The organism is Novosphingobium sp. PC22D (assembly GCF_002556635.1).
Taxonomy (GTDB): Bacteria; Pseudomonadota; Alphaproteobacteria; order Sphingomonadales; family Sphingomonadaceae; genus Novosphingobium.
In genome coordinates, this window is sequence record NZ_MWMO01000005.1 from 1 (window position 1) to 57671 (window position 57671).

The following is a 57671-nucleotide window of genomic DNA, read 5'->3' on the forward strand; positions in this document are numbered from 1 at the left end:
CCACAACAGCTCGCCACAGCCCGCCGCGAATGGCCCTGCGCCGTCCCAGAGCCAAAATCGCATTGTTCACGGACGACTAGCTATGGATACCGGGCCAAGGAACGGTACCCGGCAGGCGCGCGCGACCGATGTCCAGCCGGCCCCGCCGCCTTGCGCGCCTCCCCCCAGGGGGTCAGGCCATTTCGGGCGCCGAGGCTTTGATGTGCGGCATGACCTTGTCGGCGAAGAGCTTGGCCTGCTCGTAGACCAGTTCGTAGGGCATGCCGCCGAAGCTGAAGTTGCACAGCATCTCGTAGTCGCCGACCATCGACTGGCGGAGCTGGTGATGTTCGATGAGCTGTTCGGGCGTACCGATCATGTTTCCGCCGATGTAGTCCTTGTAGGCCTTGTCGGCGCCGCCCGCGGCCTTGGCGGCATCGCCCATGTAGGCATAGGTCGCGTAGGACGGCAGCTCCTTGAAGTGCGGGCTCATGAACTCGTAATGCTCGGCCACGGTCTGGAACATCGGACCGAAATAGCGGTCGGTGCAGTCGGCCACGCGGCTCCGGTCGTCGAAGCAGATCATGAAGTCCGAGATGATGAACGGCGGCGCCTTCCTGGCGTGCTTTTCGAGGAAGGTGGCGCGATAGTGCTCGATCTCGGGAATCGCCTTGCGCCAGTCGCCCTGGCTGAAGCGCAAGGTCTTGAGACCGTAGTCCGCCGCGACCTCGACCGACGACGGCGACATCGAAACCATGACCGTGCGATCCTTGAACGACTTGAAGGGGCGTGGGCGCAGCTCGGTGCGCGGCACCTTGTACCACTTCGTGTCGGCCTCGAAGATGCCGGTCTCGATCGCTTCCATCACCAGCGCGCAAGCCTCGTCGAACTGCTCGCGCGAGTCGGCGAGGTCGACACCGAATGAGCGGAACTCGCGCCGGGCCGCGCCTCGGCCCATCCCCGCGATCAGGCGGCCTCCGGACAGGATGTCGAGCTCAATGAACTGTTCGGCGACGCGCAGGGGATTGTTCCAGGGAAGGATCACCGCCGCGGTGATCAGTTCGATGCTCTTGGTCTTGGCGGCGACGTAGGCCAGCATCTGGAACGGGTCGGGACAGGCCGCGTAGTCGGTGAAATGGTGCTCGACCGGGCCGACGAAGTCGAATCCCATCGCCTCCGCCTCCACCGCGAAGTTCGTCTCGCGCATGAAGGTCTCGACATCGGGAAGACCGTGCATGTTCTGAAAACCAAGGTGCAATCCTACGCGCATTTTCCTGCTCCTCTCCGGCTTGCCGGCACTCTTTCCGGGCATCTGTACAGCAAAGCACCCGATTCGTTTTATATTGGCCGAAAATTCGACAAAGATCGCCATTCCGGCTCAATCGGACACGCTTTTGTCACCTTGATCGTGCCAAAGTCAAGCAGCGATTATGGAAGGATGGAACGGGACCCGAAAGGCAGCCCGGAGATCCGGCTTCGCCGACGGGCCGTCGCAGGCCGCACGGGGATCGCATCGGCGCGCGCCGATCCGCACGACCGCGACAACACCCATTCCGCAAGTTGAAACCACGTCCATCAACTTGCCTGGGACGACCCGACCATCGTTTAAAATTAAGTATCATCAATAAAATTAAATATATTTACTTAGAATATGCAATTTCATGAAGAATTTATAATAAGTTAAAATTTACTAGAGCGACAAACGATAAGCGCCAAACGCCTCCATCCTCACAGCATTACCGCAGAACATTGCTGATGTTGTTTTTTTGCAACGGTGAATCGATTCTTTAGCCAGTCACCAATTTGTCAGGTGACAGGTCATAGATTCGTTATCTACGGGCCTCCGCGGGCGAGGAAACGTCCGTTCATCACCAAGCATACTGTTGCACCTCGAGCACGTACGTCGCTCCCCGTCCGGCATGCTTGGGATGCAGCGGCCGTCCGCCTCGCCCGCGCAGGATCTTGAGAAAAAACAGAGGGAACACCATCATGACCAGATTCCTCCGGGGCACCTCCGTGAGTATGCTGGCGCTGGCCATCGCCACGCCTGCCCTGGCGCAGGAGGCGCCCGCGGACCGCCAGGGCGGCCTTCAGGAAATCATCGTCACCGCCACCAAGCGCAGCGAGAGCCTGCAGGACGTCGCCGTCTCGCTAAACGCGCTGGGCGAGCAGGAACTCGACAGCCTCGGTGTCGACACCTTCAGTGACTACCTCGACCAGCTTCCCAGCGTGACCGCGGGCGGCTCGGGCCCGGGCCAGTCGACCATCTACATCCGCGGCCTCGCCTCGACGACGCCGAACCTCACCACCGCCGGGGTCGCCGGTCTCGCGCCCAACGTCGCGATGTACCTCGACGAACAGCCGCTGGCGCAGCCGGGCCGCAACCTCGACGTCTACGCTGCCGACCTGGAGCGTATCGAGGTTCTCGGCGGTCCGCAGGGCACGCTGTTCGGCGCGAGCAGCCAGGCGGGCGTCGTGCGCCTGATCACCAACAAGCCGAGCCTTTCCGGCTTCGCCGCGAAGGGCAAGGGCGAGGTCTCGTTCACCAAGGGCGGCGAGACCAGCTACAAGGGCGAACTCACGCTCAACGTGCCGGTCACCGACAGCTTCGCGCTGCGCGGCGTCGTCTTCCTGGACGACCAGGGCGGCTACATCGACAACGTCGCGGGCACCCGCACCGCCGCCGAGAGCGCGCGGTTCCGCCCCGCCGGCACGGTGCGCGCGAACGGCGTTCCGGTCAGCCCCGGCCGCGCCGGGTTCCAGTCGACCTCCGACTTGTCGGGCGTCAACTTCCTCGCCGCCGACAACGCCGGGCTCGTCGAGAAGAACTTCAACGACACGCAGTACACGGGCTTTCGCGTCAGCGCGCTCTACGAAGTGACGCCCGACTGGACGATCACCGTCTCGCACATGCGCCAGAGCGTCGAATCGGACGGCGTGTTCTTCGCCGACCCCGAACTCGATCTCGACAAGCTGGAAATCCAGCGCTTCGAGGACGACCGGCTCGAGGATGATTTCTCGAACACCGCCTGGACCGTCGAAGGCCGCCTCGCGATGCTCGACGTGGTCTACACCGGCGCCTACACCGACCGTGAAACCCAGCAGCGGATCGACTACACCGACTACCTCTTCGCCGGACAGTATCTGCCGTACTACATCTGCGACGGCTCGGTTTCCTATCCGGGCGATGCCGCGCCTTCAGGCACTTGCCAGGCGCCCAACCTCTACGTGACGTCGAGCGGCGGCACCGAGGTCTTCACGCAGGAACTGCGCGTCAACACGCCTGAGCAGGAGCGCATCCGCGCCACCGTCGGCGGGTTCTATTCGGACCTCACGCTCAAGGAACGCAACGACTACGTCTATCCGGGCAGCATCGCCGCGGCGCCGTTCGGCGGCTTCGCGCCGAACTACCCGTTCCCCGGCGTCTATGCGAGCGATCCCGGACCGTTTCCGGCCGGCACCATCTTCCGCAACGACGTGAAGCGCACCGACAGGCAGTTCGGCATCTTCGGCGAGGCGAGCTTCGACGTCGTGCCCGACCTGCTGACGGTGACGTTGGGCGCGCGCTACTACGACGTCGAAGTGGACTTCGAGGGCACGGCCAATTCCTCGTTCTGCAACGCCGGCGCGGCGCAGGACGCCAACGCCTTCGGCACCAACATCTCGGATCTCTATGACGGGGATGGGCAGTTCACCTTCATCGGATCGTGCAATTCCGATCTGCGCCAGACCTTCTCGCAAGGCGACACGATCGCGGACATCATGGCCGCGGGCCTCAGCGAAGCCCAGGCGGCGCAAGTCTTCAACGCGCTCTCCGCGCCGGACAAGGCCAAGACCAGCGGCACGATCTTCAAGGGCACGGTCACGCTGACGCCGACCGAAGACATCATGGTCTACGCGACCTATTCGGAGGGCTTCCGCCCTGGCCTGCTCAACCGTCCCGGCGGCGCGCTCGGCCCCAACGGCTTCACCGTGCCGTTCGAACTCGATACCGACGAGGTGAAGAACTACGAACTGGGCTGGAAGACCGAGCTGTTCGACCGCCAGCTCCGCTTCAACGGCAGCGCGTTCTACGTCGACATCAGCCGGCTTCAGACCACGATCTTCGATCCCAGCATCACCAACCTGTTCTTCTCGGACAATGCGGCCGATGCGCGGATCTACGGGCTCGAGAGCGATTTCACCTATGCGCCCTACTCGCTGCCCGGCCTGACCGTGGCGGGCGCGGTCTCGTTCCTCGACACCAAGATCACCGAGGTCCTGACCCCGACCGATGACGTGGTGAAGGGCGAACCGCTCGCCTACGCACCCGAATTCCAGGGCAACCTGCGCGTGCGCTACGAGTGGGACCTGACCGACGAACTCACCGCGCACATCATGCCGCAAGTGACGCACTCGGCCTCGAAGTACACCGACATCATCGAGATCAACAAGCTGAAGCTCGACAGCTACACGACCTTCTCGATGACGGCGGGGGTGAAGGCCGACATGTGGTCGGCCGAGATCTTCGGCGAGAACCTCACCGATACGCGCGCCGAGATCGCGGGCAGCTTCTACTATGATCGCGCCCGGATCACGACCAATCGTCCGCTGACGGTCGGTCTGCGCTTCGGCTTCAACTACTGACGCCGCAGCACGCGTGAAAATCGGCGACCGGCAGGGCTGCGGCCTTGCCGGTCGCATCGCGTTGCTGGCAGAGACGATGCCACGATGAACCGCGCCGATGACACCACGACGCCGCCTGCCGGCGATCTCCGCGCAGGCGAAGCCGCGCTCAGGGAGGGCCGCTTTGCCGAGGCGGCGGCCATCGCGCGCGACGCGCTCGCCGGCGATCCCGCGCAATCCGACGCGCTCTATCTCGCCGCCGTCGCCAGCCGCTACCTTCGCGACTTCGACGCGGCCGACGGCTATCTCGCGCGGCTGCGATCGGCCGTCCCCGAGTTCGGGCGCGGCTGGCAGGAGATCGGCCACCTCGCGCGCGACCGCGGCCGCCCGGACGAGGCGCTCGCCGCCTATGCCCGCGCCTGCCGCTACAACCCCGCGCTGGAGGCGAGCTGGCGTGCCCAGGCGGACTTGCTCGATACGGCGGGCCGGTCAGCCGAAGCCGCCGCCTCTCGCGGCCAGGCGGACCGGCTGCGAGCCCTGCCGCGCGAACTGGTCGCGGTGACCCATCACCTCCATGAAGGCCGCCCGCTGCGCGCCGAGGAAATCTGCCGCCACTACCTGCGGGCCAACCCCCGCGACGTCGAGGCGATGCGCCTGCTCGCCGAGATCGGCCGCCGCCTGGGCGTGCTCGACGATGCCGAGTTCCTGCTGGAAAGCGCCGTCGCGTTCGAGCCCGACAATATCCAGCTACGGCTCGACTACATCCAGATCCTGCGCGCACGGCAGAAGTTCGCCAAGGCCCGTGACGAGGCCGAAGCGCTCCATGCGCGCGACCCACAGAGCCCGCTCTTCCAGTCGCACCTCGCCATCGAATCGATGCAGACCGGCGATTACGAGCGCGCCTTCGCCCTGTTCGACCAAGTGCTCGAAAGGCTGCCCAACGACTCGGCAACGCTCACCTCGCGCGGCCATGCGCTCAAGACCGCCGGACGCACCGACGACGCCATCGCGTCCTATCGCGCGGCACTGGCCGCCGCCCCCGCGCACGGCGACACCTGGTACGCCCTCGCCAACCTCAAGACCTATCGCTTCGACGACGCGGAAGTCGCGGCGATGCGGGGCGAGCTGGCACGCGGCGATCTCGCCTTCATGGACCGCGTCCACATCCTCTTCGCGCTCGCAAGCGCGTGCGAGGCGCGCGGCGAATACGAGGAGGCCTTCGCCCGCTACGAGGAAGGCAACCGGCTGAAGCGCGAACAGAGCGGCTACGACGCCGACAGGATGAGCGCCGAGCTTGCACGCCAGAAGGCGGTCTGCACGCGTGAGCTGTTCGCCGCGAAGGCCGGCATGGGCTGCTCTGCGCCCGATCCGATCTTCATCGTCGGCCTGCCGCGCGCCGGCTCGACGCTGCTCGAACAGATTCTCGCCTCGCACAGCCGGATCGACGGCACGCTCGAACTGCCCGACATGCTCGCCATCGCGCACCGCCTGCGCGGCCGCAAGGCCGGGGAATCGCGCTATCCCGACGTGTTGCGCGAACTGGAAGCGGAGCAGTGCGAAAAGTTGGGCCGTCACTATATCGACAGCACCCGCATCCATCGCCAGGACGCGCCGTTGTTCATCGACAAGATGCCGAACAACTTCCGTCACGTCGGCCTCATTCACCTGATCCTGCCCAATGCGAAGATCATCGACGCGCGCCGCGACCCGATGGATTGCTGCTTCTCCGGCTTCAAGCAGCTCTTTGCCGAGGGTCAGGAATTCACCTACGGACTCACCGAGATTGGCCGCTACTATCGCGACTATGTCGATCTCATGGCGCATTGGGACGCGGTGCTGCCCGGCAAGGTCCTGCGCGTGCAGCATGAGGACGTGCTGGACGACCTCGAGGGCCAGGTCCGCCGGATGCTCGACTATCTCGACCTCCCCTTCGAGGAACGCTGCCTGAACTTTCACCAAACCGACCGGGCGGTGCGCACGGCCAGCTCAGAACAGGTGCGCCGTCCGATCAGCCGGGCGGGTCAGGGAGCCTGGCGACCGTTCGAGCCCTGGCTGGGCGAGCTCGTCGCGGGCCTCGCCGCCTAGATCCCCTCGGGTCTCGACGCCCATCCGGGCATGATCGTGCCTCCCGGGGCAGCGCCGCCGGGAAGGCCTTCGGGCGCGCCGCCCGCGCGAAACGAGACCCTCGCAAGGCTCAAGATGCCGGCCCTCGTTATCTGGCCTGCGAACATCGGCATACTTCTTCTTTCTTCGGGACACGCGGCGGTCGAAGCTTTGGCCGGCGATGGGAGTCCGCGCGGCTCGCACGGGGATTCCTCCAGAAGTTCGGAGACTGAGTAGATGACGAGTTCCAGATCGGCAGCCTTCTTCGGCTTGCTGATGATTCTTGCCGCGCCTGTGACTGCGCAGGTGGAACCGAACCCGGCAAAGGGCAAGATCCTGTTCATGCAATGCGCCGCATGCCACGCAACGACCGCCGATGCGCCCGAGAAGGTCGGCCCGTCGCTTTTCGGGATCTACGGCGCCAAGGTCGCAACCCGCCCCGACTTCACCTATTCCAAGTCGATGGCGGAAGAGGCGTTCCGCTGGGACGACGCGCACCTCGCCAAGTTCCTTCAGAAGCCGAGCGGCCTGGTACCGGGCACCAAGATGGTGTTCGGGGGCATCGCCGATCCCGCCCGGCGGGCCGATATCATCGCCTATCTGAAATCGCTGAAATGACATCTCCGAAGTCTCCCGACCGGCTGGCCGGCGGCCTCGCCCGCCGCGAGGTGCTGCTGGGAGGGCTCGTGCTCGGGCTCGCGACCGGAGCAGGCGCCCGCGCCCGGGTGGCGAAGGCCGGCGAGGGCGCGACGCTCAATGCCTTCGTCTCGATCGCGCCGGGCGGCGAGGTCGTCATCGTCACGCCCGGCGCCGAAATGGGGCAAGGCGTGGCGAACGGCATGCCCAAGATCGTCGCCGAGGAACTCGACGCGGACTGGGCGAACGTCAAAGTCACTCTTTCGGGTTACGCCCCGGACTATCTCAGTCCCGTCAACAAGCGCCAGCGCAGCGCGAACAGCGACGGCATAACCAGCTACTACGATGCTTTGCGCAAGGTCGGAGCGACCGCGCGGGCCATGCTGGTGGCGGCCGCGGCGCAGCGCTGGTCGATCGAGCCGGCGAAGATCACCACGCGCGAGGGCATGCTGCTCCATCCCGACGGCCGGACCATGCTGCGCTATGGCGACGTCGCGGCCGAGGCGGCCGCCCTGCCCGTGCCCGGGACGGTCGCGCTCAAGGACCCGAGCGCGTTCAGGCTCATCGGCAAGGATTTCCCGCGAAAGGACATCGCGGCGAAAGTGATGGGTTCGGCGGGCTTCGGCATGGACCTGGACCTGCCGGGCCTGCTCTACGCCGCGATCGTTCACGTGCCGGTCGCCGGCGCCAGGCTGCTCGGCTTCAACGCCGATGCGGCGACAGCCATGCCGGGCGTGCACAAGGTCGTGCAGGTGGACAATGCCGTCGGCGTCATCGCCGACAGCTACTGGCAGGCGCAGAAGGCCGCCGACACGATCGAACTCGACGTCGACACCGTGCCGCTCATGGACGGCGACAGGGTTCGCGAAACCATTCTCGCCGCACTCGATGCGCCGGGCGAAGGCCTGCTTCCGTTCCCGGTCGGCTTCACCGACGGCAAGTTCGACATGGGCGCCTCCAGCGAAGAGATCGAAGCCGGCCTGGCGGCTTCGGATGCCACCTTCGAGGCGGTCTACGAGGTGCCCTATCTCGCCCACGCGACGATGGAGCCGCTCTGCGCCACGGCGAAGGTGGAAAACGGCGCCTGCGAGATCTGGGCGCCGACCCAGGCCGCCGACGCCATCCCGCCCGACATCGAGCAGGCCACCGGCATTCCCGCCGCGTCTGTCAAGGTGAACCGCACCTTCCTCGGCGGCGGTTTCGGACGAAAGAACGAGCGCGATTTCCTTGTCGAATCGGTCAAGCTCGCGGCGGCGATGCCGGGACGCCCGGTGATGATGGTGTGGAGCCGTCAGGAGGACACCCGCCACGATTACTATCGGCCGGCCTTTGCCGCGCGCATCCGCGCGGGACTTGCCGAAGACGGCGCGATCGCGGCCATGCACGGGCGCATTGCCGGTCAGCCGCTGATGACCACCGCACCATTTCGTCGCCCCGGCATCGCCGACTTCGGCATGGTCGGCGAACTCGTCTCCAGCACCTATCCGATCGCCTTGCGCAAGGCCGAGGCGGTCGAGATCGAGGCGCCGCTGCGCACCGGGTACTGGCGCTCGGTCTCGGCCTCGCAGAACGGGTTCTTCTTCGAATCCGCCATCGACGAACTCGCGGCCATGCAGAAGCGCGATCCGCTGGAATACCGCCGCGCGCTCTCCATCGCCGACCCGCGCTCGCTCGCCGCGCTCGATCTGCTTGCGGAGAAGTCGGGATGGGGCAAGGAAATGAAGCCGGGCCGCGGCATGGGCTGCGCGTTGACGAGCGGATGGAACGCACGGTGCGCCCAGGCGATCGAGGTGGAAGTCACCGACACCACGCTCGAGGTCAAGCGCATCGTCTGCACTTTCGACTGCGGCCAGATGATCGATCCCGACAACGTCGTCGCGCAGATCGAGGGCGGCATCGTCTTCGGACTTTCGGCCGCGTTGTTCGGCAAGATCACCGTCAAGGAGGGCGTCGTCGAACAGTCCAGTTTCGCGGACTATCCGGTCGTGCTGCTGCGCTCGGCACCGGCGATCGAGGTCCATCTGATCGAGAGCGGCGCGCCGCTCGGCGGGGTCGGCGAAACCGGCGTGCCCGCCGTGGCTCCGGCGCTGACCGGCGCGATCTTCGCCGCCACCGGCAAGCGCGTGCGCAAACTTCCCATTGTCGATGCCGGATTCGAGGTCGCCCTGTGATGCGTTCATTCAAGTTTCTCGTGCCTGCCGCGGTCGGCGCAACGTTGATCGCCTCGGGCACAAGTCATGCCGCCGACGCGGCCCCGACACCTGGCACGACCTTCGTCGACGGCGAGGGACTGCCCGAGATGGTCGTGATCGCGCCCGGCGAATTCGATATGGGCGCCGATGGCGGCGAGCCCGGCCGCTACGAAGGGCCGGTGCATCACGTCACGATCGACTACAGCTTCGCGGTCGGCGTGACACCGGTAACGTACGCGCAGTTCGCCAAGTTCGTCGACGATACCGGATACGAAGCCGCGACGGGCTGCTGGGTGCCCCGTGAGGGCACGTATGTCGAGATCGAGGGCTCGAACTGGCAAAATCCCGCGATCGGCCGCGAACCCGAACCCGGCGAACCCGTCGTGTGCATCGACTGGAACGATGCGAAAGCCTACGTGGATTGGCTCGCCAGCACGACCGGCGAGCCCTACCGCCTGCTGAGCGAGGCCGAATGGGAATACGTGGCGCGCGCCGGGACCATGACCCGCTTCACCTGGGGCGACGATCCCGAAGGCGCCTGCGAGAACGCGAACCTGCTCGATGCCTCTGGACCGAAAGCGATGATCGTCACCGGCGAACCGACCGAGTGCTCGGATGGCTATCCCGGTCTCGCTCCGGCGGGCAGCTTCGCCCCCAACGCCTTCGGCGTGCGCGACATGGTCGGCAACGTCTGGACCTGGGTCGAGGACTGTTACGCCATGCCCTATCCCGAGGATGGCCCGACCAATGGCAAGCCGCAGCTCGAGAAGGGCTGTGACCGACGCGGCGCGCGCGGATCGAGTTGGGGTACCACCTATTCTCGCGCGCACCCGACGTTCCGGGGCCGCGATCCGGTGACGCTGGTCAGCCAATTGTTCGGCGTGCGCGTTGCGAGGGACCTGAAATGACGATTTCCCTGAAGGTCAACGGCCGCGAGCGGACCGTCGACGTCGCGCCCGACACGCCGCTGCTCTGGGTGCTGCGCGATCGGTTGAAGCTCAAGGGCACCAAGTTCGGCTGCGGCGTGGGCGTGTGCGGTTCGTGCACGGTCCATGTCGACGGCATGGCGGTGCGCAGTTGCTCGGTGGCGGTCTCCGATGTCGGCGACATGGCGGTGACCACGATCGAGGGGCTGGCAGAGGGACCGGAGGGGACGCCCGGTGCGATCCAGCAAGCCTGGATCGAGGAGCAGGTGCCGCAATGCGGCTATTGCCAACCCGGCATGATCATGGCCGTCGCGGCGATGCTCGAAACCACGCCGAACCCGACCGACGCCGACATCGACGATCAGATCACCAATGTCTGCCGCTGCGGCACCTATCCCCGGCTGCGGCGGGCGATCCACCGCGCGGCCAAGGCGAAGGGAGCGCAGGCATGATGAAGAGGCGCACGTTTCTCGCCGGTACCGCCGCCGGCGCGCTGCTGCCGCTGGTGCGCACCGCGGCCATGGCCCGGTCGATGCCCGAGGTCGACGTGCTGGTGATCGGCGCGGGGCTGAGCGGGCTCTACGCCGCCTCGCTGCTCGAAAGCGTGGGCAGCCAGGTCATGGTGATCGAGGGCCGCAATCGCGTGGGCGGACGCGTGCTCTCGCTCGACGACGTGAACGGCAGCCCCGAGGCGGGAGCCAACTCGATGCTTTCCGCGTATGGCCGGGCGCTCGATCTCGCCCATCGTTTCGAACTGCCGCTGATCAACGGGGTCGAGCGGCCGAAAGCATCGCCCGCCGTGCTCCACATCGGCGGCCGGACGATGACTCTCGCCGAATGGAAGGACGCTCCGTCCAATCCCTTCGCGGGCGACCGCCGCGCGGTTCCGCCTGCGGCGCTCTGCTGGATGGAGACGGGCAAGTTCAACCCGATCACCACGTCCGACGGCTGGTGCGATCCGGCGAACGCCGAACTCGACATCTCGATGCAGCAGTTCCTGAGCGAGCGCGGCTTTTCCCCGGCCGAGATCCGTCTCGCGCATGACGTGAACCCGGCCTACGGTGAGCATGCGTCGGGCGTCAGCCTGCTCAACTGGCTGTTCGTCGCCAACTTCTTCAAGGCCCAGCAGGCCGCCGGCGGAGCCGAATGGTCGGTGCTTGGCGGCAACTCGCGCCTGCCCGAGGCGCTCGCGAACTCGTTGCAGAACGAGATCGTCTTCAGAAAGAAGGTCGTCGCCATCAAGACGTCGAGCGCGGGCGCCGAAGTGCACTGCGCGGACGGCACGCGCATCACCGCCGGGCACGTGATCTGCTCGATACCGCTCGCGACGATGGCGAACGTCGCGTTCGATCCGCCGCTGCCGCCGCTCCAGGCCAAGGCCGTGGCCGAAGTGCCGCACATGAAGATCACCCAGACCCACTTCGAAGTAACCGAGCCGTTCTGGGAAGCCGACGGCATCGCTCCCGACATGTGGACCGATACCGATCTCGGCGTGCTTTCCTCGATCCGCGGCGGCGAAGACCCCAAGCAGATCACCAGCCTGACCGCCTGGGCTCGCGGCACCACCGCCGAGCGCGTCGATGCGCTCGACGAGGAGGCCGCGCGCGAGCACGTGCTCGCCGAACTCGTGCGGCTGCGCCCGGCCGCCGAGGGCAAGGTCCGCGTCGCCGGCTTCAAGTCGTGGCAGAAGGACGAATTCTCGCTGGGCGACTGGGTCGTTTGGAAGCCCGGCCAGCCCACGACGCTGGCCCGCGAAGTCGGCAAGGCGCATGGCCGCATCCATTTCTGCGGAGAGCACACCGCGCTCGTCAACCGGGGCATGGAAGGCGCGCTCGATTCGGGCGAACGCGCGGCGCTCGAAATCATCGATCCCTGACTGCGTGGGGCCGCGCGGGCCGCTCGTCAGGAGAGAGGCGGGAGGAGGTCGGCGCGAGGTGCGCCGCGATCGACGCGAAACCCGTAGCGCGACGGGACGTCGGCAGGAGGCTCCCAGGCGAAGGCCGATAGCGTGTGATCCTCCCAGTCGGCGCCAGCCAATGGCTCGCCGTCGAGGCCCGTCCATATGCCCTCTTCGGGGAACGTGAGGAAGGCCACGCGATCCTCGGCGATCGCCGCCGCGCGCCGCGCCGACAGATCGCAGACATGGGCCTCAAGCGCCTCGTCGCGCGCGGCCCAGTCGACCCACCCGATCGCGTTGTCCTGGCAATAGGCGTTGTTGTTGCCCTGCTGGCTGCGCGCGAACTCGTCGCCCGCCGTGAGCATGATCGTGCCCGTGGAGGCGAACAGCGTGCCGAGCATGGCGCGCAAGTACGCGGATCGGGCCGCGCGCACGCCGGGATCGTCGCTCGGCCCTTCCACGCCGCAATTCCACGAGTGGTTGTCGCCATGCCCGTCGCGGTTCTCCTCGCCGTTCGCCCAGTTGTGGCGATCGCGATAGGAGACGGTGTCGGCAAGGGCGAAGCCGTCATGCGCGGCGAGGAAATTGACCGAGCGGCTGCACGCCTTGCCGAACAGGTCGGCGGAGCCCGCGATCCGCGTTGCCAGGTCCGCGGCCCGCCCGTCGCCGCGCCAGAACCGGCGCGCGTCGTCGCGAAAGCGGTCGTTCCATTCGAGCCAGTTCTCCGGGAATTGCCCGAGCTGGTAGCCGCCCGGACCGATATCCCAGGGCTCGGCGATCAAGACCCGGTCGGCAAGGACCGGGTCAGCGGCGATCTCGGCGAAGATCGGCGCGTCCGCGGTGAAACCCGGACCGCGCGCGAGAACCGGCGCGAGGTCGAAACGGAAGCCGTCGATGCCGCAGCAGGCAACGAAATGGCGCATGGCATCGAGCGCCAGCCGCCGCACCGTGGGCTGCGCGAAGTCGAGCGTGTTGCCGCATCCGGTATCGTTGATCAGCGCTCCGTCCGGTGCGCGCGCATAGGCCGCGTCGTCAAGCCCGCGCAGCGAGAGCACCCCGCCCAGCGTGTCGCTCTCACCGCTGTGGTTGAACACCACGTCGAGGATGACGCCGATGCCTTCGGCGTGGAGCGCCGCCACGGTTTCGCGCAGCTCGGCGACGCCGCCCGGACACAGGCCCGGATCGAGCGCCATCATCGCGACCGGATTGTAGCCCCAGGCATTGGCCAGCCCGAGCCGCGGCAAGTGGCGCTCGTCGATCCAGGCGACCACGGGCATGAGTTCGACGGCACTGACCTTGAGCTTGCGCAGATGCGCAATCATCGCCGGCTGCGCCAGCGCCGCGACAGTGCCGCGCAGGCCCTCCGGCACCTCGGGATGGAGCATGGTGAAGCCGCGCACGTTGAGTTCGTAGACGAGCCCGCCCGGAGCGAAGCGCGGCGGCCCGGCGGGCACCTCGCCTCCCGGCGCGGGAACGATCGCGCGCGGAACGATGTCGGCGGTGTCCTCGCCGAACACCGCCAAGCGCGGGCTCTGGACGAAGCGCCGGTCGAGTTCGACCGCATAGGGATCGACCAGAAGCTTGGCCGGATCAAACCAGCGACCCTGTTCGGGCGCCCATTCCCCCTCGGCGCGATAGCCGTAGCGCGCGCCGCGCAGATCGCCCGGCATTTCGAGCACCCAGTCCTCGCCGTTGCGGCACATGCGATGGCGCGTTTCGCGATTGCTTTCGAAAAGGCACAGCCAGAGGGCCTCGGCGAGCGGCGCGCGCGCCTTGAAGCGAGTGACCCCGCCCTCGACCTGTGCGCCCAGCCGCGTCATGCGAGCAGCGAGCGATAGAGCGCGGCATAGGCCCTCCCGCTCGCGCCCCACGAGAAATCGGCAGCCATGCCGTTGCTCTGGATCTGCCGCCAGACCTCTGGCCGGGAGAAGAGCGCGACGGTGCGCGACAGCGCGCTCGAGAGGGTGTGGTAGCCCACCGGCTCGTGCTGCACGCCCGTCGCCACGCCCGCCATCAGCGCGGCGGGATTGGCGTCGATCACCGTATCGGCCAGCCCGCCGGTCCGCGCCACCACCGGTACGCAGCCATAGGCAAGACCGTAGAGTTGGGTGAGCCCGCAAGGCTCGAACCGCGAAGGCACGAGGATGGCGTCACCGCCGCCCTGCATGCGGTGCGACAACTCTTCGTCATAGCCGATGCGCACCGCGACGCGGCCCGGGTAGCGCGCGGCGGCTTCGTGGAAGCCCTCCTCGATCGCCGCATCGCCCGAGCCGAGCAACGCCAGCCGCCCGCCAATCCCGACAAGATGGTCGAGGCATTCGAGCAAGACGTCCATGCCCTTTTGCCAGGTGAGCCGGCTGATCACGATGAACAGCGGGCCATCGCCCGGCTCGAGGCCGAACTCGGCCTCGAGCGCGCGCTTGTTGCCCTGCCGCCGCGCGAGCGTGCGCACGGTGTAGCGCTGCCGCAGCGCGCGATCGGTCTGCGGGTTCCACAAGGCGGTGTCGATGCCGTTGAGAATCCCCGAAACGTCATGCCCGCGCGCCCGGATCAGCCCGTCGAGCCCCATGCCGAATTCGGGACTGCGGATCTCGGCGGCGTAAGTCGGGCTCACCGTAGTCACCGCCGAGGCCGTGGCGAGCCCCGCCTTGAGCATGCCGACGCCGCCGTGATTCTCGACCCCGTCGATCGACCAGGCCGCTCGCGGCAGGCCGATCCGGGGAAACACTTCGGCGCCGAACCAGCCCTGGAAGGCCATGTTGTGGATCGTCAGCACCGACGGCACCGGGCGGTCCGAAAGCGGGGCATAGCGCAAGTACGCGCTGGTCATCGCCGACTGCCAGTCGTGCGTGTGGACCAGATCGAAGCCGGCCCCCTTCGGACCGACGCCGCCCGCGACATCGGCCGCCGCGCGGGCGAGAGCGCAGAAACGGCGCCAGTTGTCCGACCAGTCCGTCCCGGAGGGATCGGCATAGAGGCCGCCGTCGCGCTGGTAGAGCCCCGGCGCATCGAGCACCAGCAGCCGCGTCCCCTCAAGCGTGCGCGAAAGCAGCCGCGCCGGCTCGCCCAGCAGCGAGTCCCAAGCGTGAAGCACTCTCGCGCGCTTGGTCGCCTGCATCACCGCCGGGTAGCCGGGCAGCAGCGTGGTGACCTCGACGCCCTCGTCGGCGAGCGCGGCCGGAAGGGCGCCGACGACATCGGCCAGTCCCCCGGTCTTGACCAGGGGAACGGCCTCGGAGGCTACGGACAGGACTTTCAACGTATCACTGCTCTGCGAGGCGATCGATCATCTGCTTGGTGATGAGGCATACGCCCTTGTCGGTCCGCCGGAAACGCTTCGCGTCGAGTTCGGGGTCCTCGCCGACGACGAGCCCTTCGGGAATGCGCACGCCCGAATCGATAATCACGCGCGAAAGCTGCGCGCCGCGCCCGATGTTGCAGTGGGGCAGGATCACCGCCTCGCTGGCGCGCGAGTAGCTGCCCATCTTCACCCCGGTCATCAACAGCGAGCGGTGCACGGTCGATCCCGAGACGATGCAGTCGTTCGACACCAGCGAGGATATCGCCATGCCCCTGCGCCCATCCTCGTCGTGGACGAACTTGGCGGGCGCGGCGACGACCGCGTCGGACCAGATCGGCCAATCGCGGTCGTACATGTCGAGCTTTGGCACGGTATCGGTGAGGTCGAGATTGGCCTCGAAATAGGCATCGACGGTCCCCGCGTCGCGCCAGTATTCCTCGATCTCCTCGGCCGCGCGGATACAGCTTGCGGTGAAGCGGTGCGCCTGCGCCTTGCCGTGCTTGACCATCCACGGAATGATGTCGCCGCCGAAATCACGCGTCGAGTTCGGGTCGGCCGCATCGCGATGGAGCTGATCGAACAGCACCGAGGTCTTGAATACGTAGATGCCCATGGAGGCCAGCGCCATGTCGGGCTCGCCGGGAATCCCCGGAGGGTCGGCCGGCTTCTCCACGAAGGCGGTGATACAGTCCTTCTCGTCGACGTGCATGACCCCGAAGGCCGTCGCTTCCATGCGCGGGACGACGAGGCAGCCGACGGTGACGTCGGCGCCCGAGTTGACGTGCTCCTGCAACATCAACTCGTAGTCCATCTTGTAGACGTGGTCGCCCGCGAGGATGACCATGTATTCCGGCCCGTGCGCGGCGATGATGTCGATGTTCTGGTAGACCGCGTCGGCGGTGCCCTCGTACCACTGCGTTTCCGAAACGCGCTGGCTGGCGGGCAGGATATCGAAGCTCTCGTTGCGCTCGGGCCGCATGAAGTTCCACGCCCGCTGCATGTGGCGGATGAGGCTATGCGCCTTGTACTGCGTGGCCACGCCAATGCGGCGAATGCCCGAATTGATCGCGTTCGACAGCGCGAAGTCGATGATCCGCGCCTTGCCGCCGAAATAGACCGCGGGCTTCGCGCGATTGTCGGTCAGCTCCTTGAGCCGGCTGCCGCGTCCTCCGGCCAGCACATAGGCCATGGCGTCGCGCGCCAAGGGTTGTCCGCTCGGTCTCCTCATATCCCGCCCTCTCCAAAACTGTAGGCCTCAGTCCCCGAACTCGAGGAAAATCGTCGCCAGCGGCGGCAGGGTGAGGCTTGCCTCACCGCCTTCGGCCTTGACGCGTCCCCAATTGCCTTGCCCGCTCCCGCCGTAGTTGGTGGAGTCGGTGTTGATCCGCTCGAGCCACACGCCGTCGTGCGGCAGCGGCACGCGATAGTGCGACCGCAAGGTCGGCGTCATGTTGCTCACGACCGCGACGGGCTTTTCGCCGGGGGCCTTGCGCAGCCAGGCGAAGACAGAGTTCTGCGCGTCATCGACGATCAGCCACTCAAAGCCCTCACCCTCGCAGTCGCGCGCATGCAGCGCCGGCCGCTGGCAGTAGAAGCGGTTGAGATCGCGCACGAGATTGCGCACGCCTTCGTGCGCGGGGGCCTCGCGCAGTTCCCAGTCGAGCGGGCGATCCTCGCTCCACTCGCGGCGCTGCGCGAATTCCTGGCCCATGAACAGCAGCTTCTTGCCCGGATAGCCCCACATCAGCCCGTAGTAGGCGCGCAGGTTGGCGAACTGCTGCCAGTCGTCGCCGCTCATCTTGGCGAGCAGCGAACCCTTGCCGTGCACGACCTCGTCGTGGCTGAGCGGCAGCACGAAATTCTCGTTGAAGGCGTACATCAGGCCGAAGGTTATATCTTCATGATGAAACTTCCGGTGCACCGGCTCGCGGCGCATGTACTCCAGCGTATCGTGCATGAAGCCCATGTTCCACTTGAAGCCGAAGCCGAGGCCGCCTTCGTGCGCGGGCAGAGTGACCCCGGGCCAGGCGGTCGATTCCTCGGCAAAGGTCATTACGCCCGGATGCTGGCCGTAGAGCGCGCGGTTCATCGCGCGCAGGAACTCGACCGCTTCCCAATTCTCGCGCCCGCCCTCCTGGTTGGGAACCCACTCCCCTTCCTTGCGCGAATAATCGCGGTAGAGCATCGAAGCCACGGCATCGACGCGTAGCCCGTCGACATGGTAGCGCTCGGCCCAGAACAGCGCGTTGTTGACGAGGAAGCTCATCACCTCGCGCCGTCCGAAATTGTAGATCAGCGTGTTCCAGTCGGGATGATAGCCGAGCCTGGGATCATCGTGCTCGTAGAGCGCGGTGCCGTCGAAGCGGATCAGCCCGTGCTCGTCGGTCGGGAAGTGAGCAGGCACCCAGTCGACCAGCACGCCGATCCCGGCACGGTGCGCGCCGTCGACGAAGCGGGCGAAGCCCGCGGGCTCGCCAAAGCGCGAGGACGGGGCGAACAGGCCGGTCGTCTGGTAGCCCCACGAGGGATCGTAGGGGTGCTCAGAGACCGGCAGGAACTCGATATGGGTGAAGCCCATGTCGACGACGTAGGGGATGAGCCGGTCGGCGAGGTCGTCCCAGTTAAGGTACCAGTTCCAGCGATCGCGGTTCCACGATCCGGCGTGGACCTCGTAGATCGAGATCGGCTGGCGGCGCGCATCGACCGAGGCCCAGTGCTCGCGGTGGCCCGTATCGCCCCAGTCCTGCTTGCCCGGACGCATCGTCACCGATGCCGTGTGCGGGCGGACCTCGGCGGCGAAGGCGAAGGGGTCCGCCTTGAGTGGCTGGACCATCCCGTCCGGCCCGACGATGCGGAACTTGTAGGTGCGGTATTCGCCGATGTCGGGAATGAAGATTTCCCAAACGCCGATGTCGCGGCGGTTGCGCATCGGATGACGGCGCGCATCCCAGTCGTTGAAATCGCCGACGAGACTGACGAGCCGCGCATTCGGGGCCCAGACCGCGAAATGCACGCCGCTCGTGCCCTCGTGCTCGATCACATGCGCGCCGAGCTTGTCGAACAGTCGAAAGTGCGTGCCCTGCGCGATCAGCAGATCGTCGATCGGGCCGAGCACCGGGCCGAACGTATAGGGGTCGGTGACCAGCCAGTCGTAGCCGCCGGCGGAGCAGCGATAGCGCAAGGGTTCCGGCTTGCCCGGCAGCGCGCCTTCGAACAGCCCGCGCTCGTCGGCCGGTTCGAGCGCACCCAGCAGCCGCCCGTCGAGCGAGAAGACCTCCACCTGCTCGGCGCCCGGCAGAATAGCGCGAGCGAAGCTGCCGCCGGGCGCCTCGTGAATGCCGAGGAGGGAAAAGGGATCGGCGTGCGTGCCTTCCAGAAGTGCGTCAATGGCCTCTTGAGGCGGCTTCACATGACCTTCCAGATATCTTTCGCATATTCGGCGATGGTCCTGTCGGAGGAGAACCAGCCCACATTGGCAATGTTGCGGATCGCCGAAGCGCACCACCCGGCGGGGTCCTCCCATCGCTTGTCGACGGTGCGCTGCGCGGCGGCATAGCCGTCGAAATCGGCGGCGAGCATGAACCAGTCGCGCTCGTAGATCCCGCCGATCAGATCGGCGTAACGATCGCGGTCGTCCGGCGAGAAGACACCCGTCGCGATCGCCGAAAGCGCCTGGGAAAGCTCGAGCGATGCCTCGATCACCGCGCGCGGATCGTAGCCGTCGGCGCGGCGCGCGGCGACCTCGGCGGCGGTCAGGCCGAAGATGACGATGTTGTCGTCGCCCACCTTGTCCTTGATCTCGATATTGGCGCCGTCGAGCGTGCCGATCGTCAGCGCGCCGTTGAGCGCGAACTTCATGTTGCCGGTGCCCGAGGCCTCCATGCCCGCGGTCGAGATCTGCTCGGACAGATCCGCCGCCGGAATGATCCGCTCGGCGAAGCTCACGTTGTAGTTCGGCACGAACACGACCTTGAGCAGCCCGCCAACGGAGGGGTCGGAATTGATGCGCCGCGCGATATCGTTGGCCAGTTTGATGACGAGCTTGGCGTTGTGATAGCTCGGCGCCGCCTTGCCGCCGAAGATCTTCACCCGCGGCACCCAGTCACGCTCGGGATGGCTGCGGATCTGATCGTAGAGCGCCACGGTCTCGACCAGGTTGAGGAGCTGGCGCTTGTATTCGTGGATACGCTTGATCTGGACGTCGAACAGCGCGTCGGGATCGAGCCGGACGCCCATCGTGCGCTTGATGTGATCGGCGAGCGCGACCTTGTTGGCGCGCTTCACCGCCCGGACCTTATCGCAAAGCGCGGCGTCGTCGGCAAAGGCGTTCAGCGCGGAAAGCTCTTCGGCATCGTCGAGGAAGCCGTCGCCGATCACCTCCGTGATGACGCTGGTCAGTCCGGGATTGCATTGCTGCAGCCAGCGGCGCGGGGTGACGCCGTTGGTCTTGTTGTTGATCCGTGTCGGGTAGAGCTTGTGGAGATCGGCGAAGACGGTCTCCTTCATCAGCTCGGTGTGCAACGCCGCCACGCCGTTGATCGAATGCGAGCCGGAAAAGGCGAGGTTGGCCATGCGCACGCGCCGCTCGCCGCCCTCGTCGATCAGCGAGATCGCCGCGATCATCGCATCGTCGAAACCAGCCTTGCGCGCTTCGCGCAGGACGCGGCTGTTGATCGCGTAGATGAGCTGCATGTGCCGCGGCAAGAGCTGCTCGAACATCGGCAGGGGCCAGGACTCTAACGCCTCGGGCAAAAGCGTGTGGTTCGTGTAGGAGACCGTCTTCTGGGTCAGAACCCAGGCCTCGTTGAATTCCAGCCCGTGTTCGTCGACCAGCAGCCGCGTCAGTTCGGCGACGGCGATCGCGGGGTGCGTGTCATTGAGCTGGATTGCCGCCTTGTCGCACAGCGTGCGGATATCGCCCTCGTACTGGACGTGCCGGCGCACGATGTCCTGGATCGAGGCGGCGGTGAAGAAATACTCCTGCCGCAGCCGCAGTTCCTGCCCCGCCTTGTGCGAATCGGCGGGGTAGAGCACGCGCACGAGGCTGTCGGCGCGCATCTGTTCGGTGAGAGCGCCGATGTGGTCGCCCGCGTTGAAGGCGTCGAGCTTGATCGGATCGATCGCCGAAGCCGTCCAGAGCCGCAGGGTGTTGACGCGCTTGCCGCGCCAGCCGACGACCGGGGTATCGACGGCGGTCGCCTCGATTTCCTCGGCCGGGACCCAGACGACTCCGTCGCCCTGGGGATTCACTTCGCCGCCGAAGCCGATGAGGTAGGCGCTTTCGCGCCGCTCGAACTCCCACGGGTTGCCGTGCGCGAGCCAGTTTTCGGGGAGTTCGACCTGCCAGCCATCGTCGATGCGCTGGCGGAACATGCCGTTCACATAGCGGATGCCATAACCGTAAGCGGGAATGTCGAGCGTCGCCAGGCTCTCCATGAAGCAGGCGGCGAGGCGGCCGAGACCGCCGTTGCCGAGCGCGGCGTCGGGTTCCAGTTCCTCGAGCGCGGCGAGTTCGAGGTCGTGCTTGCCGAGCGCGCCTTCCATCACCTCGGTCAGTCCGAGATTGGAGATCGCATCGCGCAGCAGGCGACCGATCAGGAACTCCATCGAGAGATAGTAGACCCGCTTGTCGCCCGCCTCGTACGTCCGCCGGGTCGATCCGATCCAGCGGTCGATGACCTCGTCGCGCAAGGCGAGAATCGCGGCATTGTACCAGTCGTGCTCCTTGGCCGCGCGTTCGTCCTTGCCGACGCGGTGGCGCAGCACGTCGATGATGCGCGCGTCCATCTCTTCGATCTTGCTGGAAGCGGAAGTAGTAGCCACGCCGCGAACTCCCGATAGTGCGGCCGCCGCGCGACAGCGCGAGCGGCCCGAGGTCAGCGCCCAGAGGCTCCGAGCGCCTCCCTCACCGACTGCCTTATGCCCAGGTAATCATGGCTATTCGCGGATGCGCCTCGCCGCAAGTGCGTTTGTGCACTGCCGCATAAATTTTGCGCCAGCCTTCGTCCCGGCGATCAGGAGCGCCCCACCGAGACATAGCTGAATCCCGCCTGCCGCACGTCGTCGGGATCGTAGATGTTGCGCAGATCGACCAGCACCCGGCTTTTCGCAAGCTGCTTCACCTTGGCGAGATCGAGGGCGCGGAACGCGTCCCACTCGGTGACGATGACGACCACGTCCGCACCGTCGATCGCCTCGTAGACGCCTTCGGTCATCTCGACATCGGGCATCAACGGACGGGCAAGCTCCATGCCCTCGGGATCGTAGGCGGCAACCGAGACACCGGCGTCGATCAGCGTCTGCGCGACGGCGATCGCGGGCGAATCGCGCATGTCGTCGGTATTCGGCTTGAAGGTCAGGCCCAGCAGCGCGACCCGCTTGCCGCGCGCCGCGTCCTGTCCGCCCAGCGCCTCGATCACCTTGCGGCCCATCGCGCGCTTGCGGCTGTCGTTGACCTTGACCACCGCCTCGATGATACGCAGCGGGCTCTCGTAGTCCTCCGCCGTCTTGAGCAGCGCCAGCGTGTCCTTGGGAAAGCACGAACCGCCGTAACCGGGCCCGGCATGGAGAAACTTGCTGCCGATCCGGCCATCGAGACCGATGCCCCGCGCCACGTCCTGGACGTTGCCGCCGACCTTCTCGCACAAGTCCGCCATCTCGTTGATGAAGGTGATCTTCGTCGCGAGGAAGGCGTTGGCGGCGTACTTGATCACCTCGGCCGAGCGACGCGAGGTGAACAGGATCGGCGATTCATTGAGAAACAGCGGCCGATAGACCTCGCGCATCACTTCGCGGCCGAAATCATCCTCGGCGCCGATGACGATGCGGTCGGGCCGCTTGAAGTCGCCGATGGCCGCGCCTTCGCGCAGAAACTCCGGGTTCGAGACGACCGCGACCTTGTGCGGCGTGCCGCTATCGGCGATGATTCGCTCCACTTCGTCGCCAGTGCCGACCGGAACCGTCGACTTGGTGACGACGACCGCGTCGCCCGTCAGCGCCTCGCCGACCTCGCGGGCCACGGCATAGACGAACGAGAGGTCGGCATGGCCGTCGCCGCGGCGCGAGGGCGTGCCCACGGCGATGAAGATCGCATCGGCGCCGTCGATACCCTCGGCCAGATCGGTGGTGAAGGTCAGCCGCCCCGCCTTCGCGTTGGCTTCGACAAGCGCGTCGAGGCCCGGCTCGTAGATCGGCATGACGCCCGCATGCAGGCGGTCAATCTTGGACTGATCCTTGTCGATGCAAACGACATCGTGGCCGAAATCGGCGAAGCATGCGCCGGACACGAGGCCCACGTAGCCCGAACCCACCATCGCGATCTTCATAGCATCTCCATTGCTGCACCTGCGAAAGGGCTTCTAGCCACCAAAGCGCGCGAAGAAAATCACGAACCCGTGTAGTTTCGGAACCAATTCACGAATTTCGGAACACCTTCCTCGATGGCCGTGGTCGGCGCATAGCCCGTATCGCGGCTGAGCGCGTCGATATCCGCAAAGGTGCGTTGGACGTCGCCGGGCTGCATCGGCATCATGCGCATCTCGGCCTTTCGGCCGCACGCCTCCTCTAGCACCGCGATCAAGCGCATGAGGTGTTCGCTGCGGTGGTTGCCGATGTTGTAGAGGGCGTGCGGCTTCACGCTGCCGCCCGGCTTCATTTGGCCATCGTCGCGCGGCGGCCGCTCGAGACAGGCGACGACGCCGGCGACGATATCGTCGATGTAGGTGAAGTCGCGGTACATGTCCCCGTTGTTGTAGACCTCGATCGGTCGCCCGGAGAGGATGCGCTCGGCGAACTTCCACATCGCCATGTCGGGCCGCCCCCAGGGGCCGTAGACGGTGAAGAAACGCAGTCCCGTCAGTGGGATGCGGAACAAGTGCGCGTAAGTCTCGCTCATCAGTTCGTCGGCGCGCTTGGTCGCCGCGTAGAGCGAGACCGGATTGTCGGTGCGGTCGTCGACCGAGAACGGCACCTTCTGGTTGCCGCCGTAGACCGAGCTCGAGCTGGCATAGACCATGTGCCCCACACCGCGCGCGCGGGCGAGTTCGAGCATGTTGACGTGGCCGGCGAGATTGGACTGGACGTAGGCCTGCGGGTTCTCGAGCGAATAGCGCACGCCTGCCTGCGCCCCGAGATGAACGATCGATTCGATCTCGAAGGGGACAAACGCGCGGGTGAGCGCCGCCGCATCCGAGAAATCGAGTTGCTCGAAGTGGAAACTATCTCCGAATCGGCTCTGAATTCGATCGAGCCGTGCGCGTTTGAGCTCCACCGAATAATAGTCGTTGAGGTTGTCCACGCCCACGACCTTGCGCCCTTTCGTCATCAGCGCCTCGGAGACGGCTGATCCGATGAAGCCGGCGACCCCGGTGACGACGACGATTGGCTGGCTGGTCATACGAGTTGGGCTCCCGTCTGGCGCGCAGGGGGCAATGACCGAATGGACCTTCGATCCGGAGACTGCCGCGGCGCCCGCGAATTGTGAGATGCGCGCGTGCCTGTCAAGCGCGCTCCCGCCACGCCGCATCCGTCCGGCGCGGGAGGCCGGCGTCGCCTAGGCAGCGCCGAAAAGCCGCGCTAAAGCCTGGCTCATGCACGAGCTCAACGCCTTCGATGCGGCCGCCATCCTCATCGTCCTCGCCGCCGGTCTCGGCTATCTGAACTATCGCGTCCTCAAGCTGCCGTCGACCGTCGGCCTCACCGTGATGGGCACCCTCGCCTCACTGCTGGTGATCGTCTACGACCATATCGTGCCCTCGAGCACGCTGTCCGAAACCCTCGGCGGCTTTCTCACGGACATCGATTTCAGCACGACGCTGATGGAAGGCATGCTCTCCTTCCTGCTGTTCGCCGGCGCGATGCACGTCGACTGGTCGCATATGCGCAAGGGCGCCTGGCCGATCCTGTTCTTCAGCACGATCGGGGTAATGATCTCGACCGCGATCGTCGGCTTCGCCTTCCATTATCTGACCCTGCTCGTCGGCGCGCCGGTGCCGCTCGTCTGGTGCCTGGTGTTCGGCGCGCTGATCAGTCCGACCGACCCGGTGGCGGTCATGGCCGTGATGAAGCGCGCGGCGATGCCCGATACGCTTCAGGCCACGGTCGCGGGCGAGAGCCTGTTCAACGACGGCGTGGGCGTCGTCGTCTTCGGCATTCTCATCTCGATCGCCGTCGGCGCCGAGGAGTTCAGTCTGGCGCATGCCGCAGCCGATTTCGGCCGCGAGGCGATTGGCGGGGCGGTGCTCGGGCTCGTCGCGGGCTGGATCGCGTTCAAGGCGATGCACTCGATCGATGAATACAACATCGAGGCGATGATCTCGCTGGCGACCGTGATGGGCGGCTATTCGCTCGCACTTGCGCTCCACGTCAGCGGGCCGGTGGCGATGGCGGTCGCCGGGCTGATGATCGGCAACGCCGGCGTCGCGCATGCGATGAGCGACACCACCCGCGACTACGTGATCAAGTTCTGGGCGCTGATCGACGAGATCCTGAACGCGGTGCTGTTCCTGCTGATCGGTCTCGAGGTGATCGCGCTTGCCTTCGAAGCGCGCTACGTCGCCGCCGGCATCGGCGCGATCCTGATCGTGCTCGCCGCGCGTGCGATCTCTGTCGGCGTCCCGCTCAAGGCGATGAAGCGGATGATCGACATGGGGCCGCTGGCTTTTCCCACGCTGCTGTGGGGCGGCCTGCGCGGCGGCATCTCGATCGCGCTGGCGCTCTCGCTTCCCGACAGCGAGATCCGCACCGAACTGCTCGTCGCGACCTATTTCGTCGTTCTCTTCGCGGTCGTCGTGCAGGGCGGCAGCATCGGCTGGCTGATCGCCCGGATCAAGGCGCGCAACGAGCTCGACAGCCCCGGCGGTATCGAGCCGTGAAGGAAAACTCGCTCGACATGCAAAAGCCGACGACCACGGCGGCGACCGAGGCCGAAGCTGGCCGCCTCCTAGGCGATCAACCGCCTGTCGCGGAGGAAGAGTGGAAGCCGCCGCAAGTCTCGAAGCTGGGCGCCTGGCTGCGATTCCTGCGCATCAAGTTCGCGCGGCTGGTGCTGCTGCCCAACTTCACCTTCGATCAAGCCTACGACCTGCGCGAAGCGGTGCGCAAGGACGGTCGCCTCACGCGCGGCTATATCCTGATGTGCGCGCTCTCGGCCGGCATCGCCGCGCTCGGCCTGCTCCAGTCCTCGACCGCCGTCGTGATCGGCGCGATGCTGATCTCGCCGCTGATGAGCCCGATCGCCGCGCTCGGCTTCGGCTTCGCCTCGATCGACGGCCACCGGATAAAGGACGCCGCCCGGGTCGTCGCGATCGGGGCGGGGATCGGAATCATGACCGGCGTGCTGATCACCTGGCTCAGCCCGATCCGAAACGCCACGCCCGAGATCCTGGCGCGCACCCAGCCGACGCTGCTCGATCTCGCGGTCGCGCTGTTTTCCGGCATCGCCGGCGGCTATGCCACGGTAATCGGCAAGGGCGGCACCGCGATCGGCGTGGCCATCGCGACCGCGCTGATGCCGCCGCTCGCGGTGCTCGGCTACGGCATCGGCGTGCTGCAGATCCGTTTCGCGCTCGGCGCGCTGCTGCTGTTCCTCACCAACCTCGCCGCGATCACCTTCGCCTTCGCGCTCGTCGCGCGGCTGGCGGGTGTCGCCCGGCCCCTGTTCAAGGTGGAATGGACGCCGCGCTATATCGCGGCCTTCGCGCTCGTCTTCCTGCTGCTGGCGACGCCCTTGTCGATGACGCTGCTCAAGCTGTCGCGCGAAGCGGCGATCCGGACCGCGGCGACCAGCGCCATCCGGCAGGCGTGCGGCAAGGACGCGACGATCGCCCAGATCGACGTTTCGACCCCGCTGTTCGAGGAGCCAAGCGTCGATGCGCTGGTGATCGCGCCCGGCTACACCACCAACGCCGCGAGCGATGCCGAGGCCAGGCTCAAGTCGGCCCTGGGGCGCGAGGTTCGCATCAATCTCCAGCAGGTCATGGCGGCCGACTGGCAGTCGCGGACGCGGGCCATGGTCGATGCCGCGATGGAGCGCACGGCCGCCGGCATCGCCGCCGACGTCCCGCCGATCGACCGCGTGCGACAGAGCATCGGCCTGCCGACACGCTCGCTTTGGTCGGATCGCGCCCAGCGCCTCGTCTATGTCGAGCCCGTGCCCGCGCCCGGCTGGACGCTTGCCGACTATCGCGCGATCGAGACTGCCTCGCGCATGGACGACGACGTCAAGTGGACCGTCCGCATCGTGCCGCCGCCGCAGGCGCAGCTCACGGTTGCCCTCGGAGATCCCGCGCTGGCGCCCGAAGGCGCGGTCACGCCGCAGCTCGCGGTATGGGCGCTGCGGCGGTGGGGCATGAGCCGAGTGACGATCGAGGGCCGGAGGACGGAAGCGCAGGCCGGCCTGCTCGGCGCGCTCGCCAACATAGGCGTGGAAGCAAGCTTTCTGGCAAGCACCTCGCAGGCCGAAGACGACAGCACTTCCGACGAGGACGGCGACGAGGAGACGCCGCCGCCGGTCGCGCGGCTGCGGATCTATCCGCCCAGCCCCTCGCAGGAGGCAGCGGCCGCCGCGGCCCGGCGCGAAGCGGAAGCGGCGGCCGCGCAGGCGAGCGAGGCCGCAGAGCGGTAGAACGCCCTTGGGCGCGCCTCAGCCGTCGTCGCGCCAGGTGCAGTCCCTGACCGGAATTTCCAGGTCCGAGACGATCTGGCGCATCCCGAGGATGTCGAACAGGACTTCGCCTTGCGCGATCCGCTCGCGGAAGCCGACTTCCTTGGCGGCGCGCGCTTCGGCATTGGTGACAGCGGTTTCGATCAGGCCGAAGGGGATCACCAGCACGCCGTCGCCATCGCCGCAGACCAGATCGCCCGGCTCCACGCGCACGTTGTCGACGACGACCGGCACATTGACCGCTGCGGGCCCGCGCTTCTTGGGGTGTTCGACCGAGACCGCGGTCGACCAGACCGGGAAGCCCAGGTCGCGGATCGCATCGGTATCGCGCGTCGCGCCGTGGACGACCGCGCCCGCAAGCCCCTTCTTCACCGCGAAGTTGCAGGCAACGTCGCCCCACAGCGCGCCCTGATGGCCGCCGCCGTTGGTGAGCACCAGCACGTCGCCCGCCTCGGCAACGTTGAGCGCGGCGTGGATCGCGAGATTGTCGCCGGGAAAGTTCCACGCGGTGACGGCGGGGCCGCAGACCTTCTGACCCGTCGCGATCGGCCGCATCGCGGGTGAGAGCAGGCCCATGCGCCCGGCGATCTCGCCCAGACCCTCGTGCAGATCGGCAACGCCGAAGCTCGCCGCGCGGGCGACGAGCGCGGGATCGGGACGCGGGATCTTCGTGTAGATGACGGACTTGGTCGGGTTCATGGCAAGGCCTCCGGATTGAGCAGGGTCGCGGGCACTTCGCCTGCGTGAATGGTGTCGATCACGCGCGCCACGTGGAGCGCCATGTCCTTCATGCCAGCCTCGGTCACGCCCGCGACGTGCGGCGAGAGCAGGCAGTTCGGCAGGCCGAAGAGCGGATGGTCGGCGGGCGGCGGCTCGGCCGCGAACACGTCGATGCCCGCGCCGCCGATGCGCCGCGCCCGCAGCGCCTCGGCTAGCGCCGCTTCGTCGACGATGCCGCCGCGCGAGCAGTTCACCAGGATCGCCTTCTCGTGCATCAGCGCCAGTTCGCGCGCGCCAACGAGATTGCGCGTCGCATCGGTGAGCGGGGTGTGGATCGAGATCACGTCGCGGCGCAGCACTTCGTCGAGCGTCATCGGCAGGACGCCCTCGGCGCGAACTGCGTCGTCGTCCACCATCGGATCGTAGGCGGCGACTTCGGCGGCGAAGCCCGCACCGCAGATCCGGGCGACGCAGCGCGCGATCCGGCCGAAGCCGATCAGGCCGACCCGCGCACCCGTCAGGTCGCCCAATCGGATACGCCAGCGCTCGTCCCAGCGGTCGGCGCGCACGAGTGCGTCCATCTCGCGCAATTGTCGCAGCAGCGCCAGCATCATCGCCACCGCGCCTTCCGCGACGGCGGTCGAATTGTTGCCGCCGGGGGTATTGGCAACGAGCACGCGCTGCGCGGTCGCGGCCGCAATATCGATGTTGTCCACCCCCGCACCGTGCTTCACGATCGCCTTCAAACGGGGCATTTTTCCGAATATTCCGGCGCCGAGTTCGCTCGTGCGGATCACGATCACGGTGGTCTCGGCAAGGCGCGGGTGGCGCTGCCAGCCGTCCGCCGCGATGATCTCGTGCGACCCCGCGATCGCGTCCATGCCCGCCGGATGAATCGGATCGATGATGCAGACCAGTTCGCGCGCGCTCACGCCTCTCTCCCAAGCCAGATGTATACGATCTGTGCGTCGCCGTGGTGAAAGGTCTTTGCGCCCCGGTCAACAGCGATTAGGGCAAGGGCCATAGCCGGAGAGGAGAAAAACCATGTTCGCAGCGCCCCCCGCCGTCGAGGCCGAGGTCTTTTGCCGCATCCCCGACGCGTTCCGTCGGCACGGCGAGACGACCGAGTGGGCGCAAGTGCAGCTCCACGGCGCCGCCGCGCCGGTCTTCCTCGAAGGTCCGGTCTTCGATGCCGAGGGCAACCTGTGGGTGACCGACATTCCCTGGGGGCGACTGTTCCGGATCGACCCGCAGGGCCGCTGCGAGGTCGCGTTCGAATACGCAGGCCAGCCCAACGGCATGAAGTTCCTCGCCGACGGGCGCCTGCTCGTCGCCGACCATCACCTCGGCATGGTGATCTGCGATCCGGCGACCGGCAAGGCCGAACCCTGGTTCGACCGCTACCTGCTCGAACCCTTCCTCGGCTGCAACGACCTGACCATCGCGAGCAACGGCGACATCTGGTTCACCGATCAGGGCCAGTCCGGCTGGCACAATCCCAATGGCCGGCTGTTCCGGGTGAAGGCCGGCAGCGGCCGGCTCGAACTGATGCTCGACAAGATCCCCAGTCCCAACGGCCTCGTGCTCAACAAGGCCGAGACCGCGTTGTTCCTCGCCGTCACCCGCGCCAACGCGGTCTGGCGCGTGCCATTGGTGATGGACGGCGCGGTGGTCAGCAAGGTCGGCACCTACATCCAGCTATCGGGGGGCTCGGGCCCCGATGGGCTGACGATCGACGAGGACGACAACCTCGTCGTGTGCCACGTCGGCTTCGGCGCGGTGTGGCTGTTCAGCAATCGCGGCGAGCCGATGCTGCGGATCGACGTGCCCGAGGGCCGCTACACCACCAACGCGGTCTACGGGGGACCGGGCAACAAGTGGCTCTATTTCACCGAATCGAGTACCGGCACGGTCTACCGGACCGAGATGCCCGTTCCCGGAAGAGCGATCCGCGGGGCGCGGGTCTAGCCCCGCGACCGCTCAGCCGGTCGCGAGGCCGGCCTCGGCGATTCCGGCAAGCGCGGCTTCCTCGTCCTTGTCCGACAGGTCGCCGGTGACGCCGACGGCGCCGAGCAGCGTCCCGGCCGAATCCTTGACGAGCACGCCGCCCGCCGCCGGGATCAGCTTGCCCTCCCAGGCGACGCTCAGCGCCGCGAGGAACTGCGGCCGCTCCGCCGCCATCTCGCCCAGCTTGCGGCTCGGCACGCCCATCGCCAGCGCGCCCGCCGCCTTGCCGGTCGCGATTTCGGGCCGGCCATAGGACGCGCCGTCCTCGCGCTCCATCGCCACGACGTGCCCGCCCGCGTCGAGCACCACGACAGTGAGCGGAGCGAGGCCGAGCGAGCGGCCCTTGGCCCGCGTGCCGGCAATGATGGTCCGGGCCTGGTCCAGGGTGATCATGGTCGCTATCCTCTCGCTGTGGCTGGGTCTTTTCCGGGAGGCCCCATAGGCAGGTCGGCCCTACGCCAGCAAGCCGGAATGCCTGCCTTCGGTCCTTACTGCGCGAGATCCAGCGCCCCCGCGAGGAGCGCCGCTTCCCCGTTCGCGTCCTCGGCGAGGAGATGACCGTAGCGCACGAGGCCGATGCGGGTACGCCGGATATGCATGACCAGCGCGGCCTGCGCCGTGCCGATCTCGCGGCGCGTGATCGCATCGTACATAAGCTCGTGCTCGGTGTCGTGCGTGCGGCTGGAACCCTTGAAGACGAGCTTCAGGTAGGCGCGGCGATAGCTCTGGGTCGTGTCCCAGACGCGCTCGACGATCTGCGCGAGCAGCGGCGTATCGTGACGGCGATAGCTGACCCAGTGGAATTCGCGCCCCAGCGCGATCGCCTCGTCGAGGTCGGTGACGGTGCGGTTCCGGTCGAGGATCGCGCGCATTTCGGCGAAGTCCTCGTCGGTCAGGTTGGGGATGCTTTCGGCAAGCAGCAGCGGCTCGATCCGCTCGCGGATTTCGTAGGAGATCTCGAGATCGCGGTTGGTCAGCGCGGTGACCCGCGCGCCGGCGTTGGCACGCATCGTCACCAGACCGCGCGCCTCGAGCATGCGCAAGGCGTCGCGCACCGGAATGCGGCTCGTATCGAGCTCCTCGGCGAGTTCGTCCTGCTTGATCCGCTCGCCGGGCGCGAGCCGTCCGGACAGGATGCGCTCCGCGAGAATGTCGGCGACGCGCTGGCTGGCGACGGCGGGCTGGTGCTTGGTCATCGCGTCCTCGGGCTAGTGCGCATCGCCCACCAATACCGGCAACGCGCGACTTCGCCAAATCGCCCGCGGATGGTTCCGATCGCTCAGGTCACCACGAACAGGCCGATCGCGATCGCGAGACCGATGATCGGGACGACGACGGTGAGCAGGCCCACTGCGGGATAGGCATCCTTGTGCGTCTCGCCGCAGATCGCGCGGATCGTGGTCACGACATAGCCGTTGTGCGGCAGGCTATCGAGCGCGCCGCTGGCAATGGCGACGGTGCGGTGCAGTTCGGACGGGTCCGCGCCCGCCGCGAGATAGCCCGGCGCCAGCAGCGGCAGCGCGATCGTCTGTCCGCCCGAGGCCGAGCCGGTGAGCCCGGCGATCACGGTGACGGCGACCGCCGCGCCGATCAGCGGGTCGCCCGGCAGGTTCTGCACGGCATCGAGGGCGGCCTGAAAGGCGGGCGACAGCGACGAGACCGCGCCGAAGCCGACCACGGCGCAAGTGTTGGTGATCGCCACCACGGCGCCCGTCGCTCCACGCGAGAACGCGCCCGGCATCGCATCGCGCGAACGCAGGCCGACCAGCACCGCCAGCAGGGTGCCGACGCCGAGCGCCAGGACCAACGCCCACTTGCCCATGCTTTGCCCGGGCATCACCGCCGAGAGGGGGCCGAGCGCCTGCGGATACTGGAAGATCATGAACACCGCGAGCACCGCCAGCAGCGGCAGCAGGCAGAGCAGCGGGTTGGGCAGGACGCGGTCTTCCTCGACCACGTCGTCTGAGGCGTGCGGCTTGAAGCGCTCGCCCGCGGCGACCGCGCGCCGCACCATGCGGTCGAGCAGGAAGTAGCCGGTCACCGCCATGAAAACGGCGACGAGCAGGCTCACTTGCCAGCCGGCATAGGCGGTCGTGCCGAGGTACTGCATCGGGATCAGGTTCTGGATCTCGGGCGAACCCGCGCTGGTCATCGTGAAGGTGACCGAACCAAAGCACAACGCGCCCGGAATGAATCGGCGCGGCAGGTCGGCCTCGCGGAACAAGTGCACCGCCAGCGGATAGACCGCGAAGCCGACGATGAAGACCGACACGCCGCCGTAGGTCAGCACCGCGCAGGCCGCGACCACCGCGAGCACCGCGTGGCGGATGCCGATCCTGTCGACGATCCAGCGCGCGACGCTGGCGGCTGCTCCGCTCGCGCCCATCACCTCGCCGAAGATCGCGCCGAGCAGGAACATCAGGAACCAGTCGCCGAAGAAGCCCGTGAAACCGTTCATGTAGGCCGTCGCGAAATCCGGCGCGCCCTCGCCCGCGAGCGGCGGGAGCCAGGCCAGCCCGCTCGTCGCGGCGACCACGGCGGCCGCGACAGGCCCGGCGATGAGGATGTTCACGCCCTTGACCGTCATCCAGATCAGCAAGGCAAGCGCGCCAAGCAGTCCAATCGCGCTGATCAAGTCCGTGTCCCCTTCCCGCGTCGCGCCACATCGAGCGTTCGACCACGCCCTTGCACGGCGGCTCCGGCAAAGTCGATTCCCGTCTCGCCCCGTCGGCCTACCCGTTCCCGCCGCCAGGGTGCAACTCACCTACCGAGACAGGGCGCGGCGCGCAGGCTGGACGATGAGACAGTAGCCCGCGCGCACGGCCTGGTCCCGCCACCGCAGGACGGCGGCGGTCGTGCGAAGACGGCCCCTCGCGACCGCGAGGGAAACTATGGTTTTCGGATGATTGGCCGGCGTTAGTGGTTTTTCCGGTCGAGCCGGATAACGCGGTCGCGAGCAAGTTCCGTGCATAGCGCCAGCACTAGGACTTGGGACGCTGACAGTGCTGAAACGGATTTCTCCCGCTAAAGTCGAACTGGGCATGTTCGTCCACAATCTGGAGGGGAGCTGGTTCTCGCATCCTTTCTGGAAATCACGGTTCCTGCTCAATGACGCGGGTGACCTCGCAACGCTGCGCGAAAGCGCGCTCGATGCGGTGGTGATCGATCTGCGCCGCGGCCGCGACGTCACCGAGGCTTGCGAAGAGGCGCCCGCGAAGACCGAGGTATCGCCCCGGATCGGCCTTCACGGCCGCCCCCAGCCGCCTTCGCCGCCGCGGCCGCAGCCCGCGCGACCCGCCAGCATCAAGTCCGCCGCGTTCAGCTCGAAGCGGGGGACTTCCGGTCCGGTGCCGTTCACACGCGAATTCGGCAACGCCAAGCTCGTCCACGGCAAGGCGCGCAAAGTGATCAGCCGTGTGTTCCTCCAGGCGCGCCTCGGCAATGTACCGGGAATCGCGGAAGTCGAACCCGTGGTCGAGGACATTTACGCCTCGATCCAGCGCAATCCCTACGCGTTCAGCAGCCTGATGCGCTGCAAGCAGGACCAGGAGATCGCCTACCGCCACGCGCTGTCGGTGAGCGCGATGATGATCTCTCTCGCGCGACAGATGAAGCTCAGCCCCAGCGACACGCGGGAGGCAGGCATGGCGGGGCTGCTGATGGACGTGGGCGTCGCGCGGCTCGACGTCGACCTGCAGCAGCACGAAGGCCGCTACGACAGCGTCGACCGCGACTTGTGGGACCGCCACACCTATCTCGGGCACGATCTCCTGCGCGCCTCTGACGCGATCTCGGAGACAGTCATGCGTGTCGCGCTAAACCATCACGAGGCCATGGACGGCAGCGGCTTTCCCAAGGGCCTGGTCGGCAACGAGATCGACCTGTTCTCGCGCATGGCGGCGATCTGCAACGCCTATGATCACTACCTTTGCGGCGCGATCGACGGCGTTGGTCTCGATCCCGCCAGCGCGATCGAACGCATGCAGGCGCAAAGCGCGCGCTTCGATACGGCGATCCTCGAACGGTTCGTCGAGACCTTGGGCGTCTACCCGGTCGGCTCGTTCGTCACGCTGCGCTCGGGCCGGCTGGCGATGGTCGTCGACCAGGACCCCACCGCGCCCCACCTGCCGACGGTCCGCGCCTTCTATTCGCTCGAACGCGGCCGCCACGTGGGCGCGGAGACGATCGCTCTCTCCTCATGCTTCGGCGCCGATGCGATTGTCGGTGTGGCCGATCTCGAGGGGCTCGACCTGCCGTCACCCGGCAAGCTGCGCGAATCGCTGATGAGCGCCGCGTTGCGCAGCGTCGGCTGAGCGCCTCTCAGCGGCGCGATGCCGCGGCGATCCTGGCGGGTTCGCTCAGAATCCCCGGCGGCACGGTGGGCTCCTCACGGTCGGCGACCGGCAACAGTATCGGCGAAGTCGGCGCGGGCGAGTCCTCGCCGAGCGCGAAAGCTTCCGCATAGCTCGCGAAGCGTTCGCTGACCCGTTCCTCGTCGATCCCGAACGATGCGAGGTCGTATCGATGCGGCCTGCGGATGAGGCTGCGTCGCGCGCGCGTGACATAGTCCGACATGGCAGGCAGCGCGGGCTCGATGTCGAGATCGAGAAACGCGTAGATGCGGCGCATCACCCCCAGCCAGTCGCGCTCGACGTCCTCGTAACGCACGTCGATGCGCTGGCTTCGGGCGATGCGCTTGCGCGCGGCGCGCATCCGTTCGATCTGCAAGTCGGTCTTGCGCAGCCATTCGCGGCCGATGCGCTCCGCCTCGACCTGGTCGGAGTGAATGATCATCTGGTTCCAGACCAGCGAGCAGCTCGAGCCGACAACAGCCTCGGGCTGGCGGTGGGTGAAGACGATCCGCGCGTCGGGGAAGACCTTCAGCAGCGCCGGAAGGTCGAGCATGTGCTGCGGGGTCTTGAGCACCCAAGGGCGGCTGTCATCCTCGCCGCGGAGCCAGCCGGCGAGCTTGAGCAGCCGCGCGAGGTGCTCGTAGGCGGGCGTCGCGTCCTGTTCCTCGGCCCAGCGGCCATAGCTCGGCACGTTCCACTGCGCCTCGTGCTTCATGCCCCACATCGAGGCGACGAGCAGGCCGAGTTCCTCTTCGGGCTCGAACGGGGCGGTGGGATGAATCCGCGCGGTGTTGGGATTGAAGCGGTGGACCATACCGACGATCGCCGAGGCCGCGAGCCAGCGGCGATCGGCGCCGCGCGGCCTGAACTTGTGCGGGCTCGGCGCTGGCGAGATCGTCTCGAACAGGCGCAAGTGGGCGAAACGATCGTCGGCGGCAAGGAGGCGATGCAGCCGCGTCGTGCCCGAGCGCATCGGTCCCACGACGACGATCGGCCGCGCCAGCGAGCGTTCGAGGATCTCGGGATGGGCATCGAACCAGTGCTGCGCGTAAAGCCGCTCCTTGAGCACCTTGCGGATCTGGCCGATCGCGCCGAACTTGCCGACCGCGTTCAGTTTCGCTTCGTCGCGCAACGAAGCGGCGAGCACGTCCAGCGGCTCACGGAACCATTCGTCTCCGAAATCGTCGAGGCCGGTCTCCTCGCGCATTGTCCGGCAGATCGCATCGGCATCGAATTCAGGCCTGGGCAGGACTCCGGTCTTCCAGCAGAGCGGAAGAGCCCGGTTCGCCGCATCGACGAGCCGCGACCGTTGTGAAAGCGTCGTTGCTGAATTCATGCCATCCGGAAAAACTGTTGCTGATACCGATTGTTCCGGAGAGCCGGCGGGGTGACAACCCCCCAATTTGCAACAGTTGCCCCGTCACGAAGTCAGATTCCGTAGAAGATCACAAGCAGGACCGACAGCGCGACGACCATGATCCCGACCAGCGGCAGGCCCGAGCGGATGTAGTCCTTGAAGACGTAGTCGCCCTCGGACAGGATCATCATGTTGGTCTGGTAGGCCACCGGCGTCGCGTAGCATAAGTTGCAGCCGAACAGGACAGCGAGGACCAGCGGCTCGGCGGGCAGGCCCAGCGTCTGCGCGATGTTGAAGGCGATCGGCGTGCCGACGGCCGCGGCTGTGGTGTTCGAGGCGAAGTTGGTGAGCGCGGTCACGAACAGCATGATCGTAGCCAGCACGGCCTCGGGCGGCAGGTACTTCAATCCCATCGCCATCAGCCCGCCCAACCAGCTCGCGGCCCCGGACACGAGGATGAAGTTGCCCAGCGCGATACTCGCGGCGACGAGGACGATAACCTCGGCCGAAAGAGCGCGTCCGACACGTTCGAAGCGCACGCAGCCGGTGGCGAACATCAGGATCGCGCCCGCCAGCGCGGAAATCGCGATCGGCACGAAGCCGAGGCTGGCGAGACCGACCGAGCCGATCATGATCGCAAGCGCGAGCGGGGCCTTGGTCGAGCGGGCGACCTCCTGCCCGCCCTCGAGCATCAGCAGGCCGTCATTGGTCGCGAACTTGTGCAGGTCGTCGGGCGCGCCCATCGCGAGGAGCACGTCGCCTTCGGCCATCGGCGCGTCGGGCGTGCGCGGGCGCGGATCGCGCAGCGGCTGGTGCGCGTGATGCACGCCGAGCAGCGCGACGCCCGCCAGCCCGGCGGTCCGCGGATTGAGGCCGATCAGGCGGCTGTCGGGCGCGATGATCATTTCGACGACGATCACATCCTGGCCGTCGTTGCCGGCGTTGCGGCGTAGGCGGTCGAGCAGCCAGGACGGCGCGAGATGCGAGGCGAGCACCCGCGCGGTCTCCTTGAGGCCGTCGTAGGTTCCTTCAAGGAAGACGCGGCGCCCGACATTGCCGCCCGCGGACGCGGGAAGCCAGGCCTTGACGCCTTCCGGCAGCGTGCCGCGCAATTCCTCGATCGTCTTGCCCTGCACCGGTGAGGCCGCGTCGACGCGCAGCTTGCCGATGAACATGCGCGTCTCGGGCGCCACCGCGACCGAGTTGTCGGGCAGAAGGCGCGGCATCACCAGCCACATGTACGGCAGCGCCACCAGCGCCGCGCACAGCACGATCGGGGTGAAGTGAAACACCGTCATCGAGCGCAGACCGAGGTCCTGTGCGATCGAGACCACGAGCAGGTTCGTCGAAGTGCCGATCGTCGTCGACATGCCGCCGATCAGGATCGCGGCGTTGACGGGGATCAGCGTCTTCGATTCCGCCATGCCGCCGCGCTGCGCGATCTGCGCCATGATCGGGATCATCAGCACGAGCACGGGCGTGTCGTTGATGACCATGCTCATGAACAGGCACAGCACGAGCGTCACCAGCAGCCCGAGCGACTTGTTGCGTCGCCATACGCCATGGAGCGCCCGCGCCGCCGGATCGAGCGAACCGGTGACGACGAGGCCCCGCCCGAGGATCATCAGCGAGCAGATCGTGACCAGCGCGTAGTGGCCGAAGCCCTGGAAGGCGAGTTCGAGCCCGGCGTACTTGTCGTCGTCCGCCATGGGATAGACGTAGAGCGACAGCGCGATCGCCCCGATCGTCAGGAGCGAGACGATCTCCACGCGCAGCCGACCGCTGGCAAAACCGTAGAACATCGCCACGGCAATCAGCATGGCGATCAGGGCGTGCGGGGACGGCGCGGCGAACATCGCAGATGCGTCTAGCGGTGCGCCGGGGTCGCGGCAATCGCAAGACTGCGTCGAAGCCCTTGCTCAGATGCGAAAAAATGCAGCGGCCGGTGCGGCCGGTGCGCTCCCGACATCAGTCGGAAGCTTGCCGCCCCGGCCTGGGCACCCGCCCGACATTGCCTCGCTGCACGAAAAGCCGCGCCCGGTCCGCGCGATCAGTTCCAGTCCACCCGGTAGAGATCGAAGCGGCGATCGCGCAGGTTCTGCACCGCGCCGGACTGGCGGCTGGTGAGCAGGTCGTCGATCGAAAGGTCGGCGATGGCGATCGTCTCGGTATTGGGCGCGGTATCGGCCGCGACCCCGTCGCGCGCGAAGGGGAAATCGGACGGCGTCAGCACCGCGCTTTCGGCATAGTGGATGTCCATGTTCTCGACGTTGGGCAGGTTGCCGACCACCCCCGAGGTGACGACGTAGCACTGGTTCTCGACCGCGCGGGCATGGCAGCAGTAGCGCACGCGCAGATAGCCGCGCCGCTCGTCGGTGCAGAACGGCACGAACAGCAGCAGCGCGCCCTGGTTCACGAGGTGGCGCGCGATCTCGGGAAACTCGCTGTCGTAGCAGATCATCACCCCGATCGGGCCGCAGTCGGTCGGGATCATGCTCGCGCCGTAGCCGCCCTGGATGTTCCACCAGCGCCGCTCCGAAGGGGTCGGTGCAGCTTTTCCTGGGTGTGGGTCGAACCGTCGCGCAGGAAAATGTAGCTGATGTTGCGGATCTCGCCCTTTTCGACCCGGGTCGGATGCGAACCGCCGATGATGTTGATGTTGTAGCTGACCGCCATCCGCTCCATGAACTTGCAGAAGCGGTTGGTATAGTCCGCGATCTTGTCGATCGCCTCGACGGGGCCGAGCTTGGTCTGCTCGATCGAGAGCAGTTCGAGCGTGAACAGCTCGGGAAACAGCACGAAGTCGGCGTTGTAGTCGGAAGCGACGTCAATCCAGTATTCGACCTGCTGCTCGAACTCGTCGATCGACTTGATCCCGCGCATCATCCACTGGACGGTCGCGACGCGCACCGTGGAGGGCAGCCGTTCCTTCAGCCCCGGGACCGCCTTGCCCGTGTCGCGCGGCGCGAGCGGATTGGGCCAATACATCAGCACGGCATTGCCGCCGCTTTCCTTGTCGGTCGGGATATAGTCGGGCAGGATGCCGCGCGGCTCGTAGCCCTCGTTCATCTGGAAATTGATGACCTGGTCCTTCTCGCGCATCTGCACGACGGCGTCGAGGTAGTCGGCCGGGTTGGGGTACTTGCGCTTCTTGCGCGCGTAGCCGGGCATCCTGCCGGCGAAGGCGATGCCCTGTAGCTCGAAATCCTGGCAAAGCTCCTTGCGCTTCTTGTAGAGTCGCTGGCCGATGCGCAGGCGCCGATAGTCGGGATCGACGCAGACTTCGAAGCCGTAGAGCACTTCGCCGTCGTCGGCCGGAACGCGGCCATAGCCGCCGGCACTGATCGCTTCCCACGAGTGCGGCCGGAACGCCATTTCGGCGCTGACGATCATCGTGGCGCAATGGCCGACGATCTTGCCTTCGTACTCGGCGACGAACTGCCCTTCGGGAAAATTGTTGATCTGGCCGCGCAATTCGGCGCGGGTGAAGGCTTCGGCGGTGCCGTAGACCTTGTTCGATAGCCGCGCGAGCGCGGCGACGTCGGCAAGCTGGGCCTGACGGATGAGAAGCTTTGCTTTGGATTGGGCCATGAGTTGCTAATACGCGGCCCGGCGGGCGGTTCCAGTCCCCCGATGGACGCACGCGTGCATAAAACAGACAGGCAGGAGAGAGACGCGATGGGATTGAGACAAGCGCATGAGGCCCTGTCGGGCAAGGTCGCCGTCGTCGTCGGCGGCTGCGCCGGGCACATGGGACGCGGCGCGACGCTTGGGCTCGTCCGCGAGGGCGTGCGCGTCATCGCCTGCGACAACGACCGCGAAGGGCTGGCCGCCATCACCGGCGAGGTCGAGGCGCTGGGCGGACGGATCAGCGCCCATTACGCCGATGTGGCCGACGAAGCCTCGCTCGATGCGTTCTGGGACGCGGTGGCGAGCGAAACCGGGCGGGTCGACATACTCGTCCACGTCGCCGGGCTCGTCGAGCGCGGCCTGTTCGAGACGAGCACGCGTGCCCTCCACGCACGCGACATCCGGATGAACTACGATTACATCGTCCAGTCGTGCCACCGCGCGCTGCCGCTGCTTCGCGCCAGCGGCGAGAGCGGCTCGATCGTCAATTTTACCACCATCGAAGCCCATCGCGGCGCCGCCAGCTTCGCCGTCTACGCGGGCGCCAAGGCCGCGACGACCAACTTCTCGCGCGCGCTCGCCGTGGAGCTGGGCGCGGACATGATCCGGGTGAACTGCCTCGCGAGCGACACCAGCCCGGCCCGCGCCTCGAACGCGGCGCTCGCGCCGGAGGATTTCGAGCGGCTCGCCCGCCTCGGCCCCGAGGCTCTGGCCAAGGCGATCGAATTCTACGTTCCGCAAAAACGCGCGCCCAGCGTCGAGGCCGTGATCGACGGGATGCTATTCCTGGTCAGCGACATGGCACAGGCGATCACGGGGCAGACGCTGCACGTCGACGGCGGCACCAGCGCCTCTTGGGGCTTTCTCGATTGGCCGGGCGGTGACGGCTTCATGCCGGCCCCGCTGGGCGGAACGCTCGCCCTGCTGAATCGCTGAACCGCGAAGGCTCGCTCGGCCCCTCATGCGGGAATCCGGGAAACATTCCGTCCCGGAAACGTTGGTTCGCATGAAAGGGACGATGGAAAGATGAGCGGACTGGTCTACGCCTTGGCACTATTCGGTTGTACGGACGACGGCACGATCTGCGAGCGTCTGCAGGGACCCGCGACGACCTATCAGTCGCGCGTCGAATGCATGGCCTCGCAAAACGATGCGCTGGGCAGCCACGAGGCGCTTTCGTCCGATTATCCGAGCGTCTTCGCCCAGTGCATGACGCGCGGCGAGCTGGTCGCGATGGGCAAGGGGCAGGTCGATCTCACCAAAAGCCCGCAGGCCTACGCCAGCGCCGACTAGCCCCGGCCGCGATACGAGGCGACGCCCTGATCGGGAAGCCACAGCGCCTCGGGCGGAGCGCCCGATTGCCAGAACACGTCGATGGGAATGCCGCCGCGCGGATACCAGTAGCCTCCGATGCGCAGCCAGCGCGGCGCCATCTCGTCGAAGAGGCGGCGGCCGATCCCGACCGTCACGTCCTCGTGAAAGCCGCAGTGGTTGCGAAACGCCCCGAGGAACAGCTTGAGACTTTTCGATTCGACGATCGTTTCGCCCGGCGCATAATCGATCACGAGATGCGCGAAGTCGGGCTGGCCGGTCACCGGGCACAGCGAGGTGAACTCCGGCGCCGCGAACCGGATCATGTAAAGCTCGCCCGCGCGCGGGTTGGGCACGTAATCGAGCCGCGCGTCTTCGGGGCTTGGGGGAAGCGCGCTGTTGCGGCCCAGGTGCAGCGGCTGTAGCGGATCGTCGCTCATGGCACGCCCCATGCCGCGAACGCGCGCGCGAGACAAGCGGGCGCAGGCGGGCAAGCGGATTAAGACCCGGTTCAGCCGGGCCGCCGAATGGGGATCGAAAGCGGGGAAATGTTGGTTCGCATGGCAAGATCCGGTAACGCAGTGCTTCTCGCGCTCGTCGCGGCGGTGGCCTTGCCGCATGTTGCCTCGGCGCAGGATGCGGTCACCGATTTCCAGTTGCCGCCGGCCCCCACGCCGACACCGACCTCGCGCACGCAGGGGCCGGTCGACCCCGAAAATCCTTTCCGCACACGCCCTTCCGCCCCGGGCGGCACGCCCACGGCGCAACCGAGCGCGCCGCCGACCATCACGCCGCTTCCGGTCATCACCGAATCCGCCGAAGCATCGCCGCGCCCCTCGGCCCGCGCCACGCGCGCCGCGCCGTCGCCCGCCGCAAGACCACCGGCGCCCACCCCTTCCGCTTCCACAGCGACCGGGGCAGCGGCGGCGGCGCCGCCCGCTCCGCAACCGAGCTCGGAGACGCCGGCGGCCACGCCGGCAAGCCCCGGGCAAGCCTCTCCGGAAGCGGGCGGAGCGCTCGCCGCGCCTGCGGCCTCGGACGGCACGCCGTGGCTCTGGGCCGCCCTGGCCGCGATCCTCGCGGTGATTGCCGCCGCCGGTCTGCTCCTCGCCCAGCGGCGCAAGCAGAGTAAATCAGCCCCGCGCGACGCCGACGATCGGGCCCCGCCAGCGGCAGCGCCAACCCCGGCCGCGCCAGCGGCGCTGCCGCCCGCAGTCCAACGAAAGCCCGCCGCCCCGCCCCCATCGAGACCCGCCGCAACACCCGACCGCGCGAGCACGGCATGCGGACTCTCGGTCAGCTTCGAGCCGGTCAACCTGCGGATCTCGCTCGCCTACGCCACGATCGCCTACCGCCTGTCGCTCGCCAACGACGCGCCCGAACCGCTGGGACCGATCGAGGTGCGCGGCGACCTCATCACCGCGCACCGCTCGCTAGACAGCCGCGCGCAGCTTTCGCCCGACAGCGCCGACCTCGAACACAAGCATAGCCTCGCAAGCCTGGCGCCGGGCGCATCGCAGGTCCTGGCTGGCGAACTTCGCCTGCCGCTCGACCAGGTGCTCGGCTTCCGCAAGGGCAAACACGGGTTCTTCGTCCCGCTCGCGCGGTTCCGCCTGGTAAGCGCCGACGGCAACGCGGCGCCGCGTATCTACACCGTGGGCACTCCCGGTCCGGGCGAAGTCCTCGGCCCGATCTGCGCCGACATGCCGCGCCTTTTCAATGACGTCGCCGCCCGCGAGATCGAAACCGGGCGCTGGTTGGGCCTCGACCCCGTGCGCGCGGCTGGCTAAGCTGAGGGCTGCAACCGCGGGAGATCCCATTGAAGGACGATGAAACCAGGCACGAACGGGAAATCGCGACCCGGCTCGTGACCGCGGGCCGCCGCAGCGAATGGACCGGCCCGGTCGTCAATCCTCCCGTCTGGCGCGCCAGCACCCATCTCTACGAGAACATGGCCGCCCATGCCGAAGGGCCGCGCCACAACGAAGACGGCCGCTTCTTCTACGGCCGTCGCGGCGCGCCGACGCAATGGGCGCTCGCCGACGCGCTGACGGGGCTCGAGCAGGGCGCGGCTGGGACGGTGCTCTATCCCTCCGGCGTCTCGGCGATCGCGGGCGTGCTGCTCGCACTGCTCAAGCCGGGCGATATCCTGCTGATCACCGACAATGCCTACGATCCCAGCCGCGTCATGGGCCGCGGGCTGCTTGCCGATTTCGGCATCGAGACCCGGTTCTTCGACCCGCTCGATCTCGACGCCTACGCCGCGCTGTTCTGCGAGCGCACCCGCGCTGTCCTGCTCGAAGCGCCCGGCAGCCTCACGATGGAAGTGGCCGACGTGCCCGCGCTTGCCGCGATCGCGCGAGAAAAGGGCGCGGTCTCGGTGATGGACAACACCTGGGCCGGCCCGCTCGGCTTCCAGGCGCTGGCCAACGGTGTCGATGTCGTCCTGCACGCGCTGACCAAGCACGTCGGCGGGCACTCGGACCTGATGATGGGCAGCGCAAGCGCCGGCGAGGAACTCTACCAGACGCTGCGCAAGCGCGCGCAGACGCTCGGACTGGTGGTGTCGCCCGACGACGCCGCACTGGCGCTGCGCGGCCTCAGGACGCTCAAGCTGCGCATGGAGCAGGAAGCCGCAAGCGCGCTGCGCCTGGCCGAATGGCTTTCGAAACGCCCGGAGGTCGCCGCGGTGCTCTGCCCGATGCTGCCCGGAGCCCCCGGCCACGAGATCTGGAAGCGCGACTTCACCGGCGGCTGCGGCCTGTTCAGCTTCGTCATGCGCGGCGGCACGATGGCCGCACGCAACGCCTTCATCGACGCGCTCGACCTTTTCGGCATCGGCTATTCGTGGGGCGGGTTCGAAAGCCTGGTCACACCGGTCGACGCAAAGCCGCTGCGCGCGGTCATGAGCTGGCCGCCGCCTGGCTGCGCGACCGAGGACCGCTTCGGCGTGCGCCTGTCGGTCGGGCTCGAGGACCCGGACGATCTCATCGCCGACCTCGAGCAGGCCTTCGCCGCGATGGCCCGGCGATGAGCGCCGCGCTGCAGGTCGTCGATCCGGAAGCCTTCGCCAGCGAAGCCCCCGTTCCCGTTCCGTCGCCGACCGCCACGGTAACGCGGATCATCGAGCAGCAGCCCGTCTCCGGCGCCGACGGGATCAAGGAAGCGGTCGCGTCCAAGAGCGAAACGTTCGGCGGCCTCGTCAACACGCTCGACAGCCTCGCGCTTCAGGTCGGCACCACGCGCATCTCGCTGTGGGACATGATCGTCGTCCTGCTGGTCATCGCGGTGGTGATCGTGGTCGGATACTTCGGCGGCAAGTTCGCGAACCGGCTCATCGAGAAACTCACCCGTTTCGACCAGACGCAGCGGCTGCTCGCCGAAAAGCTCGTGAGCCTGCTCGTCTGGGCGATCGCGATCATGGTCGGCATCGATGTCCTCGGCATCGATCTCACCGCGCTCGCGGTGTTCTCGGGCGCATTCGGCCTCGCCATCGGTTTCGGTCTGCAAAAGACCTTCGGCAACCTGATCGCGGGCATCATCCTGCTGCTCGACAAGTCGATCAAGCCCGGCGACGTGATCGCCGTGGCCGACCAGGCGGGCAATTCCACCTTCGGGCAGATCCAGAAGATCGGTATCCGCGCGGTCTCGCTCACCACGCGCGACCAAAAGGAATACCTCATCCCGAACGAGAACCTGATGATCAATCAGGTTGAGAACTGGTCCTACTCCTCGCGCAACGTGCGCATGCAGGTGCAGGTGGGGGTGAGCTATCTCGCCGACATGACGAAGGCCGAAGCGCTGATGCTCGAGGCCGCGCGCAGCGTCGATCGCGTGCTCGACGTGCCGCCACCGACGGTCTGGTGGGAATCCTACGGCGACAGCTCGGTGAACTTCATCATCCACTGCTGGATCCGCGACCCCGAGGAGGGTGTCGGCAACGTGCGCTCGGCAGTGCTCAAGAGGCTGTGGAACCTGTTCAAGGAGCACGACATCGAAATTCCCTACCCCCAGCGCGACATCAACCTGCGCGACGGCAAGGCCTTCCGCGAGCTGCTCGCCGCCATGCGCGAGAACGAGGCGCCAGGGCGCCCCGATCCGAAAGACGACGGCTGACAGGAGACGCCGCCCGATGGTTCCCGCAATCCCGAAAACCCCGCCCTCGCCTATCCGCTTCGCGATCACCTGCCTGGCCCTGCTGCTCTCGATCTGGGGGGCCGGCGCGGCTGGCGCCCAGGCAGCGCCAGAGCCGATGCGCATCGCCACACGCGAGGCGCCGCCCTTCGTGACGAAGGGGCCCGACGGAAGCTGGCAGGGGCTCGCCATCGATCTGTGGCGCGATATCGCCGAGCGCCGCGGCTACGACTACGCCTTCGAGGAAGCGAGCCTTGGCGACATGATCGACGGTGTCGAGGACGGCCGTTTCGACGCGAGCGTCGGCGCGCTCACGATCACGTCCGCGCGCGAGGAAGTGGTCGACTTCACCCACCCGTTCTACGCCACCGGCTTCGGGATCGTCACCGCGAAGGCCCCGCCGGGCTGGATATCGCTGTTCCGCAACTTCTTCACGCTCGAATTCCTGAAGGCGGTCCTGGCGCTGAGCGCGCTGCTGGCGGTGGTCGGCGTGCTGTTCTGGCTCGCCGAGCGCAAGCGCAACTCCGAGGAATTCGGCCCCGGCGCGCGGGGCGTGTTCTCGGGCTTCTGGTTTTCCGCGGTGACGATGACCACGGTGGGTTACGGCGACAAGGCCCCGCGCACCCTCCCCGGCAAGATCCTCGCGCTGGTCTGGATGTTCGCGGCGATCATCATCATTTCGACCTTCACCGGCATGATCGCATCATCGCTCACCGCCGGCCAGTTGAGCGGGGCGGTGTCCGGCCCCGGCGATCTGCCTTCGGTGCGCGTGGGCTCGATCGCCGACTCGGCGAGCGACGAATGGCTGACGCAGGACGGCGTGGGTTTCACCGCCTTCGCCGATGTCCGCTCCGGGCTCGAGGCGGTGCGCGACGGGCGGCTCGACGCCTTCGTTTACGACAAGCCCCTGCTCGCCTATCGCATGCGCAACGGAGACCTGTCCGACAAGCTGCGCTTGCTGCCGGGGACCTACGGCCGCCAGGACTACGGCATCGCCCTGCCCTTCGGCAGCGCGCTGCGCGAACCGATCGACGTCGAACTGCTGAAGTCGATCGAAAGCGATGCCTGGCGCCAGCGGCTCCGGACGGTGGTGGGCGAGCAGTGATCTTCCAGGGTGATGAAATCAGAAGGCGGGTTCGTAGCCCGGAGGCAGATCGCCGTCGTCGTCCTGGCCGGGAACGTGGATGCCGCATTCGGTCTTGTCCCAGCCCTTCCAGCGGCCCGAGCGCGGGTCTTCGCCCGGCGCGACCTTGCTGGTGCACGGCATGCAGCCGATCGAGGGGTAACCCTCGGCCACCAGCGGGTGCGGCGGCAGCTCGTGCTCTTCCATGTAGGCGGCGATGTCTTCCGGGGTCCAGTCGATCAGCGGATTGATCTTGAGCCGCCCCTGCGCGTCGGACTTGTCGATCTCGAAGCGCGGCAGGCTGGACCGCGTCGCGGCCTGGAACGCCTTGCGCCCGGTGATCGAGGCATCGAACTTCGCCAGTTCCTTCGCCAGCGGCTTGACCTTGCGGATTTCGCAGCAGCCGTCGGGATCGTAGGACCAGCGCAGCCCGCTCTCGTCCTTCTTCGCCAGTTCCTCGGCATCGGGTTCGAGGTTGCGCACGCCGGTAAGCCCGAGCCGGGCGACGAGTTCGTCGCGATAGGCCAGCGTCTCGGGGAAGTGCTTGCCCGTTTCGAGGAACAGCACCGGCGTCGCCGGATCGACTTGCGCGATCAGATGCAGCAGCACCGCGCTTTCCGCGCCGAAGCTCGATACGACCGCGACCTCGCCCGCCATCCGCTCCTTGAGCAGCGTTTCGAGCATCTCGAGCGTGCTGGTGCCGCGAAACAGGCGGTTGAGGCGCACGGCCTCCTCTTCCTGGAAGCGCGGGCCGGTATCGATGCGATCGCGCGTGCGGATCTTGTCGGTCATGGTCTTACACTCCGTGGCGAAGCGCCCAGATCGGCTTCCGGCCATCGCCGGTGGCCTGGTAAACGTTGTCCCAGCGGTCGAACGCGGCCTGCGCATCCTCGGGATCGAGCGGATGCGCGGGCGCGAAGGCGTCGAACCCGCAGCGCTTTAGGTGCGAGAGCATGTCGATGACGACATCGCCCACCGCACGGATCTCGCCGGCATAGCCCGCCTCGCGCAGCACGCGCGCCGAGGAATAGCCGCGTCCGTCGGTCCAGGCGGGGAAGTTCACTTCGACAAGTGCGATGCGATCGAGATGCGGCAGCAGCGCGCGGGCATCGTCGCCCGGCTCGATGCGTACGGCGGTGGCGTTGGTCTGCTCGGCGAACGCGTCGACGGTGACGGCGGGGTCGTTGACCGCTTCGTCCTCACGGAACCGGAACTGGACTTCAACCATAAAGCGCCTCCTTGAACGGAGCCATGCCCAACCGCCGATAGGTATCGAGAAAGCGTTCCTCGCCCTGCTTCTCGCGCAGGTAGACATCGGCAACCTTCTCGACCGCGTCGACAATGCCGTTCTCGTCGAAGCCCGGACCGGTGATCTGACCCAGCGAGGTGTCCGCCGCTTCGGAACCGCCGAGCAGGAGCTGGTAGTTCTCCACGCCCTTCCGGTCGACGCCGAGGATGCCGATGTGGCCCGCGTGGTGATGCCCGCAGGCGTTGATGCAACCCGAGATCTTGAGCTTCATCTCGCCGAGCGCATCCTGCTTCTCCTGCGCGGCGAAGCGCTCGGAGATCTTCTGCGCCACCGGGATCGAGCGCGCATTGGCAAGGCTGCAATAGTCGAGACCGGGGCAGGCGATGATGTCGCCCACGGTATCAATATTGGCAGTGCCGAGATCCGCCGCGTCGAGCTTCCGCCAAAGCGCGTAGAGATCGGCCTTCCTCACGTGCGGGAAGACGATGTTCTGCGCGTGCGTCACCCGCATTTCGTCGAACGAGTATTCCTTGCCGAGGTCGGCCATCAGCCGGATCTGGTCGGCCGAGGCGTCGCCCGGAATGCCGCCGACCGGCTTCAGACTCACCGTCGCGCTGATGTAGCCGGGCGCCTTGTGCGCGTGGCAATTGCGCTCGACCCAGAGGCGGAAATCGGGATCGGACAAGTCCAGATCATCGGCCAGCCCGATCTCGAACGGCGGGTCCTGGAAATAGGCTCCGATCCGCTCGAGCTCGGCGAGCGGCGGCTCGATGCCCTGGGTGAGCAGGTGCGCGAACTCTTCCTCGACCTGGCGCGTGTATTCCTCCTTGCCCAGCTCGTGGACGAGGATCTTGATGCGCGCCTTGTACTTGTTGTCGCGGCGACCGTAGCGGTTGTAGACGCGCAGGCAGGCCTCGGCATAAGTGATGAGCTGGTCGAGCGGCACGAACTCCCGGATCATCGGCGCGATCATGGGGGTGCGGCCCATGCCGCCGCCCGCATAGAACTGCGCGCCGATCTCGCCCGCGTCATTGCGCACCATCTTGATGCCGATGTCGTGCAGCTTCATCGCCGCGCGGTCGGTCTCGCTGGCGATCACCGCGATCTTGAACTTGCGCGGCAACGTGAGGAACTCGGGGTGGAAGCTCGACCACTGGCGCAGCAGTTCGGCATAGGGACGCGGGTCGATCACCTCGTCGGCGGCGGCCCCGGCGAACTGGTCCGAACTGATGTTGCGGATGCAGTTGCCGCTGGTCTGGATCGCATGCATCTCGACCGTCGAGAGATCGGCGAGGATGTCGGGCGTGTCCTCCAGCTTGATCCAGTTGTACTGGATGTTCTGGCGCGTGGTGAAGTGGCCGTAGCCGCGATCGTACTTGTCGGCGATGTCCCCCAGCATGCGCATCTGCTCGGAGTTGAGCGTGCCATAGGGCACCGCCACGCGCAGCATGTAGGCGTGGAGCTGGAGATAGAGGCCGTTCTGAAGCCGCAGCGGCCGGAACTGCTCCTCGGTCAGCTCGCCCGAAAGGCGGCGGCGCACCTGGTCGCGGAACTCGGCGACGCGGGTGTCGACCATCTGCTGGTCGTATTGATCGTACTTGTACATCTCAGATCACCCAGTTGAGCGCTTCGGGGTCGGCGGGCTTGAGCGTGAGGTCGGGCCGCACCGTCGGGCCGAGCGCGCGGATGCGGTCCTTGATATGCGCGGGCCGCACGCCTTCGTCGGTCTGGACCCCGTCGATGACATAGGCGGCGAAGACGCGGCGCGCGGCTTCCTCGCGCGCGATGATGTCCGCGCCGCCTTCGCCGACATCGACCGCATCGTCGACGTGCAACGACCAGCTTTCGCCGTCCCACCAGGTGACGGCGCCGGTCTTGAGGTCGTTTCCGGTCAGGATCTTCATCGTGCAATCTCCAGCGCCAGCGCGCGAACGGACGTATCGGGTTCGGCGGCCACTTCGCCGATGACGATCAGCGCCGGGCTCTTCACCCGTTCGCGCTCGACGAGGCCGGCGAGGCCGGCCAGCGGAGCGCGCAGCACGCGCATGTCGGCGCGCGTCGCGTTCTCGATCACCGCGACAGGCGTGCCGGGAGAAAGACCATCGGCCATGAGCTTTTCGGCGATCGAGGCCGACGTCGCCACCCCCATGAAGATCACAAGGGTGCGGCCCTTGCCCGCGAGCCCGGCCCAGTCCTGCTCGGAAAGGCCCTTGCATTGCCCGGCGACGAACGAAACGATCGAGGCATGGTCGCGATGCGTCAGCGGCACTTGCGCCGCCGCCGCCGCGCCGAGCGCGGAGGTGATGCCCGGCACGATCTCGACCGCGACGCCCGCCGCGCGGCAGGCCTCGGCCTCTTCGCCGCCGCGTCCGAAGATGAAGGGATCGCCGCCCTTGAGCCGCACGACGTCGCGCCCGGCCCTGGCCTCGCGAACGAGCAGGGCGTTGATCTCGTCCTGTGGCATCGAGTGGCGGGATCGGCTCTTGGCGACCGAGACGAGCCGCGCGTCGGAGCGCGCCATGGCCAGAATCTCGGTCGAAACCAGCCCATCGTGCACGATCAGCGGCACGCTCATCAGCAGGCGCGCGGCCCGTAGCGTCAGCAGATCGGGATCGCCCGGCCCGGCGCCGACGAGGTGGACGGTGCCCACGCGCGCGTCTCCGGTCGATGTTGGCAGTTTCGTCATGTTGGCGAAATGGTCCGCACCGGCAAGGATTGCCAGCGAAAATGGCTTTGGTCGTCCCTAGGAGAGCTTTAGAGCCAGCCCTGCCCGCGATACCATGCCGCGGTGGCGGCCAGGCCCGCGCGCGTTTCGATCGTCGGCCGCCAGATTGCCCGCGGCACCGCCGCAGCCGGATCGCAGACCCAGTCGGGATGCGCGAGATAGGCGGCGCGATCGCGCGTGAGCTTGGCTTTCGGCCCCCGCAGCGCCTCGTCGATGCGCGCGGCGAGGTTCATGACGCGAGGCGGCAGGCCGATCACGCGGACGCGGCGGCCCACCGCCTCGCCGATCGCATGCGCCAGTTCGCGGTGCGACCAGCCTCCGGGCACGCCATCGTCGGGTTCGTGGCACGCGCCCAGCGTCTCGCCATCGCTGCGCTCCGCCAGCGCGAGCAGCAGCCGCGCGAGATCATCGACGTGGATCATCGACGCGCGCCCGTCGGCGGGCACCGGCACCACGCCCCGCCGTGCCGCGCGGAACAGATCGAGCATGTCCTTGTCGCGCGGGCCGTAGATGGCGGGGGGCCTGATCGTGGTCCAGTCGAGACCGCTTGCCGCCACCGCAACCTCGGCGCGCGCCTTCGAGGCGCCATAGAGCGAGAGCTGCGGCTCGCGGGCAGACAGCGAAGAGACATGGACGAAGCGCCGCACGCCCTGCGCCCGCGCGGCTTCGACGACGGCGCGCGTACCCGCCACGTTGCCGCGCTCGAACCCATCCCGATCGGGCGCGCTGACCACGCCCGCGACGTGGATCACCGCGCCGGCGCCGCGCACCAGATCGGCAAGCGCCTGCCGGTCGGCGAGATCTCCCGCGATCCAGCTCACGCCCTCGCGCTGCGCCTGCGGCCTTCGCGTGAGGGCACGCACCCCGGTCCCGGCGGCGAGCGTGCGATCGAGCAGCGCGGCACCGACGAAGCCGGTCGCGCCGGTGATCGCGATCGTCACTTGAGGACCATCTGGTCGCGGTGGACCACCGCGCGGCGCGGCGCATAGCCGAGAATCTCGGCCTGTTCGTTGCTGTGGCGGCCGATCAGCAGAGCGCATTCGGCGGCATCGTATTCGGCGAGGCCATGCGCGATCACCCGGCCGTCACCGGTGCGGATCGCGATCGGATCGCCGCGCACGAATTCGCCCTCGACCCGCGTGATGCCCTTGGCGAGCAGGCTCGCTTCGCCCGCTAGCGCCTCGGCCGCGCCCGCATCGACCACCAGCGCGCCGCGCAGCCGCATGCGTCCGCCAAGCCAGGCCTTGCGCGCACCGGCCTTGCGGCGCGGGCGAAACAGCGTGCCGATGCCTTCCCCCGTCGCACGCGCGATCGGGCGGTCATGCGTGCCGTTGGCGATGACCAGAGCGATTCCGGCAAGGTCGGCGATCTCGGCCGCCTGGAGCTTGGACGTCATGCCGCCCGAGCCCATGCCGGACGCCGACTCGGCGCTCGCCATGGCATGCGTCGCCTTGGTGACACCCGCGACTTCGGGAATCAGCTTCGCGCCCGCTTCCTTCGGGTTGCGGTCGTAGAGCCCGTCGACGTCGGAGAGCAACAGCACCGCGCTCGCCTTCGCCGCCTGCGCGACGCGCGCGGCGAGCCGGTCGTTGTCGCCGAAGCGGATTTCCTGCGTCGCCACGCTGTCGTTCTCGTTGACAACGGGCACCGCGCCCGCATCGAGCAGCCGCATCAGCGTCGCGGTGGCATTGAGGTAGCGGCGCCGGTCCTCGAGGTCGTCGAGCGTGAGCAGCAGTTGCGCGGCGGTGAGGCCATGCGCGGCGAGCAGGTCGGACCACAGGCCCGAAAGCAGGATCTGCCCGACGGCGGCGGCGGCCTGCGCGTCGGCAAGGCTGCCCCGCCCCCCCTTCTCGAGGCCGAGCTTCGCCGCACCGAGCGCGATCGCGCCAGAACTCACGACGATCACATCCTGACCACGTTTCCGCGCCTGCGCGATCTCGGTCACGAGGCCAGCAAGCCACCCATCGCGCACCCCGCCGCTGTCAACGAGCAGCGAGGAGCCCACCTTGATCACAAGGAGCGGGCACTGAACCTTGTCGGCAAGGTCGGAAAGGCAGGAAATAGCCATGGGCGCGCCACTTAGGCCAAGTTGCGCGGCAGGAAAACAGGATCGTTGGCCCGGCCTTCGAGCAGCGCGGCCCGGTCAGGACTCGCAACGCGCTTCCTCCGGCGCTGAAATAGATATATCTTTCGATGCACAGGTGGGTTCGCAAAAGAGGTTCGCATCATGCCCCAGTCGGTGTCGAGAATCACTCGCGTTGCTCTGGCGATTTCAGTCCTGGCAGTGCTTTGCCCGAGCGCGAACGCGCAGATCGTGTCGCGGACGCCACCGAGCGGTGACGCCGCACCCGACCTTTTCGATGTGGGTTTCGACGATGATGGCAATCGCGCGCAGCAGACGCTGCAGGATACGCTCGAGACGATCAAACGGAGCCGCAAGCAGGGCAAGATTTCCAAAGCCGAAGCCCGCGTCCTGCGCAAGGACGCCCGGCGAATCGCCTCGGCGGCCGAGCGATATTCGCGCGACGGCCTGTCGCAATCCGAATCCCGCGAACTCGAAACCCGCGCGCACGCCCTGAAAAGCATGACCGACGCCCAACGCTTCGCGGATCACGCGCCGCGCTAAGGGCCCAGGCGCGCCGGCTGCGAAGGATCAAAGCGGCGACCAGGGCCTCTCGTCGGCCTCTTCCCGCTCGCCGTCTGGCCGTTCGGTCACGGTGGCGGCGGGCAGGTGGCCGATCACCGCGTCGAGCAGCTCTTCGAGCCCCTGCCCGGTCGCGCCCGAGATCGCGAAGACCTCATCGGCGCCCGCCTCCATCAGTTCGCCGGCGAAGTCGGCGGCGAGTTCGGCATCGGCGAGATCGACCTTGTTGAGCACGACGAGGCGCGGTTTGTCCGCCAGCCCGCCGCCGTAGGCTTCGAGTTCTTCCTCGACCACCGCCAGCGCCTCGGCCGGGTCCTCGCCGCCGATGTCGATCAGGTGGATCAGCACCCGGCAGCGCTCGATGTGGCCGAGGAAGCGGTCGCCGATCCCGGCGCCGTCGGCCGCGCCCGCGATCAGGCCGGGAATGTCGGCCAGCACGAACTCGCGCCCCTTGTGGCGCACGACGCCAAGCTGCGGGTGCAGCGTGGTGAAGGGATAGTCGCCGACCTTGGCCTTGGTGTTGGTCAGCTTGTTGATGAAGGTCGACTTGCCGGCGTTGGGCAGCCCCACGAGGCCAACGTCGGCAAGCAGCTTGAGCCGCAGCCAGACCCACATCTCCTCGGCCGGCAAGCCGGGCTGGTGCTGGCGCGGCGCGCGGTTGGTGCTGGTCTTGTAGCTTTCGTTGCCGCGCCCGCCGAGCCCGCCTTCGAGCATGGTCACGCGCTGGCCCGCCTCGGTCAGGTCGGCGAGCACCGTCTCGCGGTCCTCGTCCGAGATGATCTGCGTGCCGACGGGCACCTGGATGACCAGATCCTTGCCGCCCGCGCCGTGACGGCTCTTGCCCATGCCGTGGCCACCGCGCGGCGCCTTGAAGTGCTGGGTGTAGCGAAAGTCGATCAGCGTATTGAGCCCTGCCACGGCCTCGAACACGATGTCGCCGCCCTTGCCGCCGTTGCCGCCGTCGGGCCCGCCGTACTCGATGTACTTCTCGCGCCGGAAGCTGACCGCGCCGGGCCCGCCCGCACCCGAGCGAATGTAGATCTTGGCCTGGTCGAGAAAATGCATGGGGCAGTATCCGGCGGTTTTTCCGATGAGTCGAGTCCGGCGGCGCGCGCGCCGAACCGGTTGCGACATAACAAAAAACCGGCCGGCCACCTTGGCCAACCGGTGCAATTCATTCGATCCGCGATATGCTGGTGGAGCCGAGGGGGATCGAACCCCTGACCTCGTCATTGCGAACGACGCGCTCTCCCAGCTGAGCTACGGCCCCGTTCCAGCAATCGCGCGAAGCGGTCACCCCGCGTCGCGAGCGGCCCCCTTAGCGAAGAGGTCGCCCGCTTGAAAGAGCAAAAATGCGTGTCGGATCACGTTCCGTCGCGAAGCGAGATCGCCGGGGTCGGAGCGGGGACCGACACGGTGACCGGCGGACCGGCGCCGTAAAGCGATTCCCAGGCCCTCAAGTCCGAGCGATACTGGTCATAGCTGTTGAAGAATTCGCGGAACGGTGTGTCGACCTTGTCGAGCCCGTTGAGCGCATAGGTCTCGAGCTGACCGGCGGGAACCGTGAGCAACTCGTTCGAGACTTGCAGCGCGGCGTTGCAGAACGCCGATTTCACCGGCGGCAGCGCGAAATAGTTGTAGACCTGCGTCTGATAGGTCTCGCGCTCGCGAATGTAGACCTTCGAGCCGTAATTTTCGCGGAATCTGCGATCGAGATCCTTATTGACCGAGGCCAGTGCTTTGCTGTGGGTCTGGAGGAACTGCGAATATCCCGCCAGGATCGGTGCGTATTGCGTGTCGAGGCAGTTGAGCGCCGCGACGTTGTAGGCCGAACGTAAATTCCAGATCTTCTGCTCGGTCGAAATGTTGCTGTTCACGGTCACGCGCGTGCCGTCGATGCCGACCGGCGGGATCGTGAGCCCTTCGGCCGCGCCAAGCGGCGGACGGGGCTTGGGCGGGATGGTCACGACCACCGGGGGAGGCGGTGGCGGCGGCGGCGGCGTGGCGCAGCCGGCAAGCGCGACGATCAGGATGGCGACGAAACCGCCCAGGGCCGTGCGGAAAGCGGGTAACCGTGTCAACGAACCTCTCCAGAGAGCATGGCGGTCAGTTTAACGTTCCGCGCGGACAAAGGAAATGCCCGGTGCGACGAAACGCACCGGGCATCGAGATTGCCGTGATCGATACCTGTGGACTGTTCGGATCAGTCGCGCTGCCCCATGAAATAGAGCAGGAACTGGAACATGTTGATGAAGTCCAGATAGAGGCTGAGCGCGCCGAGCACGACGGCCTTGCCCATGAACTCCGTCCCGCGAAGCTGGTAATACTGCGCCTTGAGCCGCTGGGTGTCGTAGGCCGTGAGGCCCGCGAAGATCAGCACGCCCAGGATCGAGACCACGAGCTGCAGCACCGTCGACTGAACGAAGAGGTTGATCACCATCGCGATCAGGATACCGACCAGGCCCATGACCAGGAACGAACCCATTCCCGACAGGTCCTTCTTCGTGGTGTAGCCGAACAGGCTCAGGCCCGCGAAGGCGCCGGCGGTCGCGAAGAACGTCGTCGCGATCGACTGCTGCGTATAGACGAGGAAGATCGTCGACAGCGAGAGGCCCATCAACGCCGCGAAGCCCCAGAACATCGCCTGAAGCGCGCCGGTGCTGAAGCGGTTCGCGCCGAAGCTCATGGCCATGACGATCGCGAGCGGCGAAAGAATGATCAGCCACTTGAGCAGGCCGCCGCCGAACATGATCTGCGCGGCCATGCCCGAACTGGCGAACAGCAGCGAGACGATGCCGGTGAGCAGCACGCCCGAGGCCATGTAATTGTAGATCGACAGCATATACTTGCGCAGGCCCGTATCGTAGCCGGCGCGACCGTCAGTGCGTCCACCAAGGCTAGGAGACGCACCGAAGCCCGAACGGGGCTGGGGGTCGTTCCAATTCGCCATTTTCCTTCAACTCCCTTTCCGGCTCCATGCGCCCAATGCGCGCCGGTTGGGACCAATATCGGACCGCAGCCTTAAGGATTCAAGAAAAACCGGGTCGGATTCGATTGTGACAAATCGTATCAGCCTTCGCGCGCCGCCGCGGCCATCTCGGCGTTGCGTTCACGCGCGGCGCGCATCGCCGCGGTGACGAGACCGGCAAGCGCCCCGCCCTCGTCGAGGACATCGAGCCCGGCGCGGGTCGATCCGCCCGGACTCGCGACCCGATCGGCAAGCTCGCCGGGCGACAGTTCGGACGAGGCTGCAAGCAGCCCCGCGCCTTCGACCATGGCCAGCGCGAGCCGCCGCGCCTGCGCCTCGGGCACGCCGAGCGCCACCGCGCCGCCTGCCAGCGAATCGATGAAACGATAGACGAAGCCCGGCCCGCAGCCCGCCAGCGCCGTCACTGCGTCGAACAGCGCTTCGTCGAACCATTCGGGCGTGCCGAGCGGCTGCATGAATTTGGCGACGGCATCGCGTTCGCGGCCTTCCAGTCCGCTCTCGGCCAGCGCGATCGGCGACTTGCCAATCGCGGCCGCGAGGTTCGGCATGATCCGCACCACCGCCCGGCCCTGGGCGAAGCGCCGCTCCAGGCTGGCGATCTCGACCCCCGCCAGGATCGAGAACACCACGGTTTCCGGTCCAACGGCTGGCGCGATCCGCGGTGCGAGCTGATCGAGCATCTGCGGCTTGATGCCCAGCATGACGGCGTCGAAGGCCCCTTCGGGCATCTCGCGCAGCAGCGTCACGCCCTCGGGCGCTTCGGGCAGGCCCGGATCGACCACGGTGAAGCGCGAGGGCTCGATCCCGCCGGCAAGCCAGCCGGCGAGCATCGCTCCGCCCATGTTGCCGCAGCCGACGATCAGGAATTTGTCAAAAAGCGCCATGCCCCGCGCCTAGTGCGCCTCGCCGCATTTGCCAAGCGTCGCGGCCGCGGCAAGCGGGGAAGGCCGCGTCAAGCCTCGCCGGCGGCGTCCACCAGCGCCGCGGCGAGCGCGTCGCGCGGGCTCTTGTCGCCCCACAGGATGAACTGGAACACCGGATAGAAACGGTCGCACTCCTCGATCGCGGTCTCGACGATGAGCTGCGCCTGCGCGGGGCCAAGCAAGCCCTCGTCGCCCAGCATCAGGCCGTGGCGGTAGAGCACCACGCCGCCGTTCGACCAGACGTCGAAATGGCCCAGCCAGAGCTGCTCGTTGACCAGCGCCAGCGCCTCGTAGACGGCGGCGCGCTTGGCCTCGGCCACGCGGATATCGGGCAGGCACAGAAGCTGCAGGACATGATCCTCGGCGCGCCAGATCGCCTGGAACTGGTAGGTCGCCCAGCTTCCCTTGACCTCGGCCGAAATCTCGTCGTCTCCGACATATTCGAAGGACCAGTCGCGCGCTTCGAACAGCGATGCGAGCATCTCGACCGGCGCGGCGTCGTCGTCCTGTTCGATATTTTCCTGCACCATTCTCATATCGGCGATCTGTCCCTCCGTTCCGATGACTGGATGCGTCGTGATGGGGCCGCAGCACAATACGATTGAGGTTAACCCCTGCGTATAAGTCGATAACCCTGTTTACAGCGTGTGGAAAAGGACAAGCGCCTCTTTATCCAAAGCCATCATCATTTGTCGCCCAGAATATCGACCACCTGGCCTGCGGGGCTGGTCCACACGAAGGCCCCGTCGAAGCCGGCCTTGCCCGCGTCGGCCAGGAACGAAGCCGCCGCCTTCTGGCTTTCGAACGGCCCTGCGAGGACCCGGTTGGTGCGGCCCATCTGCGAGATATGCGCCTCGCGCCCCTTGAACAGCGCCGCGTTGCCGCGCGTCCACTTGCGCCAGTCGAAGGCGATCGCGTCCTTGTTGCGACCCACGCCGAGCTGAACCCAGATGCGGCTGGGATGGCTCGGCGGCGCCGGTTTCGGCTTGGCCTTGGCCGCCTCCCTGGCCTTGGCGGCAGCGAGTTCGGCGGGGTCTGGCTTGGGTTCGGGCTTGGCCGGCTCGATCCGGCGCAAGTCGACCGCGCCCGAAATCGGCCCGCCCTGGGTCGACGGCTTGCCAAGGTCGGAAAACGCGTCGAGCAGCGAAACGCGTTCGGGCTCAGGCTCCGGCGCGACGGCGGCCTGGGCGGGTCCCGACGATGCCG

General features: G+C 67.1%; 49 protein-coding genes, 1 tRNA gene and 1 pseudogene (1 of these 51 running past the window's edge). 19 read left to right on the top strand and 32 right to left on the bottom strand.

Features of this window, described 5'->3' with window-relative positions:
- Positions 1-172: 172 nt before the first annotated feature.
- Positions 173-1216, bottom strand: a complete 1044-nt coding sequence (locus B2G71_RS09745; RefSeq protein WP_240530086.1) for an LLM class flavin-dependent oxidoreductase — start codon at positions 1214-1216, stop codon at positions 173-175.
- Between B2G71_RS09745 and B2G71_RS23725 the strand changes: the two genes are divergently transcribed.
- The 8 genes from B2G71_RS23725 to B2G71_RS09780 all read left to right on the top strand — a co-directional run bounded on the left by B2G71_RS23725 (position 1211) and on the right by B2G71_RS09780 (position 12317).
- Entirely contained in the window at positions 1211-1543 is a 333-nt protein-coding gene (locus tag B2G71_RS23725; protein WP_168176324.1) for a hypothetical protein, read from the top strand. The genes B2G71_RS09745 and B2G71_RS23725 overlap by 6 nt on opposite strands.
- Positions 1544-1968: 425 nt before the next feature.
- A complete protein-coding gene (locus B2G71_RS09750; protein ID WP_098105586.1) occupies positions 1969-4605 on the top strand; it encodes a TonB-dependent receptor in 2637 nt (878 codons plus the stop codon).
- Between the two features lie 84 nt (positions 4606-4689).
- A complete protein-coding gene (locus B2G71_RS09755; RefSeq protein WP_098105587.1) occupies positions 4690-6669 on the top strand; it encodes a tetratricopeptide repeat-containing sulfotransferase family protein in 1980 nt (659 codons plus the stop codon).
- Between the two features lie 255 nt (positions 6670-6924).
- A complete protein-coding gene (locus tag B2G71_RS09760) occupies positions 6925-7305 on the top strand; it encodes a cytochrome c family protein (RefSeq protein ID WP_240530087.1) in 381 nt (126 codons plus the stop codon).
- On the top strand, positions 7302-9494 hold the full coding sequence (locus tag B2G71_RS09765; protein ID WP_098105588.1) for a molybdopterin cofactor-binding domain-containing protein: 2193 nt from the start codon (positions 7302-7304) through the stop codon (positions 9492-9494). The genes B2G71_RS09760 and B2G71_RS09765 overlap by 4 nt, the downstream gene beginning before the upstream one ends.
- Complete coding sequence (locus B2G71_RS09770) at positions 9494-10423, top strand: SUMF1/EgtB/PvdO family nonheme iron enzyme (protein WP_098105589.1); 930 nt, start codon at positions 9494-9496, stop codon at positions 10421-10423. Before B2G71_RS09765 ends, B2G71_RS09770 begins: the two co-directional genes overlap by 1 nt.
- Positions 10420-10893: a (2Fe-2S)-binding protein gene (locus B2G71_RS09775; RefSeq protein ID WP_098105590.1), complete on the top strand. Its 474-nt coding sequence runs from the start codon at positions 10420-10422 to the stop codon at positions 10891-10893. Before B2G71_RS09770 ends, B2G71_RS09775 begins: the two co-directional genes overlap by 4 nt.
- The gene (locus B2G71_RS09780; RefSeq protein WP_098105591.1) at positions 10890-12317 is read left to right on the top strand and encodes an FAD-dependent oxidoreductase; all 1428 of its coding nucleotides are present in this window, start codon (positions 10890-10892) and stop codon (positions 12315-12317) included. Before B2G71_RS09775 ends, B2G71_RS09780 begins: the two co-directional genes overlap by 4 nt.
- A gap of 26 nt (positions 12318-12343) precedes the next feature.
- On the opposite strand, the gene glgX is transcribed toward B2G71_RS09780, so the two are convergent.
- The 7 genes from glgX to B2G71_RS09815 form a co-directional block, all read right to left on the bottom strand.
- On the bottom strand, positions 12344-14158 hold the full coding sequence (gene glgX / locus B2G71_RS09785; RefSeq protein ID WP_098105592.1) for a glycogen debranching protein GlgX: 1815 nt from the start codon (positions 14156-14158) through the stop codon (positions 12344-12346).
- A complete protein-coding gene (glgA, locus tag B2G71_RS09790; RefSeq protein WP_240530088.1) occupies positions 14155-15597 on the bottom strand; it encodes a glycogen synthase GlgA in 1443 nt (480 codons plus the stop codon). The genes glgX and glgA overlap by 4 nt, the downstream gene beginning before the upstream one ends.
- A gap of 4 nt (positions 15598-15601) precedes the next feature.
- Entirely contained in the window at positions 15602-16867 is a 1266-nt protein-coding gene (gene glgC, locus B2G71_RS09795; protein WP_098105594.1) for a glucose-1-phosphate adenylyltransferase, read from the bottom strand.
- A 27-nt stretch (positions 16868-16894) separates the two neighbouring features.
- Positions 16895-19048, bottom strand: a complete 2154-nt coding sequence (gene glgB / locus B2G71_RS09800) for a 1,4-alpha-glucan branching protein GlgB (protein ID WP_098105595.1) — start codon at positions 19046-19048, stop codon at positions 16895-16897.
- A complete protein-coding gene (locus tag B2G71_RS09805; RefSeq protein ID WP_098105596.1) occupies positions 19045-21426 on the bottom strand; it encodes a glycogen/starch/alpha-glucan phosphorylase in 2382 nt (793 codons plus the stop codon). Before B2G71_RS09805 ends, glgB begins: the two co-directional genes overlap by 4 nt.
- Before the next feature lie 227 nt (positions 21427-21653).
- Entirely contained in the window at positions 21654-22964 is a 1311-nt protein-coding gene (locus B2G71_RS09810) for a UDP-glucose/GDP-mannose dehydrogenase family protein (RefSeq protein WP_098105597.1), read from the bottom strand.
- A gap of 59 nt (positions 22965-23023) precedes the next feature.
- Positions 23024-24034, bottom strand: a complete 1011-nt coding sequence (locus tag B2G71_RS09815; protein ID WP_098105598.1) for an NAD-dependent epimerase/dehydratase family protein — start codon at positions 24032-24034, stop codon at positions 23024-23026.
- Between the two features lie 193 nt (positions 24035-24227).
- Here B2G71_RS09815 and B2G71_RS09820 point away from each other — a divergent pair, with 193 nt between their 5' ends.
- Positions 24228-25511 carry a sodium:proton antiporter gene (locus B2G71_RS09820; protein ID WP_098105599.1) on the top strand — a complete coding sequence of 428 codons (1284 nt, stop codon included), beginning with the start codon at positions 24228-24230 and terminating at the stop codon, positions 25509-25511.
- Between the two features lie 17 nt (positions 25512-25528).
- Entirely contained in the window at positions 25529-27262 is a 1734-nt protein-coding gene (locus tag B2G71_RS09825) for a DUF389 domain-containing protein (RefSeq protein WP_098105805.1), read from the top strand.
- 18 nt (positions 27263-27280) lie between these two features.
- On the opposite strand, the gene B2G71_RS09830 is transcribed toward B2G71_RS09825, so the two are convergent.
- Together B2G71_RS09830 and B2G71_RS09835 are read right to left on the bottom strand one after the other, a co-directional pair.
- Entirely contained in the window at positions 27281-28000 is a 720-nt protein-coding gene (locus B2G71_RS09830) for a 4-carboxy-4-hydroxy-2-oxoadipate aldolase/oxaloacetate decarboxylase (RefSeq protein ID WP_098105600.1), read from the bottom strand.
- On the bottom strand, positions 27997-28953 hold the full coding sequence (locus B2G71_RS09835) for an NAD(P)-dependent oxidoreductase (RefSeq protein ID WP_098105601.1): 957 nt from the start codon (positions 28951-28953) through the stop codon (positions 27997-27999). Before B2G71_RS09835 ends, B2G71_RS09830 begins: the two co-directional genes overlap by 4 nt.
- 112 nt (positions 28954-29065) lie before the next feature.
- Here B2G71_RS09835 and B2G71_RS09840 point away from each other — a divergent pair, with 112 nt between their 5' ends.
- Positions 29066-29989: an SMP-30/gluconolactonase/LRE family protein gene (locus tag B2G71_RS09840; protein WP_098105602.1), complete on the top strand. Its 924-nt coding sequence runs from the start codon at positions 29066-29068 to the stop codon at positions 29987-29989.
- Positions 29990-30001: 12 nt separating this feature from the next.
- Here the strand turns inward: B2G71_RS09840 and B2G71_RS09845 are convergent, their stop codons facing one another.
- The 3 genes from B2G71_RS09845 to B2G71_RS09855 all read right to left on the bottom strand — a co-directional run bounded on the left by B2G71_RS09845 (position 30002) and on the right by B2G71_RS09855 (position 32663).
- Positions 30002-30421: a heme-binding protein gene (locus B2G71_RS09845; protein WP_098105603.1), complete on the bottom strand. Its 420-nt coding sequence runs from the start codon at positions 30419-30421 to the stop codon at positions 30002-30004.
- 95 nt (positions 30422-30516) lie between these two features.
- Complete coding sequence (locus B2G71_RS09850) at positions 30517-31224, bottom strand: GntR family transcriptional regulator (protein ID WP_098105604.1); 708 nt, start codon at positions 31222-31224, stop codon at positions 30517-30519.
- Between the two features lie 83 nt (positions 31225-31307).
- Positions 31308-32663, bottom strand: coding sequence for a GntP family permease (locus B2G71_RS09855; protein ID WP_098105605.1), 1356 nt, complete (start codon positions 32661-32663; stop codon positions 31308-31310).
- A gap of 367 nt (positions 32664-33030) precedes the next feature.
- On the opposite strand from B2G71_RS09855, the gene B2G71_RS09860 reads away from it, so the two are divergent.
- On the top strand, positions 33031-34341 hold the full coding sequence (locus tag B2G71_RS09860) for an HD-GYP domain-containing protein (RefSeq protein ID WP_240530089.1): 1311 nt from the start codon (positions 33031-33033) through the stop codon (positions 34339-34341).
- Between the two features lie 7 nt (positions 34342-34348).
- Here B2G71_RS09860 and B2G71_RS09865 read toward each other — a convergent pair whose 3' ends face one another.
- The 4 genes and pseudogenes from B2G71_RS09865 to B2G71_RS24820 all read right to left on the bottom strand — a co-directional run.
- Entirely contained in the window at positions 34349-35716 is a 1368-nt protein-coding gene (locus B2G71_RS09865) for a sulfotransferase (RefSeq protein ID WP_098105607.1), read from the bottom strand.
- Between the two features lie 92 nt (positions 35717-35808).
- Entirely contained in the window at positions 35809-37593 is a 1785-nt protein-coding gene (locus B2G71_RS09870) for an SLC13 family permease (protein WP_098105608.1), read from the bottom strand.
- Between the two features lie 194 nt (positions 37594-37787).
- Complete coding sequence (locus B2G71_RS24495; protein WP_346426936.1) at positions 37788-38432, bottom strand: nitrilase-related carbon-nitrogen hydrolase; 645 nt, start codon at positions 38430-38432, stop codon at positions 37788-37790.
- 551 nt (positions 38433-38983) lie between these two features.
- Positions 38984-39328 (bottom strand): annotated as a pseudogene (locus B2G71_RS24820) (GNAT family N-acetyltransferase); the annotation flags it as partial.
- 87 nt (positions 39329-39415) lie between these two features.
- Between B2G71_RS24820 and B2G71_RS09880 the strand changes: the two are divergent.
- The gene (locus B2G71_RS09880; RefSeq protein ID WP_098105609.1) at positions 39416-40303 is read left to right on the top strand and encodes an SDR family oxidoreductase; all 888 of its coding nucleotides are present in this window, start codon (positions 39416-39418) and stop codon (positions 40301-40303) included.
- Between the two features lie 90 nt (positions 40304-40393).
- Positions 40394-40660 (top strand): hypothetical protein, encoded by a 267-nt coding sequence (locus B2G71_RS09885; protein ID WP_098105610.1) that lies wholly within the window; start codon positions 40394-40396, stop codon positions 40658-40660.
- Here B2G71_RS09885 and queF read toward each other — a convergent pair.
- Positions 40657-41118 carry a preQ(1) synthase gene (queF, locus tag B2G71_RS09890; protein WP_098105611.1) on the bottom strand — a complete coding sequence of 154 codons (462 nt, stop codon included), beginning with the start codon at positions 41116-41118 and terminating at the stop codon, positions 40657-40659. The genes B2G71_RS09885 and queF overlap by 4 nt on opposite strands.
- 120 nt (positions 41119-41238) lie before the next feature.
- On the opposite strand from queF, the gene B2G71_RS09895 reads away from it, so the two are divergent.
- The 4 genes from B2G71_RS09895 to B2G71_RS09910 are packed head-to-tail and all read left to right on the top strand — an operon-like array spanning position 41239 to position 45917.
- Positions 41239-42468, top strand: coding sequence for a hypothetical protein (locus B2G71_RS09895; RefSeq protein WP_141521542.1), 1230 nt, complete (start codon positions 41239-41241; stop codon positions 42466-42468).
- A 29-nt stretch (positions 42469-42497) separates the two neighbouring features.
- The gene (metC, locus tag B2G71_RS09900) at positions 42498-43712 is read left to right on the top strand and encodes a cystathionine beta-lyase (RefSeq protein WP_240530091.1); all 1215 of its coding nucleotides are present in this window, start codon (positions 42498-42500) and stop codon (positions 43710-43712) included.
- Positions 43709-44794, top strand: a complete 1086-nt coding sequence (locus tag B2G71_RS09905; protein WP_098105613.1) for a mechanosensitive ion channel domain-containing protein — start codon at positions 43709-43711, stop codon at positions 44792-44794. Before metC ends, B2G71_RS09905 begins: the two co-directional genes overlap by 4 nt.
- Before the next feature lie 16 nt (positions 44795-44810).
- Complete coding sequence (locus B2G71_RS09910; RefSeq protein ID WP_098105614.1) at positions 44811-45917, top strand: transporter substrate-binding domain-containing protein; 1107 nt, start codon at positions 44811-44813, stop codon at positions 45915-45917.
- A gap of 18 nt (positions 45918-45935) precedes the next feature.
- On the opposite strand, the gene B2G71_RS09915 is transcribed toward B2G71_RS09910, so the two are convergent.
- The 7 genes from B2G71_RS09915 to proB all read right to left on the bottom strand — a co-directional run bounded on the left by B2G71_RS09915 (position 45936) and on the right by proB (position 51977).
- The gene (locus tag B2G71_RS09915; protein ID WP_098105615.1) at positions 45936-46727 is read right to left on the bottom strand and encodes a phosphoadenylyl-sulfate reductase; all 792 of its coding nucleotides are present in this window, start codon (positions 46725-46727) and stop codon (positions 45936-45938) included.
- Positions 46728-46731: 4 nt separating this feature from the next.
- Positions 46732-47163 (bottom strand): DUF934 domain-containing protein, encoded by a 432-nt coding sequence (locus tag B2G71_RS09920; RefSeq protein WP_098105616.1) that lies wholly within the window; start codon positions 47161-47163, stop codon positions 46732-46734.
- Complete coding sequence (locus B2G71_RS09925; protein WP_098105617.1) at positions 47156-48790, bottom strand: nitrite/sulfite reductase; 1635 nt, start codon at positions 48788-48790, stop codon at positions 47156-47158. Before B2G71_RS09925 ends, B2G71_RS09920 begins: the two co-directional genes overlap by 8 nt.
- A gap of 1 nt (position 48791) precedes the next feature.
- Entirely contained in the window at positions 48792-49088 is a 297-nt protein-coding gene (locus tag B2G71_RS09930) for a DUF2849 domain-containing protein (protein ID WP_098105618.1), read from the bottom strand.
- Entirely contained in the window at positions 49085-49870 is a 786-nt protein-coding gene (gene cobA / locus B2G71_RS09935) for a uroporphyrinogen-III C-methyltransferase (protein ID WP_098105619.1), read from the bottom strand. Before cobA ends, B2G71_RS09930 begins: the two co-directional genes overlap by 4 nt.
- 68 nt (positions 49871-49938) lie before the next feature.
- Entirely contained in the window at positions 49939-50850 is a 912-nt protein-coding gene (locus B2G71_RS09940) for an NAD-dependent epimerase/dehydratase family protein (RefSeq protein ID WP_240530092.1), read from the bottom strand.
- Positions 50847-51977 carry a glutamate 5-kinase gene (gene proB, locus B2G71_RS09945; protein ID WP_098105621.1) on the bottom strand — a complete coding sequence of 377 codons (1131 nt, stop codon included), beginning with the start codon at positions 51975-51977 and terminating at the stop codon, positions 50847-50849. Before proB ends, B2G71_RS09940 begins: the two co-directional genes overlap by 4 nt.
- 159 nt (positions 51978-52136) lie before the next feature.
- Here proB and B2G71_RS09950 point away from each other — a divergent pair, with 159 nt between their 5' ends.
- Positions 52137-52535 carry a hypothetical protein gene (locus B2G71_RS09950; protein ID WP_141521543.1) on the top strand — a complete coding sequence of 133 codons (399 nt, stop codon included), beginning with the start codon at positions 52137-52139 and terminating at the stop codon, positions 52533-52535.
- A gap of 27 nt (positions 52536-52562) precedes the next feature.
- Here the strand turns inward: B2G71_RS09950 and obgE are convergent, their stop codons facing one another.
- The 7 genes from obgE to B2G71_RS09985 all read right to left on the bottom strand — a co-directional run.
- Positions 52563-53618 carry a GTPase ObgE gene (gene obgE / locus B2G71_RS09955; RefSeq protein WP_098105623.1) on the bottom strand — a complete coding sequence of 352 codons (1056 nt, stop codon included), beginning with the start codon at positions 53616-53618 and terminating at the stop codon, positions 52563-52565.
- A 129-nt stretch (positions 53619-53747) separates the two neighbouring features.
- Positions 53748-53823, bottom strand: a tRNA-Ala gene (locus B2G71_RS09960).
- Between the two features lie 94 nt (positions 53824-53917).
- The gene (locus tag B2G71_RS09965) at positions 53918-54634 is read right to left on the bottom strand and encodes a hypothetical protein (RefSeq protein ID WP_098105624.1); all 717 of its coding nucleotides are present in this window, start codon (positions 54632-54634) and stop codon (positions 53918-53920) included.
- A gap of 122 nt (positions 54635-54756) precedes the next feature.
- Positions 54757-55503, bottom strand: a complete 747-nt coding sequence (locus B2G71_RS09970) for a Bax inhibitor-1/YccA family protein (protein WP_098105625.1) — start codon at positions 55501-55503, stop codon at positions 54757-54759.
- A gap of 119 nt (positions 55504-55622) precedes the next feature.
- A complete protein-coding gene (locus B2G71_RS09975; protein WP_098105626.1) occupies positions 55623-56426 on the bottom strand; it encodes a pyrroline-5-carboxylate reductase in 804 nt (267 codons plus the stop codon).
- A 68-nt stretch (positions 56427-56494) separates the two neighbouring features.
- Complete coding sequence (locus tag B2G71_RS09980; protein ID WP_098105807.1) at positions 56495-57001, bottom strand: YbjN domain-containing protein; 507 nt, start codon at positions 56999-57001, stop codon at positions 56495-56497.
- Between the two features lie 149 nt (positions 57002-57150).
- A protein-coding gene (locus B2G71_RS09985) for an SPOR domain-containing protein (protein ID WP_141521544.1) crosses the window boundary here: on the bottom strand, positions 57151-57671 show its end. The gene runs 1276 nt beyond the window's last position; 521 of the gene's 1797 nt are visible here — the last part of the coding sequence; its start codon lies beyond the right edge, outside the window; the stop codon is at positions 57151-57153.

Excerpts from the sequence above, each read along its gene's own strand:
- B2G71_RS09745 (WP_240530086.1), bottom strand. The coding sequence starts at position 1,216 with ATGCACGGTCTTCCCGATGTCGAGACCTTCATGCGCGAGACGAACTTC.
- B2G71_RS09750 (WP_098105586.1), top strand. The coding sequence starts at position 1,969 with ATGACCAGATTCCTCCGGGGCACCTCCGTGAGTATGCTGGCGCTGGCC.
- B2G71_RS09755 (WP_098105587.1), top strand. The coding sequence starts at position 4,690 with ATGAACCGCGCCGATGACACCACGACGCCGCCTGCCGGCGATCTCCGC.
- B2G71_RS09760 (WP_240530087.1), top strand. The coding sequence starts at position 6,925 with ATGACGAGTTCCAGATCGGCAGCCTTCTTCGGCTTGCTGATGATTCTT.
- B2G71_RS09765 (WP_098105588.1), top strand. The coding sequence starts at position 7,302 with ATGACATCTCCGAAGTCTCCCGACCGGCTGGCCGGCGGCCTCGCCCGC.
- B2G71_RS09770 (WP_098105589.1), top strand. The coding sequence starts at position 9,494 with ATGCGTTCATTCAAGTTTCTCGTGCCTGCCGCGGTCGGCGCAACGTTG.
- B2G71_RS09775 (WP_098105590.1), top strand. The coding sequence starts at position 10,420 with ATGACGATTTCCCTGAAGGTCAACGGCCGCGAGCGGACCGTCGACGTC.
- B2G71_RS09780 (WP_098105591.1), top strand. The coding sequence starts at position 10,890 with ATGATGAAGAGGCGCACGTTTCTCGCCGGTACCGCCGCCGGCGCGCTG.
- glgX (WP_098105592.1), bottom strand. The coding sequence starts at position 14,158 with ATGACGCGGCTGGGCGCACAGGTCGAGGGCGGGGTCACTCGCTTCAAG.
- glgC (WP_098105594.1), bottom strand. The coding sequence starts at position 16,867 with ATGAGGAGACCGAGCGGACAACCCTTGGCGCGCGACGCCATGGCCTAT.
- B2G71_RS09805 (WP_098105596.1), bottom strand. The coding sequence starts at position 21,426 with ATGGACGCGCGCATCATCGACGTGCTGCGCCACCGCGTCGGCAAGGAC.
- B2G71_RS09810 (WP_098105597.1), bottom strand. The coding sequence starts at position 22,964 with ATGAAGATCGCGATGGTGGGTTCGGGCTACGTGGGCCTCGTGTCCGGC.
- B2G71_RS09815 (WP_098105598.1), bottom strand. The coding sequence starts at position 24,034 with ATGACCAGCCAGCCAATCGTCGTCGTCACCGGGGTCGCCGGCTTCATC.
- B2G71_RS09820 (WP_098105599.1), top strand. The coding sequence starts at position 24,228 with ATGCACGAGCTCAACGCCTTCGATGCGGCCGCCATCCTCATCGTCCTC.
- B2G71_RS09825 (WP_098105805.1), top strand. The coding sequence starts at position 25,529 with ATGCAAAAGCCGACGACCACGGCGGCGACCGAGGCCGAAGCTGGCCGC.
- B2G71_RS09830 (WP_098105600.1), bottom strand. The coding sequence starts at position 28,000 with ATGAACCCGACCAAGTCCGTCATCTACACGAAGATCCCGCGTCCCGAT.
- B2G71_RS09840 (WP_098105602.1), top strand. The coding sequence starts at position 29,066 with ATGTTCGCAGCGCCCCCCGCCGTCGAGGCCGAGGTCTTTTGCCGCATC.
- B2G71_RS09845 (WP_098105603.1), bottom strand. The coding sequence starts at position 30,421 with ATGATCACCCTGGACCAGGCCCGGACCATCATTGCCGGCACGCGGGCC.
- B2G71_RS09850 (WP_098105604.1), bottom strand. The coding sequence starts at position 31,224 with ATGACCAAGCACCAGCCCGCCGTCGCCAGCCAGCGCGTCGCCGACATT.
- B2G71_RS09865 (WP_098105607.1), bottom strand. The coding sequence starts at position 35,716 with ATGAATTCAGCAACGACGCTTTCACAACGGTCGCGGCTCGTCGATGCG.
- B2G71_RS09870 (WP_098105608.1), bottom strand. The coding sequence starts at position 37,593 with ATGTTCGCCGCGCCGTCCCCGCACGCCCTGATCGCCATGCTGATTGCC.
- B2G71_RS09880 (WP_098105609.1), top strand. The coding sequence starts at position 39,416 with ATGGGATTGAGACAAGCGCATGAGGCCCTGTCGGGCAAGGTCGCCGTC.
- B2G71_RS09885 (WP_098105610.1), top strand. The coding sequence starts at position 40,394 with ATGAGCGGACTGGTCTACGCCTTGGCACTATTCGGTTGTACGGACGAC.
- queF (WP_098105611.1), bottom strand. The coding sequence starts at position 41,118 with ATGAGCGACGATCCGCTACAGCCGCTGCACCTGGGCCGCAACAGCGCG.
- B2G71_RS09895 (WP_141521542.1), top strand. The coding sequence starts at position 41,239 with ATGGCAAGATCCGGTAACGCAGTGCTTCTCGCGCTCGTCGCGGCGGTG.
- B2G71_RS09905 (WP_098105613.1), top strand. The coding sequence starts at position 43,709 with ATGAGCGCCGCGCTGCAGGTCGTCGATCCGGAAGCCTTCGCCAGCGAA.
- B2G71_RS09910 (WP_098105614.1), top strand. The coding sequence starts at position 44,811 with ATGGTTCCCGCAATCCCGAAAACCCCGCCCTCGCCTATCCGCTTCGCG.
- B2G71_RS09915 (WP_098105615.1), bottom strand. The coding sequence starts at position 46,727 with ATGACCGACAAGATCCGCACGCGCGATCGCATCGATACCGGCCCGCGC.
- B2G71_RS09920 (WP_098105616.1), bottom strand. The coding sequence starts at position 47,163 with ATGGTTGAAGTCCAGTTCCGGTTCCGTGAGGACGAAGCGGTCAACGAC.
- B2G71_RS09925 (WP_098105617.1), bottom strand. The coding sequence starts at position 48,790 with ATGTACAAGTACGATCAATACGACCAGCAGATGGTCGACACCCGCGTC.
- B2G71_RS09930 (WP_098105618.1), bottom strand. The coding sequence starts at position 49,088 with ATGAAGATCCTGACCGGAAACGACCTCAAGACCGGCGCCGTCACCTGG.
- cobA (WP_098105619.1), bottom strand. The coding sequence starts at position 49,870 with ATGACGAAACTGCCAACATCGACCGGAGACGCGCGCGTGGGCACCGTC.
- proB (WP_098105621.1), bottom strand. The coding sequence starts at position 51,977 with ATGGCTATTTCCTGCCTTTCCGACCTTGCCGACAAGGTTCAGTGCCCG.
- B2G71_RS09950 (WP_141521543.1), top strand. The coding sequence starts at position 52,137 with ATGCCCCAGTCGGTGTCGAGAATCACTCGCGTTGCTCTGGCGATTTCA.
- obgE (WP_098105623.1), bottom strand. The coding sequence starts at position 53,618 with ATGCATTTTCTCGACCAGGCCAAGATCTACATTCGCTCGGGTGCGGGC.
- B2G71_RS09970 (WP_098105625.1), bottom strand. The coding sequence starts at position 55,503 with ATGGCGAATTGGAACGACCCCCAGCCCCGTTCGGGCTTCGGTGCGTCT.
- B2G71_RS09975 (WP_098105626.1), bottom strand. The coding sequence starts at position 56,426 with ATGGCGCTTTTTGACAAATTCCTGATCGTCGGCTGCGGCAACATGGGC.
- B2G71_RS09980 (WP_098105807.1), bottom strand. The coding sequence starts at position 57,001 with ATGAGAATGGTGCAGGAAAATATCGAACAGGACGACGACGCCGCGCCG.